Raw genomic sequence first — 56,661 nt, 5'->3', positions numbered from 1 at the left:
GCGACACGCCCTGCTCGCCGCCGGTGAGCGCGCAGGTTCGGTCATCGTCCTGGATGAGACGACGGCGGACCTCGACATCGACCGGGGTCGGCTCGCCCCGGGCTTCGAGGCATCGGAGCCGGGAACGGTCGTGCGGCTCGGATCGCTCGGCAAGACGGTGTGGGGCGGGCTGCGACTTGGGTGGGTGAGAGCCGACGGAGACCTCATCCGGCGACTCGTCGCGGCACGACCCGCCCACGACCTCGGGACACCCGAATTCGAGCAGGCCGTCGCCACGCGACTGCTCGACAGATTCGACGGGATCGTCGAGCAGCGGTCGGCGCTGCTGCGCTCAGGACGCGACGCGGTGACCGGCGCGCTGCGCGAGGCACTGCCCGGCTGGGGCATCCCCGAGACCCACGGAGGCGTGTCGCTGTGGATCGAACTGGGCGAACCGCTGAGCTCGGCGCTGGTGATGGAAGCTCGTTCGCGGGGCGTGCTGCTGAGTGCCGGTCCTCGCTTCTCGGTGGACGGCGGCCACGAGCGGCACCTGCGCGTGCCCTTCACCTCGCCGCCGGAGGAGATGGTGCGCGCCGCGCAGGTGCTGGCCGAGGCCTGGGCATCGGTGCGAACGGGCGCGCCGTCGGCCCTCGTGGAGCGGGCCGGCGCGGTCGTCTGAGGATCGCCGATCCGCGTCCGAGCCGGCCGAGCCCGGGGAAGCCCGGCCAGGCCGGCGCTCAGCGCCTGTCGCCCGCGCGTCAGTGCGCAAGGCGCAGGCACTCCAGTGCGTCGTCCGCGCTCCAGAATTCCCCGAGCTCGCGGAAGGCCCGCGAGGCTGCGTGGAACCTGCGCGCGCGGTAGCGGATACCGCCCGCCTGCGTGTGCGCCTGCAGGTGACCGATGACGAGTCCGCGGGGATCGACCACCCGCCACAGCGAGGGCGCTGCCGCGACGAGGCGCACCGCTGTCGAGCGCTGCAGCGTCGGTGGATCGGCGCTCGATGGTTCGAGGATGAGATTCATGATGCCTCCTTCACTGTCGAACATAGCTACGACCTCCGACATCGCCCTTCCCGCCGTTCATCCGGCCATTCCTCCCCAACCGCATCCGCGCGTCGTCCGTCCACAGATGCGCCTCCCGGCGTCCCCGCGCGCACGGAGTGCCGGAAGGCTGAACCCACCGCCGGCGCCTTTCGGGCACGGGGCGCCGGCGGTACCGGGGACGGACCTCGGGACGACAGAGAGGTTGCGAGATGAGCGACACAGGCGACACCATCACGATCACCGGGAACGTGGCCACGGCTCCCGAACTGAAGCGCACTCCGGGCGGTGTCTCGATCACGACCTTCCGCGTGGCGAGCGGTCAGCGCCGATTCGACCGGGGAACGGGGGAGTGGTCGGACGCGGGCACGAACTGGTACACGGTCTCGGTGTTCCGGAAACTCGCGGATCACGCGTTCCACTCGCTCCAGCGCGGTGACCGCGTGATCCTGACGGGCAAGCTGCGTCTGCGGGAATGGGACAACGGCACCAAGCGCGGCACGGCCATCGAGATCGACGCCGACGCGATCGGCCACGATCTGCGCTGGGGCACGACGACGTTCGTCAAAGATGCGCAGTCGGGCGGGAGCACCGCGGCGGGCACCTCTGCAGAGGGCGGCGACCGCGCGGCGGACGCCTGGGCGGTGCCGGGCACGGGGGATGGCCTCGGGAGCGCGGACCGTGCCTCCGCCGCGGAGCCTGGCGGCGCGGCGCTGGTGGGAGCGACCGCAGGCCACGACGATGCGGACGCCGGAATCCCGTTCTGACGCGTTCAGCCCGCTCGGGGCTCGCGGCCCTAAACTCTCCCCGTGCCCCGAGACCTCCCGCTTCGCGTCCGCCCCGCGGCTCGGCATCGTCGCGTCACCGGGGGAATGGCGGCGGTCGTGCTGGCAGTCGCGCTGACCGCCTGCACCCCGGGCTCGCCGGAGGAGACCCCCGCTCCCACCGTCACCGAGAGCGACGGCCCGCAGCCGACCGCCGACGTCAGTGCGGCGCCGACGGCGGAGCCCGAGCCGACGCTGGTGCCGGAAGGCACGGCGACCGACAATCAGCCGCTCTTCGCGTCGGTCACCGCCGCCGTGTGGGCATCGGAGAGCAGGGTCCAGGGCCGTGCCTACATCGACGCGCTGACCGCTGCGGGCTTCGACAAGAGCGCCATGCAGGTCACCGAGGACGAGACCACGGTGGGCAATCCCGCCGAGAGCATCCAGTTCTCGGTCCGGTGGGGCGACGAATGCCTCATCGGACAGGTGGGGCCCGCAACCGGCGATCCCGTCACCGCCGTCGTGCCTGTCCTGGCCGAGGGCACGTGCCTGGTCGGCGCAACCCGCCTGATCGACTGGTGACCCCGAGCCCGAGCCCTCCCTGGCGCACGGACGGATCCTCCGGGGCTATCGGGCCTCACGCCCCAGGCCGCGTCGGCCGGTAGGCTGGGACGCTGACGTCTGCTGTCCAAGGAGAACAGAACCCGCATGGCTGAATACATCTACTCGATGGTCCGCGCCCGCAAGGCGGTCGGCGAAAAGCTCATCCTCGACGACGTCACCATGTCGTTCCTCCCCGGTGCGAAGATCGGCATGGTCGGGCCGAACGGCGCCGGCAAGTCGACGATCATCAAGATCATGGCCGGGCTCGACACGCCGTCCAACGGCGAGGCGAAACTCACCCCTGGATTCAGCGTGGGCATCCTGATGCAGGAACCCGAGCTCGACGACTCCAAAACGGTCCTGGAGAACATCCAGGACGGAGTCGCGATCAAGGCGAAGCTCGACCGCTTCAACGAGATCTCTGCACTCATGGCCGACCCCGACGCGGACTTCGACGCGCTGCTGGCGGAGATGGGCGTGCTGCAGGAGGAGATCGACGCCGCCGACGCGTGGGATATCGACTCGCAGCTGGATCAGGCGATGGACGCTCTGCGTACCCCGCCCGGCGACGCATCCGTGGCCAACCTGTCCGGTGGTGAGCGCCGTCGCGTCGCCCTCGCGAAGCTCCTGCTCCAGAAGCCCGATCTGCTCCTCCTCGACGAGCCGACCAACCACCTCGACGCCGAGAGCGTCCTGTGGCTCGAGCAGCACCTCCAGAAGTACAAGGGCGCCGTCATCGCGATCACGCACGATCGGTACTTCCTCGACAACGTCGCGGAGTGGATCGCGGAGGTTGATCGCGGCCGCCTCATCCCGTACGAGGGAAACTACTCCACCTACCTCGAGAAGAAGGCGGAGCGCCTCGCGATCCAAGGCAAGAAGGACGCCAAGCTCGCCAAGCGCCTCGCCGAGGAGCTCGAGTGGGTGCGCTCGAACCAGAAGGGCCGTCAGGCCAAGTCGAAGGCGCGCCTCGCGCGGTACGAGGAGATGGCGGCCGAGGCCGACCGGACGCGGAAGCTCGACTTCGAAGAGATCCAGATCCCGCCGGGGCCGCGCCTGGGCAGCATCGTGATCGACGCCAAGAAGCTGCAGAAGGGCTTCGACGGCCGGTCGCTCATCGACGGCTTGAGCTTCAGCCTTCCCCCGAACGGGATCGTCGGCGTCATCGGTCCGAACGGCGTCGGCAAGACGACGCTCTTCAAGACCATCGTGGGTCTCGAGCCGCTCGACGGCGGAGATCTGAAGATCGGCGAGACGGTCAAGATCAGCTACGTCGACCAGTCGCGGTCGAACATCGACCCGAACAAGACGCTGTGGGAGGTCGTGTCCGACGGACTCGACTTCATCCAGGTCGGGAAGGTCGAGATCCCGTCGCGCGCCTACGTGTCGAAGTTCGGCTTCAAGGGACCGGACCAGCAGAAGAAGGCCGGCGTGCTGTCGGGCGGTGAGCGCAACCGTCTCAACCTGGCGCTGACGCTCAAGGAGGGCGGCAACCTGCTGCTCCTCGACGAGCCCACCAACGACCTCGACGTCGAGACGCTCCAGTCGCTCGAGAACGCGCTGCTCGAGTTCCCGGGCTGCGCGGTGGTCATCACGCACGACCGGTGGTTCCTGGACCGCATCGCGACGCACATCCTCGCCTACGAGGGCACCGACGAGGACCCCGACAACTGGTACTGGTTCGAGGGCAACTTCGAGGCGTACGAGGCCAACAAGATCGAGCGCCTCGGCGCGGAGGCGGCCCGGCCGCACCGCACCGCCTACCGCAAGCTGACGCGTGACTGACACCGGTGACGCGGTGGTCGTTCCCCCACGGGGCGACCACCGCCTCCACATCCCCATCCACCTGCGCTGGGGCGACCTCGACGCGTTCAACCACGTCAACAACACGTCGATGCTGAAGCTCCTCGAAGAGGCGCGCGTGCGAGCGTTCTGGCTGCCGGAGCCGGGCGAGGACGCACCGGCGACCGCGGTGCTCGACTCGAGTATCTTCAGCGGGATGCTCACGCTCATCGCACGTCAGGAGATCGAGTACCTCGCCCCCGTGCCGTATCAGCGGCATCCGCTCGACGTCCAGATGTGGTTCGGCAAGCTCGGCGGCTCGAGCATCGAGGTCTGCTACGAGGTGTGCAGCCCGCGGGAGTCCAGCGCCGCGACCGGACAGACGGTCTACGCGCGGGCCACGACGGTGGTCGTGAAGGTGGATGCCGAGACCGGACGTCCGCTGCGGCTGTCGGCCGAGGAGCGCGCCGCGTGGGAGCCCTACCTCGGCGAGCCTCTCCGCTACGCGCACCGCCGCTGAGATCGCGTCGCCTGAGATCGCGTCGCCTGAGAGCGCACCGCGGTGGAGACGGATCGCCGCCGGTGCTGTCCGTCGGCGCGTGCCGCAGCGCTCACTCCTGGGGGACCCGGACCATGATCTCCTGCGCCACGCTGGCCAGGAGCGTGCCGTCGGCGGCGTAGATGCGCCCCGTGGCGAGTCCTCGGCCGCCGCGGGCGCTCGGCGATTCCTGGACGTACAGCATCCATTCGTCCACCCGGCCGAACCGGTGCCACCACATGGCGTGATCAAGGCTCGCCAGCTTCAGCCCGCGCGTGGCCCACGGCACCCCGTGGGCGCGGAGGATCGACTCCTGGATCGTCAGGTCGCTGAGGTAGGCCAGGGCGGCGCGGTGAAGCGCCGGGTCGTCGGGGATCTGCCGCCGCACGCGCATCCAGACCGCCTGTCGGGGCGCGCGCTCACCGTCCACCCTCGCGTAGATCGGCGAAGGGATGTGCCGCAGATCGACGGGTCGGTCGATGAAGAGCCGCTTCGACATCGGGTGGAGGCCGTGGAGGTGGGCCTCGATGTCGGGAAGATCGTCGGGACCGGGAATGTCTTCCGGCATCGGGGCCTGGTGCTCGAGGCCGGGGTCCTCATCCTGGAACGACGCGATCATGGAGAAGATCGGCACACCCTCTTGGAAAGCCTGCGTGCGACGGGTCGAGAAGGATCGCCCGTCGTGGATGCGGTCGACCGCGAAGGTGATGCCCTTCGCCGAATCGCCGGGGCGGAGGAAGTAGCCGTGCATGGAGTGCACGACGCGGTCCTCGGGGATCGTGCGCGACGCCGCCACGATGGACTGCGCGAGCACCTGACCGCCGTATACGCGACCCAGCGGCATCGACTGAGACGATCCGGTGAAGATGTCTTCCGTGGTGCGCGCGTTCGATGCGCTGAGGTCGATCACCGACAGCATCGAGGCCACCGGATCCCGCTCGGGTTCGACCTCGGCGTACGGCTCGGCGTCCACGGCTCTCCTCTCCGGGGCGCGGTCGCCCGTCGGTCCGCTTGGTAGCTTAGAGGGCGATGCCACCTCGCCTTCTGCTCGCCGACCCCGAGTCCGCCGCCGACGCGGTCACCTTCGCCGGGCGGGCCGCCCGGTTCACCGTGGAGGGCGTTCGCCTGCAGGCGTCCGGTGGTGTCCTGGCGATGACCGCAGCGCCCCTCGCACCCCGCGGATTCGGCGACCCGACGCCCACCGTGCTCGCGCTGCGCACGCTCGCCGCCGACCCCGAGCTGGTGTGCGACCTCGTCGTCGAGGCATCCGCTCTGTCCGTCACGCCCGACGACCCACGCGCGCTGACACTGCCCGACACGGCGCTTTCACCCGCGTGGGCGGGCATCGCGCCGCCCCGCAGCGGCTGGCAGCCGCGCGAGGGCATCGAGGCGTCGACGCTCGCCGCCAAGGCCCAGGGCGGCATCGCGCGCGTCGCCGACACCGTGCCGACCGACGCGGGCGAAGACGTCGTCCGCGCGGTGCGCGCCGCGGTGTGGGGGGCACCCGACGACGAGCTCGGCGGACTGCCGCTCGGCGCGGCGTTCGCCGCGCTGAGCCTCGGCTTCATCAGCGGCGGCGAGACCGCCCGCGTCTTCGGCAGCGGTCCGTGGACCCGCGTGAGCCTGGACCGCGGTCACGTGCTCGTCCGAGGCCCGGTGGCCTCCGGGCTGACCCCGGTACGCCGCACCGGAGCGTCGACGGACTGACCCCTGGGGCCGGCTGCCCGCCGGCGCGACACCGCCGACACACGCGGGTCTCAGACCGCGGTGGCCGCGGGCGTCAGACCGCGGGCCTCACACCGCGGCGGCCGCCGCGCGCCCCGCGACGCGGCCCGAGAAGAGGCATCCTCCCACGAACGTGCCCTCCAGAGCTCGGTAGCCGTGCACGCCGCCGCCGCCGAAGCCGCTCGCCTCGCCCGCGGCGTACAGCCCCGGCACCGCCTCGCCGCCGGCGCCCAAGGCGCGCCCCGCCAGGTCGGTCTCGATGCCACCCAGCGACTTGCGCGTCAGCACATGCAGCTTCACCGCGATGAGGGGACCGGACTTCGGGTCCAGGATCCTGTGCGGGGTGGCGGTGCGGATGATCCTGTCGCCGCGGAAGGCGCGCGCGGAGCGCAGCATGGCGATCTGCGCGTCCTTCGTGAAGTCGTTGTCGATCTCGCGGTCGCGGGCCTCGACCTCCACGCGCACGCGGTCGGCGTCGAGGAGGTCGCCCCCGGGCAGCGCCTGCATGCCGGCGATGAGCTCGTCGAGCGTGTCGCGCACGACGAAGTCGGCGCCCTGATCCATGAAGGCCTGCACCGGGCCCGATGCGCCCTTGCCCAGCCGCGACTTCGCCAGCAGGCGCACGTCCTTGCCGGTGAGGTCGGGGTTCTGCTCGCTTCCCGAGAGCGTGAACTCCTTCTCGATGATCTTCTGCGACAGCACGAACCACGAGTGGTCGTGGCCCGTCGCCCGCAGGTGGGCGAGCGTGCCGAGTGTGTCGAAACCGGGGAACAGCGGCACCGGCAGTCGCGTTCCGGTGGCGTCCAGCCAGACCGACGACGGGCCGGGAAGGATGCGGATGCCGTGATCCGGCCACACCGGATCCCAGTTCTGGATGCCCTCGACGTAGTGCCACATGCGGTCGCCGTTGATGAGTCGGGCACCGGCCGCCGCCGACACCGGCTGCATCGACCCGTCGACGTACGCCGGCACGCCGGTCACCATCGTCGCCGGGGGAGTGCCGAGGCGTTCCGGCCACCACTGACGCACGAGGTCGTGATTGCCCCCGATGCCCCCGGAGGCCACGATGGTGGCGGCCGCGGTGATCTCGAACGCGTCGACCACCTCACGGGAGCTGGCCGCACCGCGCGCGGCTCCGGAGGGAGCGAGGATGTCACCTGCGGCGCCCGTGACGACGCCGTCGGTGACGGTCAACGACGTCACGCGGTGCCGGGGCAGGATCGTCACGCGACCTTCTGCCTCCGCGGCCTCCACCGCCGCCTGGAAGGGCGCGACGATGCCGGGGCCGGTGCCCCACGTGATGTGGAAGCGCGGGACCGAGTTGCCCGGGCCGGTCGCGGTGTAGCCGCCGCGCTCGGCCCAGCCGACGATCGGGAAGAAGCCGACGCCCTTCTCGCGCAGCCACGACCGCTTCTCCTCGTGCGCGAACTGAAGGTAGGCCTCCGCCCAGCGGCGCGGCCACAGATCCTCTTCTCGGTCGAAGCCCGCGTTGCCGAACCAGTCCTGCCGCGCGAGCTCGAGCGAGTCGCGGATCCCCAGCCGGCGCTGTTCGGGTGAGTCGATGAAGAACAGCCCGCCGAACGACCACCACGCCTGACCGCCGAGGTTCGAGCGCGGCTCCTGGTCGACGATGACGACGCGCTTGCCTGCGGCCGCGGCTTCGGCCGTGGCGACGAGGCCGGCGAGACCCCATCCGATGACGAGGATGTCGGTGTGGTGGGCGGCGGGGGGCATGTCGACTCCTTCGTCGGCGAGGGGCGGGTGGCGAAGCGAGATGCTCAGCGAGGATGGTCGGATTCCGCCGGCGGCACCGCGGTGACCGGCAGCGAGACGGCGGGACGCGCTCCCGCGGACGGACCGATCCCCGAGGGCTCGAACGTGTTCACCATGGCATGTGCGGCACGCTGCAGGTAATCCCACAGCGTCGCCTCGTGCAGGGGCGGCAGATCGAGCTCATCGACCGCCGCGCGCATGTGCGCCAGCCAGCGGTCGCGCGCGTCGGGGTCGACGTGGAAGGGCGCGTGGCGCATGCGCAGGCGCGGGTGACCGCGCTGCTCGCTGTACGTGGTGGGGCCGCCCCAGTACTGCTCGAGGAACATCGTGAGGCGCACCTTGGCGGGGCCGAGGTCCTCCTCCGGGTACATCGGCTTCAGCACCTCGTCGCCGGCGACGCCGCGGTAGAACACGTCGACGAGCCGCACGAACGTGTCGTGGCCGCCGATCTCGTCGTAGAAGCTGAGGGGCGTCGGGGTGACGGTCTCGCCCCCGGCCGCCTGCTGCGAACCGTCGGCCCGAGAGCCGGGTGTGTGCGAATCGGTCATGGCGTTCCTCCGGGCTTCGAGCCGGGATCCTGATCGGGAGCGGGCGGCGACGCCTTCTTGCCGGTGCGCTTGGGCTTCCACACCGCGCCGCCCGGCGCGGACGTGACGGGCGTCGGCTTGGTCTTCGGGGGGTTCGCGCCCCGCACGCGCTGAGCGCCCTCGAGACCGCTCGGCATGACGGCGGTCAGGGCGGGCAGCGTGATGCCCATCTCGTCGATGGCGTGCTTCAGTCGCATCCGCAGCTCGCGTGCGACGTCGTCCTTCGCGTTGGCCCGGGTCTTCATCACCAGGCGGATCACCAGCGCATCGCCCGAGATCGACTCGAGACCCCAGACCTCGGGCTGCTCGAGGATGCGGGTGCGCCACTTCGGATCCTTCGCCAGCCCCCTGGCCGTCTCGAGCATGGCCCGCTCGACCTCGTCGATGTCGGAGTCGGTCGCCACCGAGAGATCGATGATGACGCGCGACCACCCCTGCGACAGGTTGCCGATGCGCGTGATCTCGCCGTTGCGGACGTACCAGAGCGTGCCGTTGACGTCGCGGACGTGGGTGACCCGCACGCTCACGTACTCGACGATGCCGGTCGCGAGCCCGAGGTCGACGACGTCGCCGATCCCGACCTGATCCTCCGCGACGATGAAGATGCCGTTGAGCACGTCCTTCACGATGTTCTGAGCGCCGAAGCCGAGGCCGGCGCCGATCGCGGCGGTCAGCAGCGTCAGCGACGCGAATGCCGACGGCGCGAGCACGTTGATGATCAGCAGGAGCGCGATGATCACGATCGTCACGTTGACGACGTTGTGCAGGATCGAGCCGAGCGTGCGGGTGCGCTGCACGAGACGCACGGAAGCGAGCGGCGATCGCTCGAGCGCCTGCGTGTCGTCGACGTTGGCCTTGTTCTTCGCGCCGTTGACGATGCGACCGACGACCCTGCGGATCACGAACTTCAGGATCCAGGCGACGATGATCGCGCCGACGATGATCCCGGCGACGGCGAGGAGCCTGAGGCCCGCCTCCACGAAGAACGCTCCGACTTCCGTCCAGAACTCGGCCGTGACGATGGCAGGCGTTTCGGGCGGTGTCGTGGTGTCGAGGAGAACGCTGTTCATCGTGTCGATCCTAAGACGGATGCCCCGGTCCCGTCTGAGAGCGGGGCCGGGGCATCCGTGTTGCGGTTACTGCGCGTCGCGGTCCTGCACCGACAGTGCGCGCTCGACGCCGGCGAGGTTCTCCGCCACGAGACGGCGGAGCGCCGGCGCGGCGTCGGCGTGAGCCTCGAGCCACGCGCGCGTGGCGTCGCGGAGCGCGACGTTCGCGAGCGGGGCCGGGTACAGACCCACGATCAGGTACTGCGCGATCTGGTACGTGCGCGAGTCCCAGATTGGCAGCAGCGCCTCGAAGTAGCGCCCGACGAAGCCCTCCAGCAGATCGCGGCCGGCGGGGTGCGTGAAGCCCGCCGCGGCGGCGCGCACGATCGTGTTCGGCTGGTCGTCGCTGTCGACGAGCGACGACCACGCGGCCGCCTTGGCCTCGGCCGACGGCAGCGCAGCCTTGGCCTGCGCGGCGAATTCGCCGCCCTTGGCGGTGTTGTCGGCGGCAAGGGCCTCATCGATGTCGGCAGCGGTGACGGCACCGCCGGCGGCGAGAGAGACGAGCAGCTGCCACGACAGATCGGTGTCGATCGCGAGGTCGGCGAACGCCACCTCGCCGTCGCGCACCTGGCGCACCTTGTCCCACTGTCCAGGGGTGGCCGCCGCCGAGGCGAACGCCGTGACGAACTGCAGCTGGCTGTCGCTGCCGGCCTCGGCGCCCTGCGCGAGCTCCCACAGCGCGTCGGCGACCTTCTGACGCGTCAGGTCGCGCTTCTCGGGCGCCACATAGGAGTTGGCGGCGAGCAGCAGCTGCGCGAGCGTCGTGCGAACGGTGGTCGACTCGGTCTCGGCGCCGATGTTGCGCAGCACGAGGTCGACGTAGTCCGACGCGGATGCCTCGGCATCGCGCGTCTGGTCCCACGCGGCACCCCACACCAGCGACCGTGCGAGCGGGTCGCTGATCTTGGCGAGGTGATCGATCGCGGTCTGCAGCGACTTGTCGTCGAGGCGGATCTTCGCGTACGCCAGGTCCTCGTCGTTCAGCAGCACCAGAGCCGGGCGCTTGCGCCCCTTGAGCTCGGGGACCTCGGTGAGATCGCCGTCGACGTCGAGCTCGACGTGGTGCACACGCACCAGCGCGTCGCCCTCGAGCTCGTAGAAGCCGACACCCAGGCGGTGCGGGCGGATCGTGGGGTAGTCGGCCGGCGCGGTCTGCACGATCGCGAAGCGAGTGATGACGCCGTCGACATCGGTCACGATCTCGGGCGAGAGCGTGTTGACCCCGGCGGTCTCGAGCCACTTCTTCGACCACGTGGACAGTTCACGGCCGCTGGTGACCTCGAGCTCGGAGAGCAGGTCCGACAGCTCGGTGTTCGACCACTCGTGCTTCTTGAAGTAGGCGGCGACGCCCGCGAAGAAGGCCTCGATGCCGACCCACGCGGCCAGCTGCTTGAGCACCGAGCCGCCCTTGGCGTAGGTGATGCCGTCGAAGTTGACCTGCACGTCCTCCAGATCATTGATCTGCGCGACGACGGGGTGCGTCGAGGGGAGCTGGTCCTGGCGGTAGGCCCAGGTCTTCTCCATGGCGTTGAAGGTGGTCCACGCCTCCGTCCACTCGGTCGCTTCGGCGGTGGCGATGGTCGACGCCCACTCGGCGAACGACTCGTTGAGCCACAGGTCGTTCCACCACTTCATCGTGACGAGGTCGCCGAACCACATGTGGGCGAGCTCGTGCAGGATCGTGACGACGCGACGCTCCTTGACGGCATCCGTCACCTTCGAGCGGAACACGTACGTCTCGGTGAAGGTGACCGCTCCGGCGTTCTCCATCGCACCCGCGTTGAACTCCGGCACGAAGAGCTGGTCGTACTTGGCGAACGGGTACGCGTAGTCGAACTTCTCCTCGAAGTACGAGAAGCCCTGCCGCGTCTTGTCGAAGATGTAGTCGGCGTCGAGGTACTGCCACAGGCTCTTGCGGCCGTACACGCCCAGCGGGATCACGCGGCCCGATGAGCTGGTCAGCTCGGAGAACGTCGCCTCGTAGGGGCCCGCGATGAGCGCCGTGATGTACGACGAGATGCGCGGGGTCGGCTCGAAGCGCCAGGTCGCGGTGCCGTCGCCATGTTTCTTCGGCTCGGGCGTGGGGGAGTTGGAGACGACCTTCCACGGTTCGGGCGCCGTCACGGTGAAGGCGAACGTCGCCTTCAGATCGGGCTGCTCGAACACCGCGTACATGCGGCGGGAGTCCGGCACCTCGAACTGCGAGTAGAGGTACACCTCGCCGTCGACGGGGTCGACGAAGCGGTGCAGGCCCTCACCGGTGTTGGTGTAGAGGCAGTCGGCGTCGATCACGAGCTCGTTCTCGGCCGCGAGGTCGTCCAGCGCGATGCGCGAGTCGGCGAAGGCGGCGGCGGGGTCGATCGACCGGCCGTTGAGGGTGATCTCGCGCACCTCGCGGGCGATGAGGTCGATGAACGTCGCGGCACCGGGCGTCGCGGTGAAGCGGACGACGGAGCGGGATCCGAAGACCTCGCCCCCCTTCGTGAGGTCCAGCGCGACGTCGTACGACTGGGTGTCGACGATCGCGCGGCGCTCCTGCGCCTCGATGCGGGTGAGGTTCTCTCCAGGCACTGCTTTGGCTCCTGTGGGTGAGGATGGCTGAGGATGTCGATGGCCCGTCGGGCGGACCCTCGATCCGGCGGCCGCCACCAGCGCTGCTGGCACCGGTGACAACCGTCCCAGCCTATGCCAGCCACCCTCCGGAACGACCGATCCGGTGGCAGAAACCTGGCGCCGGCGGTGTCAGGATGGAGGGGTGACCTCCCCCGAGCAGCACGTCCCGTTCGCCTCACCCGCCGCCGCCTCGGGTTCGCCCCACGTGGAGCAGCCCGTCGCCTACGACGGTCTCCTGCTCGCCGGCTTCGGCGGTCCCGAGGGTCAGGACGATGTCATCCCGTTCCTGCGCAACGTCACACGCGGGCGCGGGATCCCCGACGAGCGCCTCGAAGAGGTCGCGCACCACTACCGCCACTTCGGCGGCGTGAGCCCCATCAACGCGCAGAACCGCGCGCTCAAGACCGCACTGGAGGCGGAGCTCGCACGCCGCGGGATCGATCTGCCGGTGTACTGGGGCAACCGCAACTGGGCGCCCTACCTCGACGAGGCGGTGTCGGATGCCGCGGCTGCCGGTGACACGCGACTCCTGGGCCTCGCGACCAGCGCGTACTCCTCGTTCTCGAGCTGCCGTCAGTACCGCGAGGACTTCGCGCGCGTGCTGAGCGAGACCGGTCTGGCCGGCACGGTCACCATCGACAAGGTGCGCCAGTTCTTCGACCACCCCGGATTCGTCCAGCCCTTCGTCGACGGCGTCCGCGATGCCGTGGCGGGCTTCCTCGCCGACGGCATCGCTCCGGAGGGCATCCGGGTGCTGTTCTCGACGCACAGCATCCCGACCGCGGATGCCGAGCGCTCCGGTCCGCGCGAGGGCGACGAGCTGCACCGCGACCTCGGTGAGGGCGGCGCGTACGCCGCACAGCACCTCGCCGTCGCCGAGGTGGTCATGGCCGCCGTCGCGGCCGAGGTGCCCGGCGCCGAGCAGGTCGCGTGGGACCTCGTCTACCAGTCCCGTTCGGGGCCGCCCTCGCAGCCCTGGCTGGAGCCCGATGTCAACGACGTGATCGCCGAGCTGCCGGCGGCGGGCGTGCAGGCGGTCGCGATCGTTCCCCTCGGCTTCATGAGCGACCACATGGAGGTGCTGTGGGACCTCGACACGGAGGCGATGGATGCCGCCGCCGAGGCGGGCATCCGCGCGGTGCGCACGCCCACGCCCGGTGTCGACCCCGTCTTCGTCTCTGGTCTGATCGACCTCGTCGAGGAGCGGCTGAACGGAACTCCCGCCGCGGAGCGTCCGCACCGGACGGATCTCGGACCGTGGTTCGACGTCTGCCGCCCGGGCTGCTGCGAGAACGTGCGCGCGGGCTTCAAGCCGGCCGCCGCCGGCATCGCTCCCTGAGCGGCGCCCCCTGAACGGCGCCCCCCTGAGCGGCGCCCACCCCGGCGTCGCGGCACCGCCGGCGGTCGCGGCATCCGTGGTCCCACTGCCTCCGCGCCTCCCTAGGATTGACCCCATGCGCATCCACATCGCGACCGATCACGCCGGCCTCGAGTTCTCGACGCAGCTGCAGCACCATCTCGCCGCCGCGGGTCACGAGGTCGTCGACCACGGCCCGATCGAGTACGACCCGCTCGACGACTACCCGGCCTTCTGCATCCGTGCCGCCCAGGCGGTCGTCCGCGACCAGGCGGCCGGCATCGAGACGCTCGGGGTCGTCTTCGGCGGGTCCGGCAACGGCGAGCAGATCGCCGCCAACAAGGTCGTCGGCGTGCGCGCCGCCCTCGCGTGGAGCATCGCCACCGCCGAGCTCGCACGGGAGCACAACGACGCGAACGTCATCGCGATCGGCGCACGCCAGCACACGTTCGACGAGGCCACCACGTTCATCGACCGCTTCATCGCCACGCCGTTCTCGGGCGAGGAGCGTCACGCCCGCCGCATCGCGCAGCTCGCCGCGTACGAGCAGGACGGCTCGCTCGAGCCCGACCCGCGCGTCACCCCTCGACAGGCTCAGGACCCGGCTGAGGGCCGGCCGGACGTCCTCGCCGCCGACGACAGCACGTTCGACCCCGAAGCCGGCTGAGTCGATGCCCGAGGGCCATTCCGTCCACCGCATCGCCCGCCAGTTCGACCGCAACGTCGTCGGCCGCCTCGTCTCGGCGTCGAGCCCGCAGGGGCGCTTCGCCGAGGGCGCGGCGGTGATCAGCGGACGTACCGCGACGGCCGTTCGGGCGGTGGGCAAGCAGATGTTCCTCGAGTTCGACGACGACCTGTGGCTCCGCGTGCACCTCGGCATGTACGGCGCGTGGGACTTCGCGGGCGAGATTGTCGTCGATCCCACCATCGCGTCCGCCAACGGGCGCATGGGCCAGACCAACCAGCGGGGCACCGACCTGCCCGAGCCGATCCTCGATTCGGCAGGGGAGAACTCGCTCACCTCGATCGGCGCCCCTCGTCGCACCCGGGTGCACGTGCGCATGTCGGAGCAGACGACCGGACTCGCCGACGACGGTGAGCAGTGGCCGCCGCCGGTCGTGGGCCAGGTGCGCCTGCGGCTGCTGACCGAGGTGACGTGCGCCGATCTGCGGGGTCCCACCGCGTGCGAGCTGCAGACGGCCGACGAGGTCGCCGCGACCATCGCCAAGCTCGGTCCCGACCCGCTCGTGGACGACGTCGCCGAGGGGGAAGAGCGGTTCACGGCCGTCGTGCGGCGCAAGCCGACCCCGATCGGGCTGCTGCTGATGGACCAGACCGTCGTCAGCGGGATCGGCAACGTCTACCGTGCCGAACTGCTGTTCCGGGCGCGTCAGAACCCGCACACGCCCGGGCGGGAGGTCCGCGAGGAGGTCGTCCGCGACATCTGGCGGGACTGGGTCGGGCTGCTGTCGATCGGTGTCGAGACCGGCCAGATGATGACGATGGACGACCTCGACCCCGAGGCATACCGCAAGGCCATGGCCAGCCGTGACGACCGCCATTGGGTCTACCACCGTGCGGGCTTGCCGTGCCGCGTCTGCGGGACGGAGATCGTGGTCGAAGAGGTTGCCACGCGCAAGCTGTACTGGTGCCCCAGCTGCCAGGCCTGACCTCCAGGTTTCGAGTCGCGCACTTTGCGGGAATCCGAGGTGCAAAGCCGCGAAGTGCGCGATTCGAAAGGGAGATCGGCGCGACCCTAGGCTGGGTCGCATGCGTCAGAACCCGAGCTTCGCCATGGCGGATGTGGGCGAGATCCGTCGCCTCATCGAGCAGAACCCGTGGGTGACCATCGTCAGTTCGTCGGACGCCGGGCTCGTCGCGTCCCACTACGCCGTGCTGCTCGATGCGGACCGTGACGACCTCACGATCGTCGGTCACGTCGGCAAGCCCGACGACCTCATCCACGGGCTGGGCGAGCGTGAGCTCCTCGTCGTGGTGCAGGGCCCGCACGGCTACATCTCGCCCGGCTGGTACGGCGACACGCAGAGCGTGCCGACGTGGAACTTCGTCTCCGCACACCTGAGCGGCGTGCCCGAGATCCTCAGCCCGGAGGAGAACCTCGCGGTGCTCGAGCGCCTGGTTGCGCGATTCGAGAGCGGGATGCCGCAACCGCGGCTGATGTGGGAGCCGCCGAACGATCCCGACTTCGTGCGGCGTCTCGAGCGCGGCACGGTCGGCTTCCGGCTGACGCCGACGAAGGTGGTCGGCAAGCGCAAGCTCAGCCAGAACAAGCCGGACGAGGTCGTCGAGACCGTGATCGTCGAGCTCGAAGCGGGCGCGAGCGCGTACGCCGACCCGCGCCTGCCGGGCGAGATGCGCCGCGATCTTGAGACGCGGAAGGCGGCGCGGTGACGGCGGCGCGCGGCGACGCGCCCGACGTCATCGCGAACGCCCGCCTGACTGGTTTCGAGCGCACCGACCCGTTCGGCCCGGAACCCGTGGACGTGCACCTCGCCGACGGCCTGGTCGTCGACATAGCCCCGGCGGGCGCGCTCCCGCGCCGCGGCCGGGTGCTGGACGCCGAGGGCGGATGGGTGATCCCGGGCCTGTGGGACCATCACGTGCACACCGTCCAGTGGGCGCTGTCGGCCCAGCGCGTCGCGCTCGGCGCCGCGGCGACCGCGACGGAGGCCGCGTCGCTCACGGCCGACGCCCCGGTGCTCGCCGACGGTCGACGGGTCGGCGCGGGGTTCCGCGATGCGTTCTGGCCGGATGCGCCCGCCCTCGCGGTGCTCGACGCCGCCACGGGCGAGGTTCCCACCTACCTCATCAACGCCGACGTCCACAGCGTGTGGCTCAATTCCGCCGCGCTGCGTCGCGAGGGCTTCGAACCCGACGCGACCGGCCTGCTGCGCGAGGAGCCGGCGTTCGAGATCTCGCGGCGTCTGAACGCCGTCGACGCGGCGGTGTCGGACCCGCTCGTCGCGCGAATGGCGCAGGATGCCGCCGCCCGGGGCGTGGTCGGCCTCGTAGACCTCGACATGTCGTGGAACGAGGACGCCTGGGTGCGCCGCCTCGACGCCGGGTTCGATGCGCTGCGGGTGTCGTTCGGCATCTACCCGCAGTTCGTCGACCGGGCCATCGCCGAAGGACTGCAGACCGGCGACGTCGCGCGGGGCGCGGCATCCGATCTCATCCGCGTCGGACCTCTCAAGGTGATCACCGACGGCTCCCTCGGCACCCGCACCGCCGCCACCTCGCAGGCGTACCCCGGCGACCCGCACAACTACGGGCTCCTGACCGTCGACCTCGCGACGCTGGTCGACCTGATGAGCCGCGCGACCGCAGCGGGCATCGCCTCGGCGATCCACGCGATCGGAGATGTCGCGAATTCGCACGCCCTCGACGCGTTCGCCGCGACCGGCGCGTGGGGAACGATCGAGCACGCGCAGCTGGTGGCGCACGCCGACATCCCGCGGTTCGCGCGTCTCGGCGTCGGCGCGAGCGTGCAGCCCGAGCACGCCCTCGACGATCGCGATCTGACCGATACCGTGTGGGCCGGACAGACCGCGCAGCCGTACCCGCTGCGCGCCCTCGACGACACCGGGGCGAACCTTCTGCTCGGCTCGGACGCCCCCGTCGCGCCCCTGGACCCGTGGGCGGCGATGGCGTCGTCGGTGTTCCGCACGCGCGACGGACGGGAGCCGTGGCAGCCGCAGCAGCGCATCGATGCAGCGACGGCCCTCGGGGCTTCGACGCGAGGCGGGTCGGCGGAGCCCGCGAGGATCGAGCCGGGCGACGTGGCCGATCTCGTCGTCTGCGAGCACGACCCGCTGACGGCTGATGAGAAGGCGCTCCGGGGCATGCGCGTGCGCGCGACGCTCCTCGCCGGGCGGCTGACCCACGTCGCATAGGCGCGCGCCTCGTGCGGGGGCCTGCCCCCGTAGCGGTTGGGGAGGGGATGGGATGCCGCGCCCCCGGCGGCGCCGCGAGGCTGGGATCATGACATCCGAGGGAGACGCCCATGACCGCCACCACTGAACCGGCACCGCTGCAGCCGATCGCGGCCCGACCGGCGGGCGCCGGGTTCTGGGAGTCCTACGGACGCGCCTGGGTGCGCACTCCGGGAAGCGCGCTGTACCTGCTCGCGGTCTTCGTGCTCGCGATGATCTCGGTGAGCCTGCTGGCGTCGCTGTTCTGGACCGGGGTCGGACTGCTGATCATCTTCATCGGCCTGCCGCTCGTGGTGCTGACGCTGCTGATCGCGCGGGGCTTCGGCGTCGCCGACCGGTTCCTGCTGCTGTTGACGGGACTCCCCGACATCGCGGAGCCGGAGTGGAACCGCGACACTCCCGATTCAACGGGCTTCTGGAAGACGCTGACCCGCCCGATCCGCAACGCCCACTATTGGGTGTACCTCGTTCACGGCATGATCGTGAGCCCGATCATCAGCACCATCTCGTTCGTGCTGACCGTTGTATGGCTCAGCGTCGGCGTCGGCGGACTGACGTATTGGTTCTGGGGCGTCTTCCTGCCGCGCGGCGATGGCGGGGCGTGGGGGCACTACGTCGACGATGCGCTGCCGTGGCTCTTCGGCGGCTGGTCGGGCTGGGCGGTGGAGGTCGTGCTCTACCTCGTCGCCGGCATCCTGTTCACCTTCACGATGCCGTGGGTGCTCGGCGGGCTCGCGCGAGGGCACCACGCCGTCGCGCAGGGCATGCTCGGACGATGGAGCTCTGACGAGCTGGCGGCCGAGGTCCGCGCCGAGGCGGCGGCGCGCGGCGCCGCCGTCCACGCCGAAGACGTCGCGCTGCGCCGACTGGAGCGCGACATCCACGACGGACCGCAGCAGCGTCTCGTGCGACTGCAGATGGACCTCGCAGCCCTCGAGCGGCGCGCGGCGTCGGGCGACGCCGATGCTGCGGCCGAGCTCGCGCGCGACGCCCGCGGCCATGCGAAGGCGGCGCTCGATGAGCTGCGCGCCCTCTCGAGCGGCGTCGCGCCGCCACTGCTGCAGGACCGCGGCCTTTCCGCGGCGCTCGGTGCACTCGCGACCGGATCGCCGCTGCGGGTGCAGGTGGACGTCGACCCGGCCATCGATCGAGCCGTGAGCCAGGAGGTCGCGCGAACGGTCTACTTCATCGTCGCGGAGCTCATGACCAACGTGGTCAAGCACTCCGGAGCGACGGGCGTCACGCTGCGCGTCGCTCTTCGACGGACGGCCGCCGACACGCCGACCCACCTCGACGTGTGGGTCGTCGACAACGGCCGTGGCGGTGCGGCGGTCACCTCAGGCCACGGCCTGGAGGGTCTGCAGCAGCGCGTGGCGGGTCTTCGCGGCGTCCTCGTCGTGACGAGCCCCGCCGGCGGGCCGACGTCGGTCGGCGCGCACATCCCGCTCGGAGCGACGCTGTGACCGATCCCTATCCTGAGGGGATGACCGCCGCGTCCGATCCCGCACCGCTCCGTGTCGTTCTGTTCGAGGATTCCGTCCTCCTGCGCGAGGGTCTCGTCCGGCTGTTCGACGAGGCCGGATATGTGACCGCCGGCGCCTGGGGAGACGCCGACGACGTCGTCGACCGCGTACGCGAGGCGCGCGCCGATGTCGCCATCCTCGATGTGCGTCTCCCACCGGCGTTCCGCGACGAGGGCATCCGCGCCGCACTGGCGGTGCGGGCGGCCCTGCCGCCCGTCGGCATCCTCGTGCTCAGCCAGTACGTCGAGGGCGTGTATGCCCGCGAGCTCCTCGCCGGCGGCGAGGGCGGCGTCGGCTATCTGCTCAAGGACCGCGTCACCTCGCTGGACGAGTTCACGGATGCCGTGCGCCGCGTCCGCGAGCGTGGCACGGTGCTCGATCCGCTCGTGGTGCAGGGCCTGCTGTCGGCGCGGCCGGATCCGCTGTCCACCCTCACGCCGCGCGAGCGTGACGTGCTGACGCTGATGGCCGAGGGCCGCAGCAACGCGAGCATCGCCGAGCGCCTGTTCATCGGCGTCGGCGCGGTCGAGAAGAACATCAGCGCCATCTTCGCGAAGCTCGGGCTGGAGGAGTCCGGCACCGAGCACCGGCGCGTGCTCGCGGTGCTCGCCTTTCTGCAGCACCCCTGAGACGACGAAGACCCCCGGATCACCGGGGGTCTTCGTGTGGATTGTCTGGGATCACTCGGCGAGGTGCGCGAAGAGGAACCAGCGGTCCTTCTCGAGCGACTCCTTGATGCCGATGGCGATGTCCTGGCTGGTGAGGTCGAACTCGTCGAGGCCGTCGATCGCTGCCTGGACGTCGGCGATCACGGTGTCCATGTCGGAGATCACGTTTCGGATGAGGGCATCCCACTGTGTGAACCCGGCGGGGACGGCGGTCGCCGTCTTCTGTGCGACGGTGCTCACGCGGGCGTCGACCGGGAGACCCAGGGCCACGATGCGCTCGGCGGCCTGGTCGGCGCCGTCCTGCGCGTGAGCCACCACCGAGTCGAGGAGCTCGTGGATCGCGATGAAGTTCGCGCCGCGCACGTTCCAGTGCGCCTGCTTGCCGTTCACGGCCAGGGCCTGAAGGCCCAGGACGACGGGGGTGAGGAACTGCGCCGTCGCTGCGGCGACGTCGGGGTTCGCTGCGGTTGCGGGGGTGGTCTGGGTGTTCGTCATCTCTCTCGCCTCCATCGTGCGGAGGGTCGCTCAGCTCGGCGATCGTCCTCCAGTGACTGCAACGCTACTCACCAGCAGGCATTCCGCAAGCAAGAGAAGGCTGGGCTAAACCGGGACTCGGCGGGGTCGGTGCGGGCTTGCCCAGCCACAGCGGCTAACGTCGATAGGTGCCTTCCGCCGATCACGACCTCGGACCGCAGCATCTGGGCGATCCCGCCAAGACCGTGACCCGCGAGCCCCGCGACCGCTCACCCGAGCACGCTGAGCCGTCGCGCTTCCTTCCCCATGTCCAGGGCCTGCGCGCGATCGCCGTGCTCTGCGTGGTGCTGTATCACTTCTGGCCGGGGCGCGTCCCGGGCGGCTACATCGGCGTCGACATCTTCTTCGTCATCTCGGGGTTCCTCATCACGGCCCATCTGATGCGCGAGCTGACGGCGACGGGCACCGTCAGACTGGGCCAGTTCTGGGCGCGGCGCGCCCGACGCCTGCTGCCGGCATCCCTCCTCGTCCTGGTCTTCTGCGCGCTCGTCGTGATGTCGCCGTACCTCATGCCGACCTCCGCGCTGCCGAACGAGGTGCGCGAGATCCTGGCGTCGACGTTCTACGTCGAGAACTGGTACCTCGCGCTCAACTCGGCCGACTACCTGAACCACGGCGGCTCGCCGACGACGGTCCAGCACTACTGGTCGCTGTCGCTGGAAGAGCAGTTCTACGTCATGTGGCCGCTCATCATGCTGCTCGCCGCGTGGGTCGGGGTGAAGTGGTTCCGGGGAGCGCGCCGACGCGCGATCCTGGCCGCCCTCGGCGTCGTGACGGTGGTGTCGTTCGCCTTCTGCGTCGTGTTCACCATCACGAACCCCGCACCCGCGTACTTCGTCACGTTCGGCCGGATGTGGCAGTTCGGCGTAGGAGCGATGATCGCCCTCGTGCCGATGCTCGGCGTCCGCCACGCCCTCGGGAGCTTCGTCCTCGGCTGGGGCGGCATCCTCCTCCTCGTCTACGTCACCTTCACGTTCGACGCGCAGACGCCGTTCCCGGGCTACATGGCGGCGCTGCCCACCCTCGGCGCGGCCGCGGTCATCGCCGCCTCGAACGCCGAGCGCTGGTGGTATCCGACCCGCATCCTGGCCATCCGCCCCGCGCAGTTCGTCGGCGACATCTCGTACTCGCTCTACCTGTGGCACTGGCCGCTCATCATCATCGCGCCCTCGGTGCCGTTCTGGGGGCTCACGATCTACCACCGGGTCGCCCTGCTCGCGCTGTGCTTCGTGCTCGCGTGGCTCACGAAGCGGTTCGTCGAAGACCCGGTGCGCGGCTGGAAGGTGCTCACCAAGCGTCCGGCGCGCGTGACGCTGTGGTCCTCGCTCGCCGCCATGGTCGTGGTCGCCCTGGTCGCGGCAGCGGCCTGGTTCGTGAATGCGCCGCTGTACAACCAGGGCACGCGCGACATCGCGCAGCTGCAGCAGGATCCGCCCGACTGCTTCGGCGCGGCATCCGTTCTCGATCCGTCCTGCGCCGACGTGGACTTCGGCGACACGATCCTGCCCGCGCCGGGATTCGCGGGGATCGATCGCCCTGAGGACTCGCAGTGCTTCGTGCAGCTCACCGACTCGCGGCCGGTCTCCTGCAACTTCGGGTCCGACGATGCGGACGCTCCTCGCGTCGCGCTCATCGGCGACAGCCACGCGTTCCAGCTCCTGCCCACCTTCCAGCGGATGGCCGACGAGAACGGCTGGCACCTGGTGACGTGGTTCAAGGGCGCCTGCCCGTGGAACGCGACACCGCTGTCGACCCCGGGTGCCTTCGGGGCCGCCTGCACCGAGTGGCGGGAGCGCGTGCAGCGCGCCATCGACGACGCCGACCTCGACGCGGTGTTCACCGCGGCGATCGCCACCACGCCCTACTCGTCGGCCGGATACGACTCGGCCCACGACGCGGCCGTCGCCGGGTACCGCGACGCCTGGAGCACGGTGACCGACCGCGGCATCCCCGTGATCACCGTCGTCGACAACCCCGTCTGGGAGACCGACCCCAACAAGTGCCTGCGCACGCGCGACGCCGCCGACTGCGACGGCGCGCGGTCGGACGTGCTGGTGGCGGAGGATCCGCTGCGGGACGCGGCATCCGGTGCCGACTCCGTCACCCTCCTCGACTTCACCGACGTGTTCTGCGGCACCGACACGTGCGCGCCCGTCGTCGGCGGCGCGAACGTCTACCGCGACCAGGACCACCTCACCGTGACGTTCGCCGACACGCTGGCGCCCTGGTACACCGAGGCGATCCAGGCGGCGCTGGCGAATAGAGTCGGGTCATGACGGTCGCACCCGGAGCCTCGGTCCTCAGCGCAGCGGGCAGGACGCCCCAGCTCGATCCGACGTCGTTCGTCGCCGCCGGCGCGCGCGTCGTCGGGGGTGTGACTCTCGGGCCGGGCGCGAGCGTCTGGTACAACGCGGTGCTCCGCGCCGACGGAGACACCATCACGGTCGGCGCCCGCAGCAACCTGCAGGACAACGTGTCGGTCCACGTCGACGCCGGCAGACCCGTGACCATCGGCGAGGATGTGTCGGTCGGCCACAACGCCGTCGTGCACGGATGCACCATCGGCGACGGGTCGCTCATCGGCATGGGCGCGGTCGTGCTCAACGGAGCGAGGATCGGATCCGGATGCCTCGTCGCCGGGGGTGCGGTGGTGCTCGAGGGGTCGGAGATCCCGGACGGGTCGCTGGTGGCGGGCGTCCCCGCCAAGGTCCGCCGGGAGCTGAGCGCCGAGGAGCAGGCAGGACTGCTGCGCAACGCCGAGCACTACCTGACCCATATCCAGGAGCACCTCGACGCGACGCCCGCCGGCTGAGCGGGAGGAGACCGCCGCCGCCCGCCGCGCCGCCGTTGCGCGGCGATCAGGCCTGCGGCGGCGGGTGGTGCCTGCCGCGGTGCACCTCGTACAGGCGCACGTGACCCGGCGCGGACGGGTCGTTCTCGATCGGCTTGTCGTCCATGAAGAGCCGGATGACGTGGGCGAGCTGGCCGGGGTGGCTGAAGTTGATGGCGTGCGCAGCCCCTTCGAGCAGCACGACGAGCACGTGACTGTCGGTCTGACTGGCGATCTCGTCGACGCGGTGGGCGTGCGGGAGCAGCGGATCGCGTTCGCCCAGCACCACGAGGGTCGGGATGTGGAGCTCGAGAAGTCGCTGCAGCGACGGATACTGCGTGAGGGACCGGAACATCCGCATCGTGCTCGGCACGCCGAACCGCACGTAGTCCGGCACGGCGACGCGCGCCATGCGCGTCGGCTCGCGCGGCGCATCGACGGACAGCTGCCGGATCGCGCGGCGCAAGGGCTGGTTGAACACGCCGCCTGCCGGCGACACGAGAACGGCGCGGTCGATGCGCTCGGGATAGGTGTGCGCGGTCTCGATGATGACCGGGCATCCCATCGAGTTACCGACGAGCGTCGCCTTCTCGACCCCGCGGTCGTCGAGGAAGTCGACCGCGGCGCGCGCCAGGTCGGGAATGTCCAGCATGTCGCGGCGCTTGCCGCTGCGCCCGAATCCCGGCAGATCCGGCACGAAGGTGTGGAAGTCGTCCGCCAGCTTCTCGGCGGTGGGCAGCAGGTAGCGCCCCGACAGCCCGAAGCCGTGCACGTGGGCCATGACGCGGGGGTCGCGCGCCGGGCGGGGGGACTCGCGGTAGAACACGTCGACGTCGTCGATGCGGGTCCACTTCTCGGTCAGGCTCGACGCCGGACGGCGCGGCAGCTTCCGGCTCGCACTCGGTTCCGGCGAGGCGTTCGGGCGGCTCATCGCGACTCCTGAAGGGCACGGATCGATCGGTCCCCAGTCTGCCCTCCGGACCGGCACGCGCAACAGGGGTCGCTCGGCATGCACCGGTGCCACCGCCGCCACGTCCTCACTCCGTCACCCGGCGGACGTCGGCGTCGGCGGATGCAGCGTCGAGTCCACCAGCTGCTGGATGTACGCCCAGTCGGGGTTGTGCTCGTCGATGCCGCCGTCCGGTGTCAGCTCGATCGTCGTCACCTCCTGCTCCCTGGCCTTCAGCGCGAGGTCGAGGAGCGTCGGGACGAACGACTGCGGCACGTCGGTGCTGACGAGGTCGACACCGGCATCGGCCACCTCCTCGAACCGCGTGAGGACGACCTGCGGCGTGAACTGGGCGAGGATCGCCTGCTGCAGCTCGCGCTGACGCCGCATGCGGTCGAAGTCGCTGGTGGTGTGGCGGGACCGCGCGTACCACTGCGCCGTGAAGCCGTCCATGCGCTGGGTGCCCGGCTCGATCCAGCCTTGCACCCATTCCTCCAGCGGCTGGCCGGTGTAGCCCGGACCGCCGACCGGGATGCGCTCCTTTACGGTGATCTCGACTCCGCCCAGCGCGTCGATGAGCTCCTCGAACGCGTACATGTCGATCGTCACGTAGTACGGCACCTTGATTCCGAGGATGCCCTCCACCGCGTCCTTGGTGGCCTCGATGCCCGGTGCCGAGCCGTCCGCAACGGCGTCGGGATAGAGCAGCGCCCCGTCCTCGCAGACCTCCACCTCGGTGTTCAGCTGGTTGATGCCGCTGCCCCAGCCGCAGGCGGGGTCGGCGCGGCCCTCGTGGCCATCCGGGTACCGGTCCTGCATGGGTCCCTCGGAGAAGGGGAAGCCCGGCATGTCACGGGGGAATCCCGTGATCGTGGTGGCGCCGGTCTCGGCGTTGATCGAGACGACCGAGATGCTGTCGAACCTCTTGGAGTCGTTGCTCGGGACGTGATCGGCGCCCAGCAGCAGCACGTTGTAGTACCCCTCGGACGGCTCGATCGTCGGGCCGCTCCCGCCGAAGATGGCGCCGAACGTGTCGCGCGTCGTGCCCGCCATGCCCGCGGCCTGCACGGCGGTGCCGCTCGCGACGATGAGGAGGGTGACGGATGCCGCGGCGATCGCGAAGCGCGCGCGGGTTCCGGTCTTCACCAGCCGGACGAGACGAAGCGTGTCCAGGGTGAGCACCACCCACAGCACGGCGTACGCGATGAGAAGGCCCTGCGCGAGGAGCAGCGCCAGCGGGCTCGTCGCGACCGCCAGGAACATGGGTCGCGCGAGCAGAGCGGCCAGGCCCGTCAGGAGCACGAGAGTCCACATCACCACGGTCGACACGAGTCCGACCCGGCCGAGCCGGCGGTCGCCCGCGAGCACCTGTGCCGAGCCGGGGAGGACGAAGTTCAGCAGGATCAGCCACCAGCCGCGACGCGTCATCATCGCCCGGGACGAGGCATCCGGGAATCGCATCGGCCGGCCCTGGGCCCGTGGCGCCGCCGCCGGGGGAGCGGTGCGCGGGGGTGCGGGCGGCGGGGGTGCGACGATCGTGGTCACCGGCCCAGGCTAGGCGCGGCGTCGCCCGGAGCCGCGTATCGGTCGCGGCGCGTCCGGGAGCGTGGGCCCAGGATCTCCGTGGGGGATCGGAGGTGCTCACCGCGATCGGGAGCAGGGAAGTGCACGGCGCGGTGTGTGCGTCACCGAGGTGCCATGCGGAGGTGGTGGAGGGGATGACGGGAATCGAACCCGCACCATCAGTTTGGAAGACTGAGGCTCTACCATTGAGCTACATCCCCGAGCGCCCGCGGACGGGCACCGGTCAATCGTAGTACATCGCGCCGGTCGTCCCGTTCCGAACCGCCCGCGCGCCGCCTGCCCGTCGGCCCTCCGTGACGGCGCGGAGATAGGTTCCTGGCCGGTCGGCTAGACTTCTCGGGGCCGAAATGCGCGCACGTACGTGTGCGGACCCGCCCGGGGCGTAGCTCAGCTTGGTAGAGCGCCCGCTTTGGGAGCGGGAGGCCGCAGGTTCAAATCCTGTCGCCCCGACGTCACGGCCCTCAGAATTCCGAACCCAGACCTTGTACCGCCGCGTCCTCGCGCGGTCCGATAGAGGAGAAGTAACAGGCATGGTGAACAGCACCGTCGAGAAGCTCAGCCCGACCCGGGTGAAGCTCCACATCACGGTCAGCCCCGACGAGCTCAAGCCGTCGATCAAGCACGCGTACGAGCACATCGCGCAGGACGTGCAGATCCCCGGCTTCCGCAAGGGCAAGGTGCCCGCGCCGATCATCGACCAGCGCATCGGCCGCGTCGCGGTGCTCGAGCACGCCGTCAGCGAGGGCCTCGACACGTTCTACCGCGAGGCCGTCGCCGCCAACGAGCTGCGCGTCCTCGGTCGTCCGTCGGCCGAGGTCACCGAGTGGCCGGACGAGAAGGACTTCTCGGGCGACCTCGAGGTCGAGGTCGAGGTCGACGTGCGTCCCGAGTTCGACCTGCCCGCCTTCGAGGGCACGACCGTCGAGGTCGAGGCCGTCGAGGTCGACGAGGCTGCCATCGACGCCGAGCTCGACCGCCTGCGCGGCCGCTTCGGCACGCTGGTGACGGTCGACCGTCCGGCGGCGAGCGGCGACTTCGTCGAGCTCGACCTGGTCGCGACGATCGACGGCACCGAGATCGACCGCGCCGACGGCGTGTCGTACGAGGTCGGCTCGGGCGAGCTGCTCGAGGGCATCGACGAGGCCATCGACTCGCTCACGGCCGGCGAGGACACCACGTTCCGCTCGAAGCTGGTCGGCGGCGACCACGCCGGCGAAGAGGCCGAGGTCTCTGTCACCGTCAAGGCCGTCAAGGAGCGCGAGCTGCCCGAGGCCGACGACGACTTCGCGCAGATCGCGAGCGAGTTCGACACCATCGGCGAGCTGCGCGACAGCCTCAAGGAGCGCGTCGGCCAGCAGGGCGCGTTCACGCAGGGCTCCGCCGCGCGCGACAAGCTCATCGAGACGCTCCTCGAGCAGGTCGAGATCCCCGTGCCGCCGCAGCTCATCGAGGACGAGGTGCACAACCACCTCGAAGGCGAAGGCCGCCTCGAGGACGACGTCCACCGCGCCGAGGTGGCCGAGGCCAGCGAGAAGCAGTTCAAGACGCAGATGCTGCTCGACAAGATCGCCGAGACGGTCAACGTGCAGGTCTCGCAGGACGAGCTCACGCAGTACCTCGTGCAGTCCGCCGCCCAGTACGGCATGGCGCCCCAGGAGTTCGTGAACGCGCTGCAGGAGAGCAACCAGCTCCCCGCCATGATCGGCGAGGTCGCCCGCAACAAGGCGCTCGCCGTCGCCCTCGGCAAGGTCACCGTCGTCGACACCAACGGCGACCCGGTCGACCTGAGCGGCTTCGTGGCCACGGACGACGAGGAAGAGGTCGTCGAGGAGGCGGAGGAGATCGCGGACGCCGCGGCCGACGCCGACGCCGTGATCGAGGCCGAAGAGGCCGAGAAGCCCGCGAAGAAGGCGCCCGCGCGCAAGCCCGCGGCCAAGAAGGCAGCGGCCGCCGACGCGGACGAGGCTCCGGCCGAGAAGAAGGCTCCCGCCAAGAAGGCTCCCGCGAAGAAGCCTTCGGCCAAGAAGGCCGCCGACGCCGAGTGATGTTCTGTTCGGCCCGCTTCTCGCGGTGACCGACGAGGAGAAGAGGACGGATGCCGCGGCATCCGTCCTCTTCCGTCTCCGGGCCGATCTGCCCAGGGCGAACACGGGCGGGTCGTTCGCGGTGCGCCGGTAGATTCGATGGCGACCCAAGGAAACAGGAGTACACATGGCCGAACCACTTGTCGCGACCAGCGTCTTCGACAGGCTGCTGAAGGACCGCATCATCTGGCTGGGGTCGGAGGTGCGTGACGAGAACGCCAACGAGATCTGCGCGAAGATCCTGCTTCTCGCCGCCGAGGACTCCGAGAAGGACATCTACCTCTACATCAACTCGCCCGGCGGCTCGATCACGGCCGGCATGGCGATCTACGACACGATGCAGTTCGTGCCGAACGACATCGTCACCGTCGGCATCGGCATGGCCGCGTCGATGGGCCAGCTGCTGCTGACCGCCGGCACGAAGGGCAAGCGGTACATCACGCCCAACGCCCGCGTCCTGCTCCACCAGCCGCACGGCGGCTTCGGCGGCACCGCGAGCGACATCCAGACGCAGGCGCAGCTCATCCTCGACATGAAGAAGCGCCTCGCCGAGATCACCGCGAAGCAGACCGGCAAGAGCGTCGAGCAGATCAACGCCGACGGCGACCGCGACCGCTGGTTCGGTGCCGAGGAGGCCCTGGAGTACGGCTTCGTCGACCACATCCGCGAGTCCGCGACGGACGTCATCGGCGGCGGCGGCACCGCCACCGACAGCTGAGGCCGAAGGCGAAAGAGAGAGAACCCGGAATGCAGACCCCCACCTTCGGTCAGGCGGCGCCCCAGGCGCTGCAGATGCCCGGCAGCCGCTACATCCTCCCGCAGTTCGAGGAGCGCACGGCCTACGGCTACAAGCGTCAGGACCCGTACAACAAGCTGTTCGAAGACCGCGTCATCTTCCTGGGCGTCCAGGTCGACGACGCCTCGGCGGACGACGTCATGGCGCAGCTGCTCGTGCTGGAGAGCCAGGACCCCGACCGCGACATCATCATGTACATCAACTCGCCGGGTGGCTCGTTCACGGCGATGACGGCGATCTACGACACCATGCAGTACGTGTCGCCGCAGATCCAGACGGTCGTCCTCGGCCAGGCGGCCTCGGCGGCCGCCGTGCTGCTCGCCGCCGGCGCCCCCGGCAAGCGTCTCGCGCTGCCGAACGCCCGCATCCTGATCCACCAGCCTGCCATGGGCGAGGCGGGTCACGGGCAGGCGTCCGACATCGAGATCCAGGCGCAGGAGATCCTCCGCATGCGGACCTGGCTCGAGCAGACCCTTGCGAAGCACTCGAACAAGAGCGTCGAAGAGGTCAACAAGGACATCGACCGCGACAAGATCCTCTCGGCGGAGGAGAGCGTGGCGTACGGCCTCGTCGACCAGGTGCTCACCACGCGCAAGCGCGGCCAGCAGGCGCTCACCAAGTAGCACCGGCGACCGCTGCGATCCCGGCGCCCCGCTTCCCGATCCTCGGGCTGGCGGGGCGCCGTCGTGTGCGGCGGCGTTCCGCTCACGGCGAACCGCGGTCGTCCACAACGTGCGTCGCAATGCCGCCGCTTGTCGGCGTCAGCTATTAGGCTCGGAGAACAGCTGGGGGCTCGTCCCCCTGATGTCACGAGGAGGAGCGGAATGGCACGCATCGGTGAGAGCGCCGACCTGTTCAAGTGCTCCTTCTGCGGCAAGAGCCAGAAGCAGGTCCAGCAGCTGATCGCCGGCCCCGGCGTCTACATCTGCGATGAGTGCGTCGAGCTGTGCAACGAGATCATCGAAGAGCGCATGGCCGAGTCGTCCTCGGGCGTGGTCGCCGACTTCGATCTGCCCAAGCCGCGCGAGATCTTCGCCTTCCTCGAGGAGTACGTCGTCGGTCAGACCGACGCGAAGCGCGCACTGTCGGTCGCGGTGTACAACCACTACAAGCGTGTCCGCGCGCACGGCACCATCCAGTCGGCCGAGCAGCGCGCCGACGAGATCGAGATCGCCAAGAGCAACATCCTGCTGCTCGGCCCTACCGGTTGCGGCAAGACCTACCTGGCACAGACGCTCGCCAAGCGACTCAACGTGCCGTTCGCGGTGGCGGACGCCACGGCCCTGACAGAAGCCGGCTACGTCGGCGAAGACGTCGAGAACATCCTCCTGAAGCTCCTGCAGGCCGCCGACTTCGACACGAAGCGCGCAGAGACCGGCATCATCTACATCGACGAAGTCGACAAGATCGCCCGGAAGGCGGAGAACCCGTCGATCACGCGCGATGTGTCCGGTGAAGGAGTGCAGCAGGCCCTCCTGAAGATCCTCGAGGGCACCGTGGCCTCCGTGCCGCCGCAGGGCGGCCGCAAGCACCCGCATCAGGAGTTCATCCAGATCGACACGACGAACGTGCTGTTCATCGTGGCAGGAGCGTTCGCCGGGCTCGAAGACATCATCTCGTCGCGGGTCGGCAAGCACGGTGTCGGTTTCGGGGCGTCGCTGCACCGCAAGGACGAAGACCTCAACCTGTTCGGCGACGTTCAGCCCGAAGATCTCCACAAGTTCGGCCTGATCCCCGAGTTCATCGGCCGCCTCCCCGTCGTCGCCTCGGTCTCTCCGCTCGACCGCGAGGCTCTCATGGAGATCCTCACCGAGCCGAAGAACGCACTGGTGAAGCAATACCACCGCATGTTCGAGCTCGACGGAGTCACCCTCGAGTTCGACCGCGAAGCGCTCGAGGCGATCGCCGATCTGGCGGTCGCCCGCAAGACCGGCGCGCGCGGTCTCCGTGCGATCCTCGAGGACGTCCTCGGGCCGATCATGTTCGAGATCCCGTCGACCGACGACGTCGACAAGGTCATCGTCACGCGCGCCGCCGTCGACGAGGGCGCGCCGCCGACGCTCGTGCTGCGCGAGAAGCGCAAGAGCGCCTGATCCCACCCGCTACAGTTCGAGGCATGGACACCCTCAGCCCCGATCTCGACGACTACTGCGGCGTCGTCAGCGTGCGCCGCGGCGACGAGGTGCTCGGTGAGTGGGCGCTCGGCCTCGCCGATCGCACGGCGGGCGTGGCGAACACACCGGAGACCCGGTTCGGACTGGCCAGCGGCACGAAGACCTTCACGGCGACCACCGTCCTGTCGCTCGTGGGTGACGGCGCGCTGGCGCTCGACACCACCGCACGAGAGATCCTCGGCGACGACCTGCCGCTCATCGCGGCGGATGTCACGATCGACCACCTGCTGACCCATACGTCCGGCATCGGCGACTACCTCGACGAGGAGATCGACGGCCTGGCTCCGCTTTCGGTTCCGGTGCAGCAGCTCGATTCGACGCCGGCGTACCTGCCGCTGCTCGACAGCTTCCCGACCAAGTTCGCCGCGGGCGAGCGGTTCTCTTACTGCAACGGCGGCTACGTGGTGCTGGCGATCATCGCCGAACGCGTGGCGAAGACCCCCTTCGCCGACCTGGTCGCGCGGCGCGTGTTCGCGCCGGCAGGGATGGCGGCATCCGGTTTCGCCCGTTCGGATCTGCTGCCCCAGGGCACGGCGACCGGCTACAAGGACGACGGCCGGACGAACGTCTTCGAACTTCCCGTCCTCGGCTCGGGGGACGGCGGGGCGTATTCGACGGTCGGCGACCTCCACCGCTTCTGGCGGGCGCTGCTGAGCGGGCGGGTGATCGCGCCCGCCCTCGTGGACCTGCAGATCGAGCCGGTGACCGCCGACGCGGGGGACGGGCTGGCGTACGGCCGCGGGGTGTGGCTCGACGGCGAAGACCTCACGATGGCGGGCGGCGACCACGGTGTGACCGCCGTGAGCCGTCACGACGCGCGCACCTCCACCACTGTGTCGGGGCTCGCGAACATCATGGTTCCCACCTTCGCGCGCACCAAGGCGCTGATGGCCGCCGTGCGCGCCGGGGATGTCGGACGGAGTCCGTAGTCTGCCGGAATGAGCATCCGGCCCTTCGCCGTCAACGTCACCGACGCTGACCTCGCCGACCTCCACGATCGGCTCGACCGCTTCCGACCGCTGCCGGACTCGCCCCGGCGCCCGAGCGCCGGGATGACCGCCGAGTATCTCGCCGAGCTCGTCGCCGACTGGCGTGCGTGGGATTGGCGTTCACGCGAGCGCTGGCTCAACAAGCACCCGCAGTTCCTCGCCGACATCGGTGACAGCACCGTGCATTTCGCCCATCTGCGGTCCGATGACATCGACGCGCCCGCGCTCCTCGTGATGCACGGCTGGCCGCACACCTTCGCACTGCAGCTGGACTTCGCCGACCTGCTTCCGGACTTCCACGTCGTGGTGCCGAGCTTCCCCGGCTTCGCCTTTTCGAGCCCCTATGCCGACGGTCCCGTCTCCGAGGTTCGCCTCGCCGTCACCATGCACACCCTGATGACGCAGGTGCTCGGCTACGACCGGTATCTGACCTACGGTGAAGACGTCTCTGCGAACGTCAACGATCTGATCGCCGGCACCTACGGCGATGCGGTGGCAGGGATCATCGCGACCCATTCCCACTTTCCGTCGATGGCGGAGCGCGCAGAGCTCACGGCGCCCGACGAAGTGGCGTTCTTCACGAGGCTCGAGCAGTGGGGCGGTGCGAACGGCGCCTACGGGCATGTGCAGGCCACGCGCCCCGACACCCTCGCGGCAGCGCTGAACGACTCACCGGCGGGTTTGCTCGCCTGGCTGACCGAGAAGCTGGTCGAGTGGAGCGACACCCCCGAGGGCGACCCGCGAGAGGTCGAGCGACGCATCTCGCGAGACCGGATCCTCACCGAGGCGATGGTCTACTGGACCACCCAGAGCATCGGCACGTCCTTCCGCCCCTACTACGAGGGGGCGGACCAGCCCGACGAGATGCCGCCGGTCGAGGTGCCGGCATCCGTTCACATCCAGCGGCACGAGGGCGACTACCCCGAGTCGCTCGCGCGGCGCTTCTACCGCGATCTGCGCACGTTCGAACGCCTCGACGAGGGCGGGCACTTCGCCGTCGCCGAAGTGCCCGCCGCGATGGCCGACCGTGTGCGCGGGTTCGCGCGCGACATCGGCGTGCTCTGAGGCACTTCCGCCGCCTGACTCCCGGAGTGCGTGGCCGGATCCGGCCACGCACCGAATGGCGACTCCGGGCGACGCGAAGGCGTGGCCAGGACGGGTGTACTCGGCGATATGTCCACATTCGCTTCGGCCTCACACTCACACACGACCGCTTCGGCCGCCGACGCCGCACCGACCTCTCCCGCCCGGCTGAGGGCGGTCACCGGCGAAGGTGACCGCATCGGCGAGTTGCTCATCGACCGCGAGCTCAACGGGCCACGTCGATCTGCCAACGGCGGGTTCGCCGCCGGGTACATCGCGCAGCATGTCGACTCCGACACCGTGACCGTCGTCCTTCGACGACCCATCCCGGTCGGACGGCGTCTCGAAGTCCGGGACGACGCAGATGGCGGCGCGGTCGTCGCTGACAAGGGTCGTGCCGTGGCGCAGGCATACCCCGGCCGGCTCTCGGAGGGAGTCGTCCCGGCGGCCCCATCCTTTGCCGACGCGCTGCTCGCACGTTCGCGGTATCCACTCGCCGGCGTCCGGCATCCGCTCGCCGACTGCGTCGTCTGCGGGCCCGAGAGGGTGGACGGCATGCATGTCACCCCCGGTCCGGCGCCGGCCGACGCCCATCGGCTCGCCGCGCCATGGACCGTCGACGTGCGCTTCTCGCACGCGGGCCTGGCCCAGTACGCCGCGGTCTGGGGTGCGCTCGACTGCCCGAGCTATCCGGCCCGGGCGCTGGCGACCGGCACACTCTGCCTGCTCGGCACGATGACCGCACGGGTCGAAAGGCGGCCCCGGGTGGGCGAGCACCTCGTCGTCCACAGCTGGACGCGCGAGGAGCGGGGAAGACGGTTCGAGACCTCGGCGGCGATGGTCGACTCCACCGGCGAATTCGTGGCACGAGCCGACTCGACGTGGGTCGCTGTCAAGCACCAGCGGGCCATCGCTGCCGCCCGGTGGCTGCGGTAGCGCCGGTCCGCACGGCGATGGCCTGATCCGGCCATCGCCGCGATACCGCGAATGGCAGATCCTCCCGATGTCGCCGCACGAGCCGCGGCGCGACGATGGCCTCGCTTCGGCCCGAGGATGGCCCTGAGGTCGTACGAGGAAGGAGATCCGATGTCCCTCAGCGCTCTCGGGACGAGCGATGTGCTGACCGAGTCGGTGGCGTCGGTGGAGCAGGCGGCGGCACTCACGCAGCGCCTGCTCGAGTCCGTCGGCCCCGCGCTCGAGCTGCTCACCATCGAACTCGGTCACCGGCTCGGACTCTACGCGGCGATCGACACCGCGGGAATCGTGACGGCGCCGGATCTGTCACGGCCCGTCCTGCGCGGCCCGACCGTCGTCGCGTCGAGCGCACGTGCGGGATTCCGCCGGGCCACGCGGCTCGCCATCGATCACCCGACCAGGTCGTTCTACCGGCTGGATCCGTGACCGGTTCGCGCCTCCGACCGGATCCGGCCCGCGGTCCGGGCCGCTCGCGGCGGATCGGACCGCGGGACCATACTGATGTCGTGTCCAGCCCTCTGACCGTCAACTACGCGTGGTCGGGTTCCGACGACGTCGCGTGGTCGGAGGCGGGTGCGGGTGCACCGGTGATCGTGGGCGGCTGGTGGATGAGCCACCTGGAGCGGGACTGGGAGTACGCCCCGTTCCGGACATTCGTCGAGGCCATCGCGCAGCATCGTCGAGTGATCCGCATGGATCCTCCCGGCACCGGGTTGTCGCGCTCCCGTCAGGTCACGCCGGCAGACCTCGAGCCGCACGTCCAGGCGGTGAAGGCGGTGATGGATGCCGCCGATACGCCGGAGGCGACGCTGTTCGCCGGCTCATCCGGGTGCGCCATCGCGGTGGAGTTCGCGGCCCGGTATCCCGAACGCGTCCGTCGGCTGGTGCTGGCGGGCGCCTATCTCGACGGCTCGTCCATCGCGTCGGCCGCCGATCGCGCCGCGCTCGTCGAACTCGTCCGCAGCAGCTGGGGCGTGAGCTCACGCGTCATGTCGGACATCTTCTATCCCGACGCCACGGCGGAGCAGCGACGCGCGTACGCGCGCCATCAGCGCTCCACAGCGACCGCTGAGGCGGCCGCGGCAGGACTGGCCGCCGTCTACGCGTTCGACGCGCGCGGAGCGGCGAAGCTCGTCCGCACTCCCACGCTGGTTCTGCACCGGCGGGGAGATCGCGCCATCCGGCTCGCTCTGGGCGCCGCCGCTGCGGCAGCGATACCTGACGCGACCCTCCACGTCTTGGACGGCGCAGATCACCACCCGTGGCACGGCGACGCGGCCGAGTTCCTGCGCCGGGTGCTCGCGTTCGACGGCGTGTCGGAAGAGGCGCTGAGCGCAGTCCTCCCCGATGCCGACCCGACGCCTACTGACCGGAACGTGGCGCCGATCGCTGCGCCGGACGCCGCGGGGACCGCGGAGTCGCCCATCTCCCCGAGGGAGCTCGAGGTGCTCCTTCTCGTATCGCGCGGCATGACCGATGCCCAGATCGCCGCAGAGCTCTTCCTCAGCGTCCACACCGTGCACCGGCACGTGGCGAACGCGCGGACGAAGCTGAATGCGCCGACGCGAGCGGCCGCCGCCGCATGGGCGGTCGCTCGCACCGGCACCAGTACCTAGTCCGTGAGTCCGCGGCGCTCGAGGAGAGGCTGGATCTCGGCGTCGCGGCCGCGGAAGTCGCGGTAGGCCTCGAGCGGATCCTTCGACCCTCCCACGCCCAGCAGTCGGTCGCGGAAGCGGTCGCCGTTCTCACGACGCAGACCGCCGTTCTCACGGAACCACTCGACGGTGTCGGCGTCGAGCACCTCGCTCCAGATGTACGAGTAGTAGCCCGCGCTGTACCCGCCCGAGAAGACGTGCGCGAAGTACGTGGAGGAGTACCGCGTGGGCACCGCGGGGTTGTCGAGGCCGATGTCGGCCAACGCGGCCGTCTCGAACTCCGCCACGTCGATCTCGGCGTCCGCCTGCTCGACCGAGAGCGAGTGCCAGGCTTGGTCGAGCCACGACGCCGCCAGGTACTCGCTGGTCGCGAAGCCCTGGTTGAACGCCTCGGAGGCGTGCAGCTTCTCCACGATCTCGGCAGGCAGCGGCTCATCGGTGTCGATGTGGCGCGCATAGGAGGCGAGGATCTCGGGCCAGTAGATCCACATCTCGTTGACCTGGCTCGGGAACTCCACGAAGTCGCGGTAGACGTTCGTGCCGGCGAAATGCGGATAGGTGACCGTCGCGAAGAGGCCGTGCAGGGCGTGGCCGAACTCGTGGAAGAGCGTCGTGACCTCGTCGAGGCTCAGCAGCGTGGGCCGGCCGGCGGCCGGCTTCGGCACGTTGAGGTTGTTCACGACGACCGGTGCCGTGCCTCGCAGGCGCGACTGCAGCACGATCGAGTTCATCCAGGCGCCGCCGCGCTTGGTGTCGCGGGTGTACAGGTCCAGGATGTAGAGGCCGAGTGCCGAGCCGTCGGCGTTGTGCACCTCGAACACCCGGGTGTCAGGGTGGTAGCCGCCGAGGTCGGTGCGCTCGCTGAAGGTGATCCCGTATAGGTCGGTCGCCGCTCGGAACACGCCGTCCTGCAGCACGCGCTCGGCCTCGAACCAGGGTCGCAGGGCGCTGCGATCGAGGTCGTACTCGGCCGCCCGCACCTTCTCGGTGTAGAAGGCCCAGTCGTGCGCCTCCAGCGCGAAGGGCACGGCATCGCGATCGATGATCGCCTGGAGCTTCTCCTGCTCGCGGCGGGCGTTGCGGGCTGCGGGGACCGCCAGCTGGCGCAGCAGGTCGTGGACGGCGGCCGGGGATCCCGCCGTCTGGTCCGAGGTCACGTATGCGGCGTGCGACTCGTAGCCCAGAAGCGCGGCACGCTCGGCCCGCAGCCGGACGATCTCGAGAAGCGTGGCGCGGTTGTCGTGCTCGTTGCCGCGGGAGCCGCGCGAACGGGATGCCGCGAGCAGGCGCGCGCGGGAGTCGCGGTCGGTCAGGCTCGACAGGTACGGGTGGCCCGTGAAGAGCGTGAGGGTCACGAGCCACTTGCCGTCGAGGCCGCGGTCGGCCGCCGATTGCGCCGCCGCGGAGAGCTCGCCCTCCGCCAGCCCGTCGAGCTGCGCGGCGTCGTCGAAGACGACCGCGAGGTCGTTCGTGTCGGCGAGAAGGTTCTTCTCGAACTGCGTGGTGAGGGTCGACAGACGCTGGTTGAGCTCGCTCAGCCGAGCCTTGGCCTCATCGTCGAGGCCGGCGCCGGCGTGCGACATCTCGGTGAAGTGCCGCTCGACGAGATAGCGCTGCTCGGGGGAGAGGTCCAGTTCATCGAGCTGCTCGTGGACCGTCCTGACGCGCCAGTACAGCTCCGAGTCCAGCTGGATGGAGTCCTGGTGCGCGGCCATCAGCGGCGCGAGCTCCTCCTCGATCGCCTGGATCTCCGGCGTGGCATCAGCCGACGAGACCGTGTAGAACGTGCGCGCGACGTCCCCGAGCAGGCGACCGCTCTCTTCCAGCGGCACCAGCGTGTTCTCGAACGTCGGCATCGACCGCACCCGGGTGATCGCTGCCACTTCCGCGCGGTGAGCGGTGAACGCCTGCTCGAACGCCGGCAGGTAATGCTCGGGCCGGATGGCGGCATAGTCGGGCAGCCCGTAGGGGAGCGTACTGGCGATGAGGAGCGGGTTGTCGTTCGGCATGGCGTACAGCCTAACCACCGGGACCGCAGTGCCGCCGATCTTTTGCAAAATACTTGTTGCAAAGAGTTCCTTGCAAAGACGTCTTTGCGTCGCTAATCTGGCCGCATGGCAGAGAACGAGACCGACGCGGCGACTATGGCGCGGACCGAGGAGCGCCATAACCAGGATCGCGTCCTCGACTCCGGAGCGCTGCGTGCACTCGCGCACCCGCTGCGGGTCAAGATCTACGACATCCTGAGTCAGTACGGACCGCAGACGGCGAGCTCTCTCGCGGAGCGCCTGGGGGAGTCCAGCGGCTCGACCAGCTATCACCTCCGCGCACTCGCGAAGCACGATCTCATCCGAGAGGCGGAGGACCGCGGGACCGGGCGCGAGCGCTGGTGGGAGCGGCCCGTGGGCGGGGTGTCCTTCGGCAACCCGAGCGCGATGACGACACCCGCAGGGAGAGCCGCGACACAGGTCGTGATGAACGAGTTCCTGCGCAACCGCAACGAGCAGCTGCTCGAATTCGTCAACCGAGGTGTCGGCGGCGAGGACGAGGACTGGCAGGAGGGGACCATGATCTCCACTGCCACAGCTCGTCTCACGCCCGAGCAGAGCAGGGAGCTCTCGCTCAAGATCATGGCGCTGATCGACGAGGCGGTCGAGAACCACCGCAATCAGACCGGCGAGAACGTCCGCCCCGTGACCATCCGGGCCGACCTCTTCCCGCTGCCGCAGTTGGGAGAACGATCATGAGCACGATCACGGCCGATGAGCTCGCTGTGCGCGGCATCGGCAACGCCTCCGCGACCCGATTCGACCGCGCGCTGCTGCGCGCTGCCGCGGCCCTCGACGCCTATGCCATCGGCCGGGTCGCGCGCCGGAGCCCCGCAGACCAGCGTCGCGCCATCGACGCGCAGATCGTCGCGGCCGGCGTACGCCGACGCGCCGAGGCGCTCGCCGCCATCGGAATGCTCCCGCGATGACCGAGAGCACCCGGACGGCAGAGCCTCCCGTTTCCCCCGCCCGCCGGGCTCGCAGGGTGCCGCTCGGCGGCGACTTCGGCAAGCTGTGGACGGCGGCGGCCTTCAGCAATCTCGCGGATGGCGTCGGACGTGTCGCGGTTCCGCTGATCGCGACCACCCTCACGCGGGATCCGCTCGCGATCTCGGCGATCACGGCCCTGGCGTTCGTGCCCTGGCTCGTCTTCGGGCTGCCCGCCGGCATGCTCGTCGACCGGTTCGATCGGCGCTGGATCATGGCCATCGCCAACGCGATCCGCGGCCTGGCGGCGGTGGGGCTCGCGCTGCTCACGGTCACCGGGAGCCTCGACATCCTGTGGCTCTACGCGGGTGTGCTGGTGTTCGGACTGGGTGAGACCCTGTTCGACAACGCCACCAATGCCGTCGTGCCGAGCATCGTGAAGCGTCCCGCACTCGACCGTGCCAACGGCTGGCTGCAGGCCGCGCAGATCACCATCGACAGCTTCATCTCCTCACCCATCGGCGGCGTGCTCTTCGCGGTGTCGCTCGCGCTGCCGCTGTGGGTGGGCGCGGCCGGCTACCTCATCCCGATCGCGCTCGCGATCCTCCTGCCCCTCAGCGCCGCACGACCGCTGCGTGACCCGCAGACGACTCCGACGCGTGCGGAGGCGTCGGTCGCCGCGGGCGATCCTCTCGCGGCCGCCGAGGAGGCCACGAAGCCTGCGGCGTCGGCGGCACCGTCCAAGGTGTCGGCCCGCGAGGCGATGTCGTATCTCTGGCGCCACCGCTTCCTCCGATCGATGGTCATCTTCACGTCCGTCGTCGGATCGGCCTTCTCCTTCGCACAGGCGCCGGTGTTCCTGTACTTCCTCGACGTCCACCACATCGCTCCCGCGGCCATCGGCCTGGTGACGGCGGGCATCGGGCTCGGCGGACTCGGCGGCTCCCTGATCGCGCCGTCGCTCGTCGCGCGGTTCGGCCGCGGCCGGGTCATGCTGGGCGCGAACGTGGTCGCCGCGCTCAGTCTGGCCGCCGTCGGGATCGCGCCGGAGGCGATCACGGGCATCGTGGCATACGGTCTGATGGCTGCCGCGGTTTCGGTGTGGAACGTGCCGTGGGGCGCGCTGCGCCAGATGATCGTGCCCGGACACCTCTTCGGCCGGGTGCTCGGCATCATCCGCACGCTGACCTGGGGGATGTTCCCCTTCGCGACGCTGCTCGGCGGCTGGGTCGCGCGTGCCGACCTGCGTCTGCCGTTCCTCGTCGCCGCGGGCGTCACGCTGGCCGCGACGCTCGTGGCCGTGCGGCTCCTCCTCGACGCGTCGCGACACGACGCCCCGGAGGAGTGAGTTGCGGCTTACCCGAAGCCGTCGTCCGGATCGTTCCGGGCGACGGCTTCGCCGTCCGCGTTGAGCGAGACGATGACGCCGGTGTCGAGTTCGGCGATCGGCCGGCCCTCCAGCCACGTCAGCGTCCACCGCGGGCGCGGCTGCCCCAGCTGATCCGCGGGGATGGTGTCGTCGACGGAGCGGATGCCGCGACGCAGCGCCTCCGGCACCGACGACGGTGGCTCTTCGCCTGAGGTCCAGCGTGTTCCGAGCTGCATGTCAGTCCTCCTGCGGGGCGAGCTCGATGTCGGTCACGGCGAGGGTCTCGGCGTCGGCATAGCGGATCTCGGCGATGCGGCCGACCGCACGGAGGTCGCCTTCCGCCAGCCGGAGCGCGGCGATCGCGTCGGCGGGGGCAGCGATCATGACGTGCGACACCGCGGCCTTCTGCGACACCTTCGCCTCGGTCTTGGCGCGGCGGATGCCGATCAGCGCCTCGCCCACCACGCCGAGCACGGCAGGGTCGCCCTCGACGCCGAGCGGCTCAGGCCACGGCGCGTTGTGCACCGAGCCGTCGTTGAACCAGGACCACGACTCCTCGGCGGCGAATGCCAGCACCGGTGCGAACAGGCGCAGGAGCGTGGACAGCGCCGTGCGGAGCGCGAGCGCGGCTGAGGCCTGCCCGACGTCGGTCTGGTTGTAGGCGCGTTCCTTCACGAGCTCGAGGTAGTCGTCGCAGAACGTCCAGAAGAACGACTCGGCGACTTCGAGGGCCCGCGCGTGGTCGTACGCGTCGAGGGCCTTGGTCGCGTCGCGCACGACGGCGTCCAGGGCGGTGAGCATGGACGCGTCCAGCGCGTGCGTCACCTCGGCGCCCTCGGGCACCGGGAACGAGAGCACGAACTTGGCGGCGTTCAGCACCTTGATCGCAAGGCGACGGCCGATCTTGACCTGCGTCGGGTTCTGCGGGTCGAACGCCGCGTCGGTGCCGAGCCGGCTCGACGCCGCCCAGTACCGCACGGCATCCGAGCCGTGCTGCGCGAGGATGTCCGCGGGCGTGACGACGTTGCCCTTCGACTTCGACATCTTCTTGCGGTCGGGGTCGACGATGAAGCCTGAGATCGCGGCATCCGCCCACGGCGCACGGTCGTCTTCGAGGGCGCTCCGCAGCAGCGTCGAGAACAGCCAGGTGCGGATGATGTCCTGACCCTGAGGGCGCAGGTCGAACGGCGCGACGAGGTTCCACAGCTCCGGGTCGCGGTCCCAGCCGCCGGCGAGCTGCGGCGTGAGCGACGAGGTCGCCCACGTGTCGAAGATGTCGTTCTCGCCCTCGAAGCCGCCCGGCACACCACGCTGCTCGGCGGTGAAGCCCGGCGGCACGTCGATCGACGGGTCGATCGGCAACGCCGCGTGGTCGGGCGTCAGCACGCGGTCGTAGTCGCGCTCGCCGTTCTCGTCGAGCGCGTACCAGACCGGGATCGGCACGCCGAAGAAGCGCTGCCGCGACACGAGCCAGTCGCCGGTGAGTCCGTTGGTCCAGTTCTCGTAGCGGACGCGCATGAAGTCCGGATGCCACGACATCTGCTTGCCGAGCGCGATCAGCTTGTCGCGCAGCTCCTCGTCGCGCGCGCCGTTGCGGATGTACCACTGACGGGTCGAGACGATCTCGAGCGGACGGTCGCCCTTCTCGAAGAACTTCACGGCGTGGCTGAACGGCTTGCCCACCGCTGTCATGTCGCCGGTCTCCTGGAGCTTCTCGACCAGAGCCTTGCGCGCCGAGAAGACGGTCTTGCCAGCCATCTCGGCGGCGTACCACTCGATCGCCTCGGCGTTCGCGACGATCGCGGGAGCGGTGGGGAGGAATCGGCCGTCGGGGCCGATCGTCGTCATGTTGGGCAGGTGGCGGCCGTCGGTGGTGCGGAGCTCTCGCCACCAGACGATGTCGGTGACGTCGCCGAAGGTGCAGACCATCGCAGCGCCGGTGCCCTTGTCGGGCTGCGCGAGGTGGTGCCCGTGGATCTCGATGTCGGCGCCGAAGAAGGGGCTGCGCACCTTGGTGCCGATGAGGTGCTTGTGCGGTCCTTCGGGGTGCGTCACGATCGCGACGCACGCGGGGACGAGCTCGGGACGCGTGGTCTCGATCGTGATCGCGCCGGAGCCGTCGGCGAACGGGAAGTCGATCGTGTGGAACGACGCCTGCTGCTCGCGATCCTCGAGCTCGGCCTGGGCCACGGCGGTGCGGAAGTCGATGTCCCACATGGTGGGAGCGAGGTCCTGGTAGGCCTCGCCGCGTTCGAGGTTGCGCAGGAACGCGCGCTGGCTGGTGCGGATCGTGTCGTCCGAGATCGTGCGGTACGTCTGCGTCCAGTCCACGCTCAGTCCGAGCTGGCGGAACAGCGCCTCGAACTGCTTCTCGTCCTCGACCGTGAGCTTCTCGCACAGTTCGATGAAGTTGCGGCGGCTGACCGGCACCTGGTCCGCCGCACGGCTGGACTTGTTGTCGCCGCCCTCGAAGGGCGGCGTGAAGTCCGCGTCGTAGGGGAGCGACGGGTCGCACCGCACACCGTAGTAGTTCTGCACACGGCGCTCGGTGGGCAGGCCGTTGTCGTCCCAGCCCATCGGGTAGAACACGGTCTTGCCCCGCATGCGCTCGTACCGCACCTTCAGGTCGGTGTGCGTGAACGAGAACACATGTCCGATGTGCAGGCTGCCGGAGGCTGTCGGCGGGGGAGTGTCGACCGAGTAGACGCCGCTGCGGCCGCCCTCGATGGCGCGGGCGCGATCGAAGAGGTACGTGCCCTGCTCGGACCACGCGGCATCCCACTTCTGCTCGAGGCCCTCCAGTGCGGGCTTGTCCGGGATCTGTCCCTGTGCGGGGCGGGCGTCGGTCATGGAGAACTCCTCGAGCGATATGTGCGGCACTGTGTGAGCGTGCCTGAGTGTGGGATGTCGCTCGATTCTAGCCCGGGCGCGTCGAACCCCGGACAGCGGACGGATGCCGGGGCCCGGCATCCGTCCCGCGTCACGCGTTGGCGGTGGCAGTCGCCGGGTCGGTCGCGAGCTCCGGCTCGACGCGGCGCCGAGCGGCGAGCCACGCCGAGACCAGCGTCACCGCCGACATGATCGCGAGGATCACCCCGGGGTGCCACCACGCGTACCCCGTGCCTTCGCCCAGGAGCAGCGTGAGGTAGGGCACGAAGCCGCTGATGGTCGCCGCGAGCGCGTAGGCGAACGACAGCGCCGAGTAGCGGAAGCTGTCGGGGAAGAGGTCGTTCATGAGGCCGCCCAGGGCAGCCCACGCCATGGTCGGGAGGATGCCGCCGACGATCATCGTGCCGACGAGGATCGGGAACGTCGCGAACTGCAGCAGGAAGTACATCGGGAAGGTGATGAGCAGCGTCCCGAGTGCGCCCCACGCGACCACGTTCGCGGATCCCACCCGGCTCGCCCACGCGCCGAAGAGCGGGATCGTGATGAGCTGCAGCAGCCCGCCGATCGTCGTCGCGACGAGCAGATCCTGGTAGCTGAAGCCGAGCTGCGCGACCCCGTAGTTGACGGTGTAGGTGTTCATCAGCGAGTACGACCCGATGCCCAGGAGCGCGGCGCCGATCGCGATCGCCATCGCGGCCGGGCGCTTCGCGAACATCGTGAGGAACGGCAGGCGATCGCGGCGTCCCTCGGCGACGACGCTCTCGAACACCGGCGTCTCGGAGATGGACCAGCGGAGATACAGCGACACGAGCAGCAGCGGCAGCGCCAGCAGGAACGGGATGCGCCAGCCCCACTCGGCGATCTGCTCGGTCGGCAGCACCGCCGTCAGGACGAGGAAGACCGTCGCCGAGAGGATCGAGCCGACCGGTGATCCGAGCTGCGGGATGGCGGCGTAGAACGCGCGCTTGACCGGACCGGAGTTCTCGGTCGCGATGAGGATCGAGCCGCCCCATTCGCCGCCGAGCGACAGTCCCTGGACGATGCGCAGCAGGATCAGGAGGACGGCACCCAGCCAGCCTGCCTGCGCGTAGGTGGGCAGAAGGCCGATCAGCCCTGTCGCGACGCCCATGATGGCCACCGTCCACAGCAGGGTCGTCCGCCGGCCGAGGCGGTCGCCCATGTAGCCGAAGACGATCGCGCCGATGGGACGCACGACGAACGCGAGGGCGATGGTGAGGAACGCGGCGCTGGTCGCGCCGAACTCGCCCAGCGGATCGAAGAACAGCGGCCCGACGAAGAACGCCGAGAAGTAGGCGAACAGGTAGAAGTCGAACGACTCCAGCGAGGTGCCGACCATCGACGCCCAGGCGACGCGACGCGTCGGTGAAGCTTCGAGAGGGGCGGATGCGGGTGCGGCTGCGGTCACGGACGTCAATCTTGGCACGAGTCCAGAAACCGCAGGACCGCGCTCCGCATTCCCCCTTGCGCCACCACGGTAGAATCGTCGGACCAGCGCGGATCCGGCCATCACCGGGGAGCTCTCGGAAGAACAGAAGGCCGTTCGCGGCCTTCCCACTAGAACCGAGCGGGGCAGGCCCGTCACAGCCGCTGTGAGAGAGGGCGGACGCCTTGCCAGAGGCATCCGTCAATGCAGGGTGGTACCGCGGTCGGTCCGAGCTCGGAGCGATCGTCCCCGCAGGAAGCACACGAGCGAGCACCTGCGAGAGAAGATGACCTACCCCCGCCCCTCCGCCTTCGGGCCCGCGGCCGATGCCGCGCCGGCCGCCGTCGTCCCCAGCCCTCGCTTCCCCGAGATCGAGCGTGAGACGCTCGCGTTCTGGGAGGCCGACCAGACCTTCCAGGAATCGATCGCGCAGCGTCAGGGCGCCGAGGAGTGGGTCTTCTACGACGGCCCGCCGTTCGCCAACGGCCTCCCGCACTACGGCCACCTGCTGACCGGATACGCCAAGGACCTCTTCCCGCGCTTCCAGACCATGCGCGGCAAGAAGGTCGATCGCGTGTTCGGGTGGGACACGCACGGTCTTCCGGCCGAGCTCGAGGCGATGAAGCAGCTCGGCATCACCGAGAAGAGCGAGATCGAGGCGATGGGCATCGCCACGTTCAACGCCAAATCGCGCGAGTCGGTGCTCGCCTACACGCGCGAGTGGGAGGACTACGTCACCCGGCAGGCGCGATGGGTGGACTTCGAGCACGGCTACAAGACACTGGACCTCGGGTACATGGAGTCCGTGCTGTGGGCGTTCAAGACGATCTACGAGAAGGGCCTCGCATACGAGGGCCACCGCGTGCTGCCCTACTGCTGGCGTGACGAGACCCCGCTGTCGGCGCACGAGCTGCGCATGGACGACGACGTGTACAAGATGCGCCAGGACCCGTCGGTGACGGTGACGTTCCCGCTCACGGGCCTGAAGGCCGAGGCTCTCGGCCTCACCGCCGTCCGCGCCCTCGCGTGGACGACGACCCCGTGGACGCTGCCCACCAACTTCGCGCTCGCCGTCGGTCCCGACATCCGCTACGTCGTGGTGCCGGGTGGGCCGAACGGCGCGGCGGACGTGCATCGGGACGACGAGCCCGCCGAGGCCGAGGCGCACCGGTACCTCCTCGCCGAGGAGCTCCTCGCCGGCTACGCCAAGGACCTCGGCTACGAGTCCGCCGACGCCGCCCGCGAAGCCGTCGAGCAGACGGTGCTCGGCGCCGACCTGGCGGACGTCACCTACGACCGCCTGTTCGACTACTACGCCGACGCCGCGACGTGGGGGACCGAGGGCGCCTGGCGCATCCTCGTCGACGACTACGTCACCACCGGCGACGGCACGGGCATCGTGCATCAGGCTCCGGCCTACGGCGAGGACGACCAGCGGGTCACCGAGGCCGCCGGCATCCCGCTCATCATGAGCCTCGACGACGGTGGACGCTTCCTCCCGCAGGTGACGGATGTCGCCGGCGAGCTGTGGATGGACGCCAACCGGCCGCTGATCCGGCTGCTGCGTCAGGAGGGCCGGCTGCTCCGAGAAGCGAGCTACGAGCACTCGTACCCGCACTGCTGGCGCTGCCGCAATCCGCTCATCTACCGCGCCGTGTCGAGCTGGTTCGTGCGCGTCACCGACATCAAGGACCGCATGCTCGCCGGCAACGAGCAGATCACCTGGGTGCCTGAGAACGTCAAGCACGGCCAGTTCGGCAAGTGGCTCGAGGGCGCCCGCGACTGGTCGGTGAGCCGCAACCGGTACTGGGGATCGCCGATCCCGGTCTGGAAGAGCGACGACCCCGAGCACCCGCGCGTCGACGTATACGGCTCGCTCGAGGAGCTCGAACGAGACTTCGGCCGCCTGCCGCGCAACGCGGAGGGCGAGGTGGATCTGCACCGTCCCTTCATCGACGACCTGACGCGCCCGAACCCCGATGACCCGACCGGCCGATCGACCATGCGCCGCATCGAGGACGTCTTCGACGTCTGGTTCGACTCGGGGTCGATGCCGTACGCGCAGGTGCACTACCCGTTCGAGAACCAGCAGTGGTTCGACGAGCACTCGCCGGCCGACTTCATCGTCGAGTACATCGGGCAGACGCGCGGCTGGTTCTACGTCATGCACGTGCTGTCGACCGCGCTGTTCGACCGCCCGGCTTTCACCGGCGTCTCGTGCCACGGCATCGTCCTGGGCAGCGACGGGCTGAAGATGTCGAAGTCGCTGCAGAACTACCCCGACGTGAGCGAGGTGTTCGACCGCGACGGGTCCGACGCGATGCGCTGGTTCCTGATGTCGAGCTCGGTCCTCCGCGGCGGCAACCTCATCGTCACCGAGGAGGGCATCCGCGCGGGTGTGCGGGAGTTCCTGCTGCCGCTGTGGAACGCCTGGTACTTCTTCGCGACGTACGCGAACGCCGCGGGCGGCCCGGCCACGGACGGCGGCCCCGCCGGGGGCTACCAGGCCTCGTGGCGCACGGACTCGACCGACGTGCTCGACCGCTACATCCTCGCGCTCACCGGCGACCTGGTGCGCGACGTCGCGGCCGACCTCGAGGTGCTGGACTCGACGCTCGCGGCGGCGAAGCTGCGCGACTTCACCGAGGCGCTGACCAACTGGTACATCCGCCGCTCGCGCGACCGCTTCTGGACGGGCGTGTCGGACGACCCCCGGAGTCGCGAGGCCTTCGACACGCTCTACACGGTGCTCGAGACGGTGACCCGGGTCGCGGCGCCGCTCATTCCGCTGATCTCGGAGCGCATCTGGCAGGGGCTGACGGGCGGCCGCAGCGTGCACCTGCAGGACTGGCCCGACGCCGACGCGTTCCCCGCCGCCGACGACATCCGCGCGGCCATGGACGCGGTGCGCGAGACCTCGAGCGTCGCGAACGCGCTCCGCAAGAAGGAGGGCCGTCGCGTGCGCCTGCCGCTTCCCACGCTGACGGTGGCGGTTCCGGATGCCGCGTCCCTCGGCCAGTTCGAGGGCATCCTGCGCGACGAGCTCAACGTGAAGGCGGTCGAGCTGATCGAGCTCGGCGACGACGTGTCGGAGCGCTACGGCATCAGCAAGCGTCTGAGCGTCAACGCCCGCGCCGCCGGACCGCGCCTGGGCAAGCAGGTGCAGCACGTGATCGCGGGCGCGAAGGCCGGAGTGTGGGAGGAGCGCGAGGGCGGCGTCGTCGTCGACGGCATCGCCCTCCAGCCGGGCGAGTACGAGCTCACGCTCGAGGCCGGCGGTGTCGCAGAGGGCACCGCGATCGCCCTGCTCGCGGGAGAGGGCTTCGTGCTCCTCGACACCACCACCACGCCGGAGCTCGAGGCCGAGGGCCTGGCACGCGACGTGATCCGGGCCGTCCAGGACACGCGCAAGGCGGCGGGCTTCGACGTGAGCGACCGCATCCGGCTCGCCCTCCTGTTCGAGGACGCAGCCGATGGCGAGGCCGTCGCGGCGGCGTTCGGCGTGGCGGACGTCGCGGGGGAGACGCTCTCCGTCGCGCATGCCGTGCGCACCCGCACCGCCGAGCTCGCCGCCGCCGGCGACGGCCAGGCGCCGTTCGAGTACGAGGCGGTGGTCGACGCGGGCACCTACGCGAACCGCGGCGCCTTCACCGTCTCGGTCGGCCGGACGGGGGTCTCGGCATGAGCGATCGCGACCGGCGCCGGGCAGACGCCGTATACGAGGCGCTGCTCCAGCGGCAGGGCGAGCGGTGGGTGCAGCCTCGCGTCGAGCGCACCCGCCGCGTGCTCGAGCTGCTGGACGACCCGCAGAAGACCTACCGCGTCGTCCACGTGACGGGCACGAACGGCAAGACCTCGATCAGCCGCATGATCGAGAGCCTGGTGCGCGCGCACGGCCTGCGCACCGGGCTGTTCACGAGCCCGCACCTCGAGCGCTTCACCGAGCGCATTATGGTCGACGGCGAGCCGATCGCCGATGCCGCCGTCGCCGACGCGTGGGACGAGATCGAGCCGTTCGTCGGCATCGTCGACGCCGAGCTCGAGGCGAACGGCGATGCGCCGCTCACCTTCTTCGAGCTGCTCACGGTGCTGGCCTTCGTCGCGTTCGCCGACGCGCCGATCGACGTCCTCGTGCTCGAGGTGGGCATGGGCGGCTCATGGGACTCGACGAACACGGCCGACGGCGACGTGGCCGTGTTCGCGCCGATCGACGTCGACCACGCCGACCGTCTGGGCGACACCATCGCCGAGATCGCCGGCGTCAAGGCGGGCATCATCAAGGACGGCGCCGCGGTCGTCTCGGCCCGGCAGGATGCCGCTGCCGAGGCGGTGCTGCGCGAAGCCGCCGCGGCGCACGGTGCCACGATCGCGTTCGAGGGCGGCGAGTTCGCGCTCGCGCAGCAGCGGCTGGCCGTCGGCGGACAGCAGATCACCGTCCGGGGCCTCGCGGGCACGTACGAGGACGAATACGTGCCCCTCTACGGCGGCCACCAGGGCTTCAACGCCGCCCTCGCCATCGCGGCGGTCGAGTCACTGGTCGGCGGCGGCTCGCAGCGCATCGCGGGCGACGTGCTCGCCGAGGGCTTCGGCAGCGTCACCTCGCCCGGTCGCCTGCAGCTGGTGGGCGCCAACCCGACGGTGCTCGTCGATGCGGCCCACAATCCGCACGGCGCGCGGGCTCTCGTCACCGCGCTGCGGGAGGCGTTCGACTTCGACGAGTGGGGCGTGGTGCTGGGCGTGCTCTCCGACAAGGACGCCGCCGGCATCGTCGCCGAGCTCGCCCCGGTGGCGGCGCAGCTGTTCGCGACGGCTCCCGACTCGGAACGCGCCGAAGACGCCGACACGATCGCCGACCTCGCCGAGGCGCACGATCTGCGGGTGACGGTCCACCGCGACCTCGCCGAGGCCGCCGACGCGGCACGGGCGTGGGCTGCGGCATCCGATCGTCGCGCTGTCGTGATCGCTGGTTCGGTGGTGCTCGCCGGCGAGGCCCTCGCCCTGGCAAACGCGGAGGACTGGAAGTCCGGGTGGAGCGAGTGAGCGCCGAGAGGCCGCCGAGGACTCGGCGACCGCGGGGCGCCGCCGAGTCGCTCGCGACCATCGTGCTCGGATTCGAGTCGATCATCGCGTTCCTCGCCGGACTCGTGATCTACGGATTGAAGGCGCTGCCCGCGGGCATCGAGCCGTGGTGGGGCGTCGTCGCGGGCGCGGTGCTGGCCGTGCTGATGATCGCCACCACTCGCGTCGTGCGGTACCCCTGGGGAATCGCGATCGGCTGGGTGCTGCAGGCCGTCGTGGCGCTGGGTGCCTTCCTCGTGCCCGCCCTCGCGCTCGTCGCGCTCATTTTCGGCGGCATGTACGGGTATGCGACGATCAAGGGGGCCGCTCTCGACCGGCGCAATGCGCGCCTCGCGGCCGATCCTCCCCCGGAGCACTGACCCCCTAGAACCCTGACCCGAAACGGAGACTCGCATGGCCATCGAAGAGACCCTCGTCCTCGTCAAGCCGGACGGCGTCGCTCGCGGCCTGACCGGCGCGATCCTCGCCCGGATCGAGGCGAAGGGGTACGCCCTCGTCGACATCCGCCTGGTCGAACCCGACCGTGAGACGCTCGAGCGGCACTACGCCGAGCACGAGGGCAAGCCGTTCTACGAGCCGCTGCTCGAGTTCATGATGTCGGGCCCGTCCGTCGCCATCCGGCTCACCGGCAACCGCGTCATCGAGGGCTTCCGCTCGCTCGCCGGCACGACGGACCCGACGACGGCCGCTCCCGGCACGATCCGCGGCGACTACGGCCGCGACTGGGGACTGAAGGTGCAGCAGAACCTCGTCCACGGCTCCGACAGCACCGAATCCGCCGCGCGCGAACTCGAGATCTGGTTCGGCTGACCGCGAACCGGCTGGCCTCCGCGCCCCGCGCGGAGGCTAGCCGAACAGCGTCTGCCAGATGTTGACAACCGCGTTCATCTCGAGCTGCGCGAGCAGCAGGATGACGGCGTAGCTGAGGATCGCCGCGAGCGGCACCCACGCCATCAGCCGGTCGGCCGCGTGCCGCACGCGCTCCGACGCCGGCACCTGGCCGGACCGCAGCAGGTGGAGCGTGACCGCGTAGAAGGTCGGGATGGTGACCGACCACGTGACCATGCACCACGGGCACAGGGTGTGCAGGTCGTAGATGCTCTGACTGATCAGCCAGATCACGAAGCCGAATGCAAAGGCGATTCCCGCCCAGAAGCACCACCAGAACCAGCGGGTGAAGCGGGCGCGGGCGAGGAGTGCCATCCCGACCACGATCGGTGCGATCCAGCCGGCGATCCCGAGGATCGGGTTGGGAAAGCCGAAGACGCTGCCCTGCCACGAGTCGAGGTTCGCGGTGCACTGCACCAGCACGCTCAGGTCGCACGAGGCGATGGCGTCGGGGTTCGCGAGCTTCTCCAGCTTCTCGATCGTCAGCGCGAAGGCCGCCCACCACCCGATGACGCCGGCGACGACGAGCCAGAGGGCGAGCCCGTTCGGGCGGGTGTGGGTCTGCTGGTCGGGCATGTGTCGGATTATGGCATCGGGATCTGGACGGATGCCGCGCCCCCGCGCCGTGCAAATCCACGGAGTGCGGCGTGGGGAACGCGCTGCCGCGCCGCGAATGGGCATTCTGGCGGGGTAGGTGCGATAATGGGGGGCGATGACTCACGGCCGCGCCGTGACGATCATCACCAGAAGACTTCAGGGCGACGAATGCCCTTGGCAGCGCGAGCACCCGCTGAGAGCCGGGCTCCGCTGCAGACCGAGTGAGTTCGCGGCACCGCCCCGTCCGGAGGGGCATGGGCGGCGCCGCACGAGATTTCGCCGGGCGACGCGCGGTGCCGCCCCGCTAGGAGTACGCCAGTGATGGCTGATGGAAACGATGCAGAATTCCTCCCGCAGACCGAACCGGATGCGCCGCTGACCACAGCGGACGAGTCCACCGAGGTCACCGCCGACGACGAGTCCTCGGTCGAGGCTCCCGGGGTCGCGGGGGAGGCCGTGGACGTCCCGGCGCCCGCCGAGGCGACCGAGACGGAGACGCCCGGGCAGCAGACCTCGGACCCGACCGATGAGGCGGCGTCCGATGAGGCAGCCCCGGCCGAGCCCGACGCCGCCGACAAGGCGTCCGCGGGTTCACCCGAGCCGCACACGGACGACGCGCAGACCGACGAGTCGCCGGCGGACGAAGCGCAGGCGGCGGAGTCGCCGGCCGAGGAGCCGACGCCCGAGGACTCGCAGGTCGAGCCCGAGGCAGAGGCGAAGCCCGAGCCGGAGCCGGCCCCCGCCGAACCCGAGCCCCTGACCGCCCAGAGCCTCGGCCTCCTGCCCGAGGTGTTCGTCTCGGCCGTCTCGACCCAGCTGGTCTTCTACGCCCCCGAGATCGCGGTGCTGCCCGCGCGTCCCGGACGCGCGCCCGAGCCCGAGGCGGACAGCGCCGCGTCGTCGACCAGCTCGCGCCGCCGCAGCCGCCGCCGCGGCGGTGAGGGACGGGACGAGGCATCCGCCGTCTCCGACGAGCCGAAGCAGCCGCAGCAGCCCCGTCAGCGCGCGGTGGAGCTCATCACCGAACCGCAGCGCATCAAGGGCTCGACGCGCCTCGAGGCGAAGAAGCAGCGTCGCCGCGATGGCCGCGAGGCCGGCCGCCGTCGCGCCGTCGTGACCGAGGCCGAGTTCCTCGCCCGCCGCGAGGCCGTGGATCGCGTGATGATCGTGCGCTCGCGCAACGGTCGCATCCAGATCGCGGTGCAGGAGGACAACGTGCTCGTCGAGCACTATGTCGCCCGCAACCAGGACGCCTCGCTCATCGGCAATGTCTACCTCGGCCGCGTGCAGAATGTGCTGCCGAGCATGGAGGCGGCGTTCGTCGACATCGGCCGGGGCCGCAACGCGGTGCTGTACTCGGGCGAGGTGGACTGGGACGCCGTCGAGACCGGCAACCAGCCGCGCCGCATCGAACTCGCGCTCAAGACCGGCGACCGCGTGCTCGTGCAGGTCACGAAGGACCCGGTGGGTCACAAGGGCGCGCGCCTGACCAGCCAGATCTCGCTGCCGGGCCGCTACCTGGTGTACGTGCCGGGCGGCGCGATGAACGGCATCTCGCGCAAGCTTCCCGACACCGAGCGGGCACGCCTGAAGAAGATCCTCAAGGAGGTGCTCCCCGAGTCGTCGGGCGTGATCGTCCGCACCGCGGCCGAGGGCGCCACCGAGGAGCAGCTCACCCGCGACGTGCAGCGCCTCACGAACCAGTGGGAGCACATCTCGAAGCAGATCGAGACGATCCAGGCGCCTTCGCTGCTGCACTCCGAGCCGGACCTCCTGGTCAAGATCGTCCGCGACGTCTTCAACGAGGACTTCTCGAAGATGCTCATCCAGGGCGACGACGCGCACCACACGATCTCGAAGTATCTCGAGTCGGTCGCGCCCGATCTCCTCGAGCGCGTCGAGCGCTACGAGGGGGAGCGCGACCCGTTCGACGAGTTCCGCGTCACGGAGCAGATCGAGAAGGCGCTCGACCGCAAGGTGTGGCTGCCCTCCGGCGGATCGCTCGTCATCGACCGCACCGAGGCGATGACGGTCGTCGACGTCAACACCGGCAAGTTCGTGGGCTCGGGCGGCAACCTTGAAGAGACCGTCACGAAGAACAACCTCGAGGCCGCCGAAGAGATCGTCCGCCAGCTGCGTCTGCGTGACATCGGCGGCATCATCGTCGTCGACTTCATCGACATGGTGCTCGAGTCCAACCGCGACCTGGTGCTGCGGCGTCTCGTCGAGTGCCTGAGCCGCGACCGCACGAAGCACCAGGTGGCCGAGGTGACCTCGCTCGGCCTGGTGCAGATGACGCGCAAGAAGCTGGGGCTCGGCCTGCTCGAGACCTTCAGCGAGGCGTGCGAGGTGTGCGCCGGTCGTGGGCTCATCGTCCACCACGACCCGGTCGTGAAGCACCGCGCTCCGGCCGCCGGCGCGCCGTCGTCCTCGTCGGGCCGCCGTCCGCGTGGCGGGTCGCCCGCGCCGTCCACCGGCGGCTCGAACGGCACCCACGTGATCACCGAGGGAGTGAAGTCGGCGCTGGCCCAGATCGCGGCGTCCACGATCCACCACGCCGACGAGGCCGCGCCGGCAGAGGCGGCCCCGGTCGTCGCAGAGCCGGCCCCCGCCGAGCGCCCCAAGAAGCAGCGCAAGAAGCGCCAGGATTCCGGCGCGAAGAAGGAGGTGCGCACCGAGAAGGATCTGCTCCTCGACTCGGTGCTCAACGCGCTTCCCGAGCCGAAGGCGCCCGGCCAGGGCCGCTCCCGGCGGCGCGTGACGACGGCTGCGCTCACCGGGACGCCGGTTCCGCACACCCCTTCGGAGGACTGAGTCATGCGCGCCCCCGTCCGGCTCCTGCCGGCGGGGGCGCGCGCTCTGTCGCCCGGACCGCGCGCTCGCTAGTGTGAGCGCCGAGGGACCGGGAACGGGGGCGCGATGGCGCGCTACATGTTCGTGACGTGGGACGGTGGCGGCAATCGCATGCCCACCATCGCCATCGCCCGTGCGCTCGCGCAGCGCGGCCACGATGTGCGCGTGCTCGGACACGACGCCCAGGCCGACGCGTTCCGCGGCGCCGGTCTGCGCTTCACCCCCTACGCGAGCGCACCGGGCTTCGTGCTCGACCCGCGCCCCGCGGGGCTTCTGCGGCTGTTCACCGACAGCGGCCTCGCCGACGACACCGTCGCACAGCTCGCCGCGAATCCCGTCGACGTGGTGATCGTGGACTGCATGCTCCTCAGCGTGCTCGACGTGCTGGACCGGATGGAGCAGCGCTTCGCGATCCTCGAGCACACGCTGCACGACTTCCTGGCGTCCGGCGCGCGCGTGCTGTCAGCGCTGGTGTGGCCTCGCGGGGTGCGGGTCGGCGGACCGCGTGCGAACGCCGCACCGATCCTGGCGGCCACCGTTCCGGGTCTGCGCGTGCCGTTCCCGGATCACACGGAGCTCTCGGCAGCACCGGGAGCGGTGGTCTACACCGGCGCCATGACTGCGGCGGTCGCGGCGCACCCCACGGCGCCGACCGTGGTGCTGAGCCTCAGCACCTTCCGCTTCCCCGGGTTGTTGGCCTCGTGGCAACGCGTGCTCGACGCGGTCGACGGCCTCGACGCGCGCGTCGTCGCGACACTGGGCCCGGCGCTGGCGCCGGGCGAGGTGCGGGTGCCGTCCGGAATCGAAGTGCACGAATGGATGCCGCACGAGCAGCTGTTCCCGCAGGCGTCGCTCGTCGTCGGCCACGGTGGCCACGGCACGACGCTCGCCGCCCTCGCCCACGGGGTGCCCGTGCTGGCGCTGCCGCTGGATCCGACGTCGGACCAGCCGCGCGTGGCCAGGGCGGTCACCGCCGCCGGAGTGGGGGAGACTCTGCCGCGCCGTTCGGGGCCGCGGGCGATCCGCGCGACCATCGAGCGGATGCTGGCGGACGGCGCCCTGCACACCCGCGCTCAGCGCCTGGGTGCGGCGATCAGGGAGCTGGACGGGCCCCGGCGTGCCGCGGACGTGCTCGAGATGTCGGCATCCGTCGCCCGATCCCGGTGATCAGCGACGATCCCGTGCGCGCACACGGAGGCCGGATGCGATCAGCCGCCGCACCAGCTCGTGCCCGCTGACGTGCTCGGCCCCCGCGGCCACGAGGCGCGCGTGCGCCTCCTCGGGGACGTCGTAGTGGTCGCGGTCGAATCCGCGGCGCGGTATCCCGTTCGCGGCAGCGAACGCGTGCAGCTCGTCGAGATCGGTGTCGGTCACGAGATGCGCCCACAGCCGCCCATGCGCCGGCCAGCGCGGATCGTCGATCAGGATCGCCACGTGCAGATCCTACGCACCGGATGCCGCGACACGGTGCGGCCCGCTTTCGCGGACTCATCCGGCATCTGGTAAAGTGGCCCCTTGGTGCGTCGAGAAATCCGCACCAAGTCTTTCATGACGTCCTGAGCGCGTGCGCGTGCTCCCAGAAGAAACAGGTGTGAAGTGGTTTACGCAGTTGTGCGCGCCGGTGGCCGGCAGGAGAAGGTCGAGGTCGGCACGATCGTCGTTCTCGACCGCCAGGCCGCGAAGATCGGCGACAAGATCGAGCTCCCCGCGGTGCTCTTCGTCGACGGTGACACCGTCACGACCGACGCCGACAAGCTCGCGAAGGTCACCGTGACCGCCGAGGTGCTCGGCGAGGAGCGCGGCCCGAAGATCGTGATCCAGAAGTTCAAGAACAAGACCGGCTACAAGAAGCGCCAGGGCCACCGTCAGGACCTCACGCGCGTCAAGGTCACCGGCATCAAGTAAAGCCACAGGAGACGCAGAGATGGCACACAAAAAGGGCGCAAGCTCCACCCGCAACGGTCGTGACTCCAACGCACAGCGCCTCGGCGTGAAGCGCTTCGGTGGCCAGGCCGTCAACGCCGGCGAGATCCTCGTCCGCCAGCGCGGCACCCACTTCCACCCCGGCGCCAACGTCGGCCGCGGTGGCGACGACACGCTGTTCGCGCTGGCCGCGGGCGCGGTCGAGTTCGGCCACAAGGGCGGCCGCAAGGTCGTCAACGTCGTGGCGGTCGCGGAGTAAGCCTTCGACAGGCTCCTGCACCGCGAGAGTGGGCGCAGACTTCCGGAAGGGGCGGGCTTCGGCTCGCCCCTTCCCTTTATCCCGATCCCGGACCACCGGGAAGCTTCCACATCTGAGGGGGACCGCATGGTCACGTTCGTCGACCGGGTGACGCTGCACCTGCGCGCCGGCAAGGGCGGCAACGGCTGCGTGTCGGTCAAGCGCGAGAAGTTCAAGCCGCTCGCCGGTCCCGACGGCGGCAACGGCGGACACGGCGGCGACGTCGTGCTCGTCGCCGACCCGCAGGTGACGACGCTGCTGTCGTACCACCACTCGCCGCACCGCTCGAGCGGCAACGGCGGCTTCGGCATGGGGGATCACCGCTCGGGCGCCGCCGGCGAGCCGCTCGTGCTGCCGGTTCCCGTGGGCACCGTCGTGAAGGACACCGCCGGCGAGGTGCTCGTCGACATGATCGAGCCGGGCATGCGGTTCGTCGCCGCGCCCGGCGGCCTCGGTGGTCTCGGCAACGCCGCGCTCGCGAACCCGAAGCGCAAGGCACCGGGTTTCGCGCTCCTCGGGACGCCCGGGTGGGAGGGCGACGTCCTCCTCGAGCTCAAGACCGTCGCCGACGTGGCTCTGGTCGGCTTCCCGTCCGCCGGAAAGTCCAGCCTCATCGCCGCCATCTCGGCCGCGCGCCCCAAGATCGCCGACTACCCCTTCACCACGCTGCACCCGA

General features: G+C 70.2%; 52 protein-coding genes and 2 tRNA genes (2 of these 54 only partly in view). 37 read left to right on the top strand and 17 right to left on the bottom strand.

The window, feature by feature from the left end; translation table 11 throughout:
• Positions 1-658 carry the 3' portion of a MocR-like transcription factor YczR gene (yczR, locus tag IM770_RS02980; RefSeq protein ID WP_203579611.1) on the top strand. Its footprint begins 767 nt before the window's first position, so only the last 658 of its 1,425 coding nucleotides appear in the window; its start codon lies off the left edge, out of view; its stop codon occupies positions 656-658.
• A 79-nt stretch (positions 659-737) separates the two neighbouring features.
• Here yczR and IM770_RS02975 read toward each other — a convergent pair whose 3' ends face one another.
• Positions 738-1,001 (bottom strand): hypothetical protein, encoded by a 264-nt coding sequence (locus IM770_RS02975; protein ID WP_203579610.1) that lies wholly within the window; start codon positions 999-1,001, stop codon positions 738-740.
• A gap of 230 nt (positions 1,002-1,231) precedes the next feature.
• On the opposite strand from IM770_RS02975, the gene ssb reads away from it, so the two are divergent.
• The 4 genes from ssb to IM770_RS02955 all read left to right on the top strand — a co-directional run bounded on the left by ssb (position 1,232) and on the right by IM770_RS02955 (position 4,688).
• The gene (ssb, locus tag IM770_RS02970; protein WP_203579609.1) at positions 1,232-1,786 is read left to right on the top strand and encodes a single-stranded DNA-binding protein; all 555 of its coding nucleotides are present in this window, start codon (positions 1,232-1,234) and stop codon (positions 1,784-1,786) included.
• Between the two features lie 42 nt (positions 1,787-1,828).
• Entirely contained in the window at positions 1,829-2,365 is a 537-nt protein-coding gene (locus IM770_RS02965; protein ID WP_307785357.1) for a DUF6993 domain-containing protein, read from the top strand.
• Positions 2,366-2,491: 126 nt separating this feature from the next.
• Entirely contained in the window at positions 2,492-4,171 is a 1,680-nt protein-coding gene (gene ettA / locus IM770_RS02960; protein ID WP_203579608.1) for an energy-dependent translational throttle protein EttA, read from the top strand.
• Positions 4,164-4,688, top strand: a complete 525-nt coding sequence (locus IM770_RS02955) for an acyl-CoA thioesterase (RefSeq protein WP_307785356.1) — start codon at positions 4,164-4,166, stop codon at positions 4,686-4,688. Before ettA ends, IM770_RS02955 begins: the two co-directional genes overlap by 8 nt.
• Before the next feature lie 91 nt (positions 4,689-4,779).
• Here the strand turns inward: IM770_RS02955 and IM770_RS02950 are convergent, their stop codons facing one another.
• A complete protein-coding gene (locus IM770_RS02950; protein WP_203579878.1) occupies positions 4,780-5,625 on the bottom strand; it encodes an acyl-CoA thioesterase in 846 nt (281 codons plus the stop codon).
• 110 nt (positions 5,626-5,735) lie between these two features.
• Here IM770_RS02950 and IM770_RS02945 point away from each other — a divergent pair, with 110 nt between their 5' ends.
• Positions 5,736-6,413, top strand: a complete 678-nt coding sequence (locus tag IM770_RS02945; RefSeq protein ID WP_203579607.1) for a DUF8185 domain-containing protein — start codon at positions 5,736-5,738, stop codon at positions 6,411-6,413.
• A gap of 87 nt (positions 6,414-6,500) precedes the next feature.
• Here IM770_RS02945 and IM770_RS02940 read toward each other — a convergent pair whose 3' ends face one another.
• The 4 genes from IM770_RS02940 to pepN form a co-directional block, all read right to left on the bottom strand.
• Positions 6,501-8,165, bottom strand: a complete 1,665-nt coding sequence (locus tag IM770_RS02940; RefSeq protein ID WP_203579606.1) for an FAD-binding dehydrogenase — start codon at positions 8,163-8,165, stop codon at positions 6,501-6,503.
• 44 nt (positions 8,166-8,209) lie between these two features.
• Positions 8,210-8,752, bottom strand: coding sequence for a globin (locus IM770_RS02935; RefSeq protein ID WP_203579605.1), 543 nt, complete (start codon positions 8,750-8,752; stop codon positions 8,210-8,212).
• Positions 8,749-9,861, bottom strand: a complete 1,113-nt coding sequence (locus IM770_RS02930) for a mechanosensitive ion channel family protein (protein WP_203579604.1) — start codon at positions 9,859-9,861, stop codon at positions 8,749-8,751. The genes IM770_RS02935 and IM770_RS02930 overlap by 4 nt, the downstream gene beginning before the upstream one ends.
• Before the next feature lie 66 nt (positions 9,862-9,927).
• Entirely contained in the window at positions 9,928-12,474 is a 2,547-nt protein-coding gene (pepN, locus tag IM770_RS02925) for an aminopeptidase N (RefSeq protein ID WP_203579603.1), read from the bottom strand.
• Positions 12,475-12,658: 184 nt separating this feature from the next.
• On the opposite strand from pepN, the gene IM770_RS02920 reads away from it, so the two are divergent.
• The 7 genes from IM770_RS02920 (at position 12,659) to IM770_RS02890 (ending at position 19,978) form a co-directional block, all read left to right on the top strand.
• Positions 12,659-13,855, top strand: a complete 1,197-nt coding sequence (locus IM770_RS02920) for a ferrochelatase (protein ID WP_203579602.1) — start codon at positions 12,659-12,661, stop codon at positions 13,853-13,855.
• A gap of 115 nt (positions 13,856-13,970) precedes the next feature.
• Positions 13,971-14,540: a ribose-5-phosphate isomerase gene (locus tag IM770_RS02915; RefSeq protein ID WP_203579601.1), complete on the top strand. Its 570-nt coding sequence runs from the start codon at positions 13,971-13,973 to the stop codon at positions 14,538-14,540.
• A gap of 4 nt (positions 14,541-14,544) precedes the next feature.
• Positions 14,545-15,543: an Fpg/Nei family DNA glycosylase gene (locus IM770_RS02910; protein ID WP_203579600.1), complete on the top strand. Its 999-nt coding sequence runs from the start codon at positions 14,545-14,547 to the stop codon at positions 15,541-15,543.
• A 100-nt stretch (positions 15,544-15,643) separates the two neighbouring features.
• Positions 15,644-16,285, top strand: coding sequence for an FMN-binding negative transcriptional regulator (locus IM770_RS02905; RefSeq protein WP_203579599.1), 642 nt, complete (start codon positions 15,644-15,646; stop codon positions 16,283-16,285).
• Entirely contained in the window at positions 16,282-17,787 is a 1,506-nt protein-coding gene (locus IM770_RS02900) for an amidohydrolase (protein ID WP_203579598.1), read from the top strand. The genes IM770_RS02905 and IM770_RS02900 overlap by 4 nt, the downstream gene beginning before the upstream one ends.
• A 110-nt stretch (positions 17,788-17,897) precedes the next feature.
• Positions 17,898-19,289, top strand: coding sequence for a sensor histidine kinase (locus IM770_RS02895; RefSeq protein WP_203579597.1), 1,392 nt, complete (start codon positions 17,898-17,900; stop codon positions 19,287-19,289).
• 20 nt (positions 19,290-19,309) lie between these two features.
• Complete coding sequence (locus IM770_RS02890) at positions 19,310-19,978, top strand: response regulator transcription factor (protein WP_203579596.1); 669 nt, start codon at positions 19,310-19,312, stop codon at positions 19,976-19,978.
• A gap of 51 nt (positions 19,979-20,029) precedes the next feature.
• On the opposite strand, the gene IM770_RS02885 is transcribed toward IM770_RS02890, so the two are convergent.
• Positions 20,030-20,512 (bottom strand): Dps family protein, encoded by a 483-nt coding sequence (locus IM770_RS02885; RefSeq protein WP_203579595.1) that lies wholly within the window; start codon positions 20,510-20,512, stop codon positions 20,030-20,032.
• A 167-nt stretch (positions 20,513-20,679) separates the two neighbouring features.
• Between IM770_RS02885 and IM770_RS02880 the strand changes: the two genes are divergently transcribed.
• Both IM770_RS02880 and IM770_RS02875 read left to right on the top strand, forming a co-directional pair.
• Positions 20,680-22,827, top strand: coding sequence for an acyltransferase family protein (locus tag IM770_RS02880; RefSeq protein ID WP_203579594.1), 2,148 nt, complete (start codon positions 20,680-20,682; stop codon positions 22,825-22,827).
• Complete coding sequence (locus IM770_RS02875; RefSeq protein WP_203579593.1) at positions 22,824-23,363, top strand: gamma carbonic anhydrase family protein; 540 nt, start codon at positions 22,824-22,826, stop codon at positions 23,361-23,363. Before IM770_RS02880 ends, IM770_RS02875 begins: the two co-directional genes overlap by 4 nt.
• 46 nt (positions 23,364-23,409) lie before the next feature.
• On the opposite strand, the gene IM770_RS02870 is transcribed toward IM770_RS02875, so the two are convergent.
• From IM770_RS02870 to IM770_RS02860, 3 genes are all read right to left on the bottom strand, one after another.
• Positions 23,410-24,312 carry an alpha/beta fold hydrolase gene (locus IM770_RS02870; protein ID WP_203579592.1) on the bottom strand — a complete coding sequence of 301 codons (903 nt, stop codon included), beginning with the start codon at positions 24,310-24,312 and terminating at the stop codon, positions 23,410-23,412.
• Positions 24,313-24,426: 114 nt separating this feature from the next.
• Positions 24,427-25,791 (bottom strand): LCP family protein, encoded by a 1,365-nt coding sequence (locus tag IM770_RS02865; protein ID WP_239065733.1) that lies wholly within the window; start codon positions 25,789-25,791, stop codon positions 24,427-24,429.
• Positions 25,792-26,040: 249 nt separating this feature from the next.
• A tRNA-Gly gene (locus tag IM770_RS02860) sits at positions 26,041-26,114 on the bottom strand.
• Positions 26,115-26,290: 176 nt separating this feature from the next.
• Between IM770_RS02860 and IM770_RS02855 the strand changes: the two genes are divergently transcribed.
• The 7 genes from IM770_RS02855 (at position 26,291) to IM770_RS02825 (ending at position 33,022) form a co-directional block, all read left to right on the top strand.
• Positions 26,291-26,364: transfer RNA gene (locus IM770_RS02855), tRNA-Pro, on the top strand.
• A gap of 83 nt (positions 26,365-26,447) precedes the next feature.
• Positions 26,448-27,959: a trigger factor gene (gene tig, locus IM770_RS02850; protein WP_203579876.1), complete on the top strand. Its 1,512-nt coding sequence runs from the start codon at positions 26,448-26,450 to the stop codon at positions 27,957-27,959.
• Positions 27,960-28,125: 166 nt separating this feature from the next.
• Positions 28,126-28,716 carry an ATP-dependent Clp protease proteolytic subunit gene (locus IM770_RS02845; protein WP_109211173.1) on the top strand — a complete coding sequence of 197 codons (591 nt, stop codon included), beginning with the start codon at positions 28,126-28,128 and terminating at the stop codon, positions 28,714-28,716.
• Positions 28,717-28,745: 29 nt separating this feature from the next.
• Positions 28,746-29,417, top strand: coding sequence for an ATP-dependent Clp protease proteolytic subunit (locus tag IM770_RS02840; protein WP_203579591.1), 672 nt, complete (start codon positions 28,746-28,748; stop codon positions 29,415-29,417).
• Between the two features lie 201 nt (positions 29,418-29,618).
• A complete protein-coding gene (gene clpX / locus IM770_RS02835; protein ID WP_116193219.1) occupies positions 29,619-30,887 on the top strand; it encodes an ATP-dependent Clp protease ATP-binding subunit ClpX in 1,269 nt (422 codons plus the stop codon).
• A 23-nt stretch (positions 30,888-30,910) separates the two neighbouring features.
• Positions 30,911-31,897, top strand: coding sequence for a serine hydrolase domain-containing protein (locus IM770_RS02830; protein ID WP_203579590.1), 987 nt, complete (start codon positions 30,911-30,913; stop codon positions 31,895-31,897).
• Positions 31,898-31,906: 9 nt separating this feature from the next.
• On the top strand, positions 31,907-33,022 hold the full coding sequence (locus IM770_RS02825) for an epoxide hydrolase family protein (RefSeq protein WP_203579589.1): 1,116 nt from the start codon (positions 31,907-31,909) through the stop codon (positions 33,020-33,022).
• 135 nt (positions 33,023-33,157) lie between these two features.
• On the opposite strand, the gene IM770_RS02820 is transcribed toward IM770_RS02825, so the two are convergent.
• Positions 33,158-33,601 carry a hypothetical protein gene (locus tag IM770_RS02820; protein ID WP_203579588.1) on the bottom strand — a complete coding sequence of 148 codons (444 nt, stop codon included), beginning with the start codon at positions 33,599-33,601 and terminating at the stop codon, positions 33,158-33,160.
• Here IM770_RS02820 and IM770_RS02815 point away from each other — a divergent pair.
• The 3 genes from IM770_RS02815 to IM770_RS17810 all read left to right on the top strand — a co-directional run bounded on the left by IM770_RS02815 (position 33,596) and on the right by IM770_RS17810 (position 35,631).
• The gene (locus IM770_RS02815; RefSeq protein WP_203579587.1) at positions 33,596-33,976 is read left to right on the top strand and encodes a hotdog family protein; all 381 of its coding nucleotides are present in this window, start codon (positions 33,596-33,598) and stop codon (positions 33,974-33,976) included. The two genes, IM770_RS02820 and IM770_RS02815, sit on opposite strands and share 6 nt — an antisense overlap.
• A gap of 150 nt (positions 33,977-34,126) precedes the next feature.
• Positions 34,127-34,441 carry a hypothetical protein gene (locus tag IM770_RS02810; protein WP_203579586.1) on the top strand — a complete coding sequence of 105 codons (315 nt, stop codon included), beginning with the start codon at positions 34,127-34,129 and terminating at the stop codon, positions 34,439-34,441.
• 80 nt (positions 34,442-34,521) lie between these two features.
• Positions 34,522-35,631, top strand: a complete 1,110-nt coding sequence (locus IM770_RS17810) for an alpha/beta fold hydrolase (RefSeq protein ID WP_307785354.1) — start codon at positions 34,522-34,524, stop codon at positions 35,629-35,631.
• Here IM770_RS17810 and IM770_RS02800 read toward each other — a convergent pair.
• Positions 35,628-37,679 (bottom strand): M3 family metallopeptidase, encoded by a 2,052-nt coding sequence (locus IM770_RS02800; protein WP_203579585.1) that lies wholly within the window; start codon positions 37,677-37,679, stop codon positions 35,628-35,630. The two genes, IM770_RS17810 and IM770_RS02800, sit on opposite strands and share 4 nt — an antisense overlap.
• Positions 37,680-37,784: 105 nt before the next feature.
• On the opposite strand from IM770_RS02800, the gene IM770_RS02795 reads away from it, so the two are divergent.
• The 3 genes from IM770_RS02795 to IM770_RS02785 are packed head-to-tail and all read left to right on the top strand — an operon-like array spanning position 37,785 to position 39,993.
• Positions 37,785-38,417 carry an ArsR/SmtB family transcription factor gene (locus IM770_RS02795; RefSeq protein WP_239065610.1) on the top strand — a complete coding sequence of 211 codons (633 nt, stop codon included), beginning with the start codon at positions 37,785-37,787 and terminating at the stop codon, positions 38,415-38,417.
• The gene (locus tag IM770_RS02790; protein WP_203579584.1) at positions 38,414-38,647 is read left to right on the top strand and encodes a hypothetical protein; all 234 of its coding nucleotides are present in this window, start codon (positions 38,414-38,416) and stop codon (positions 38,645-38,647) included. Before IM770_RS02795 ends, IM770_RS02790 begins: the two co-directional genes overlap by 4 nt.
• Complete coding sequence (locus tag IM770_RS02785) at positions 38,644-39,993, top strand: MFS transporter (protein ID WP_203579583.1); 1,350 nt, start codon at positions 38,644-38,646, stop codon at positions 39,991-39,993. The genes IM770_RS02790 and IM770_RS02785 overlap by 4 nt, the downstream gene beginning before the upstream one ends.
• Before the next feature lie 8 nt (positions 39,994-40,001).
• Here the strand turns inward: IM770_RS02785 and IM770_RS02780 are convergent, their stop codons facing one another.
• The 3 genes from IM770_RS02780 to IM770_RS02770 all read right to left on the bottom strand — a co-directional run bounded on the left by IM770_RS02780 (position 40,002) and on the right by IM770_RS02770 (position 44,329).
• Positions 40,002-40,250 (bottom strand): hypothetical protein, encoded by a 249-nt coding sequence (locus tag IM770_RS02780; RefSeq protein WP_203579582.1) that lies wholly within the window; start codon positions 40,248-40,250, stop codon positions 40,002-40,004.
• A gap of 1 nt (position 40,251) precedes the next feature.
• Entirely contained in the window at positions 40,252-42,864 is a 2,613-nt protein-coding gene (gene valS, locus IM770_RS02775; RefSeq protein ID WP_203579581.1) for a valine--tRNA ligase, read from the bottom strand.
• A 130-nt stretch (positions 42,865-42,994) separates the two neighbouring features.
• Entirely contained in the window at positions 42,995-44,329 is a 1,335-nt protein-coding gene (locus IM770_RS02770) for an MFS transporter (protein WP_307785353.1), read from the bottom strand.
• A gap of 304 nt (positions 44,330-44,633) precedes the next feature.
• On the opposite strand from IM770_RS02770, the gene ileS reads away from it, so the two are divergent.
• Genes ileS through ndk form a run of 4 tightly spaced genes read left to right on the top strand, consistent with a single transcriptional unit; the run spans position 44,634 to position 50,236 of the window.
• Complete coding sequence (gene ileS, locus IM770_RS02765) at positions 44,634-48,032, top strand: isoleucine--tRNA ligase (RefSeq protein WP_203579580.1); 3,399 nt, start codon at positions 44,634-44,636, stop codon at positions 48,030-48,032.
• Entirely contained in the window at positions 48,029-49,387 is a 1,359-nt protein-coding gene (locus IM770_RS02760) for a bifunctional folylpolyglutamate synthase/dihydrofolate synthase (RefSeq protein ID WP_203579579.1), read from the top strand. The genes ileS and IM770_RS02760 overlap by 4 nt, the downstream gene beginning before the upstream one ends.
• Entirely contained in the window at positions 49,375-49,785 is a 411-nt protein-coding gene (locus tag IM770_RS02755; RefSeq protein ID WP_203579578.1) for a DUF4233 domain-containing protein, read from the top strand. Before IM770_RS02760 ends, IM770_RS02755 begins: the two co-directional genes overlap by 13 nt.
• A gap of 34 nt (positions 49,786-49,819) precedes the next feature.
• Positions 49,820-50,236, top strand: coding sequence for a nucleoside-diphosphate kinase (ndk, locus tag IM770_RS02750; RefSeq protein WP_203579577.1), 417 nt, complete (start codon positions 49,820-49,822; stop codon positions 50,234-50,236).
• A 36-nt stretch (positions 50,237-50,272) separates the two neighbouring features.
• Here ndk and IM770_RS02745 read toward each other — a convergent pair whose 3' ends face one another.
• Entirely contained in the window at positions 50,273-50,890 is a 618-nt protein-coding gene (locus IM770_RS02745; RefSeq protein ID WP_203579576.1) for a vitamin K epoxide reductase family protein, read from the bottom strand.
• Positions 50,891-51,232: 342 nt separating this feature from the next.
• On the opposite strand from IM770_RS02745, the gene IM770_RS02740 reads away from it, so the two are divergent.
• Together IM770_RS02740 and IM770_RS02735 are read left to right on the top strand one after the other, a co-directional pair.
• Entirely contained in the window at positions 51,233-53,725 is a 2,493-nt protein-coding gene (locus tag IM770_RS02740; RefSeq protein ID WP_203579575.1) for an Rne/Rng family ribonuclease, read from the top strand.
• Positions 53,726-53,830: 105 nt separating this feature from the next.
• On the top strand, positions 53,831-54,931 hold the full coding sequence (locus IM770_RS02735; RefSeq protein WP_203579574.1) for a glycosyltransferase: 1,101 nt from the start codon (positions 53,831-53,833) through the stop codon (positions 54,929-54,931).
• On the opposite strand, the gene IM770_RS02730 is transcribed toward IM770_RS02735, so the two are convergent.
• Positions 54,932-55,198, bottom strand: a complete 267-nt coding sequence (locus IM770_RS02730) for a DUF4031 domain-containing protein (RefSeq protein WP_203579573.1) — start codon at positions 55,196-55,198, stop codon at positions 54,932-54,934.
• A gap of 162 nt (positions 55,199-55,360) precedes the next feature.
• Here IM770_RS02730 and rplU point away from each other — a divergent pair, with 162 nt between their 5' ends.
• The 3 genes from rplU to obgE form a co-directional block, all read left to right on the top strand.
• Positions 55,361-55,669: a 50S ribosomal protein L21 gene (rplU, locus tag IM770_RS02725; RefSeq protein ID WP_026059456.1), complete on the top strand. Its 309-nt coding sequence runs from the start codon at positions 55,361-55,363 to the stop codon at positions 55,667-55,669.
• A 19-nt stretch (positions 55,670-55,688) separates the two neighbouring features.
• Complete coding sequence (gene rpmA, locus IM770_RS02720) at positions 55,689-55,946, top strand: 50S ribosomal protein L27 (protein WP_109211194.1); 258 nt, start codon at positions 55,689-55,691, stop codon at positions 55,944-55,946.
• A 126-nt stretch (positions 55,947-56,072) separates the two neighbouring features.
• Positions 56,073-56,661: the beginning of a GTPase ObgE gene (obgE, locus tag IM770_RS02715; RefSeq protein ID WP_203579572.1), read on the top strand. 920 nt of this gene lie beyond the right edge of the window; the window shows 589 of its 1,509 coding nt (coding positions 1-589); it begins with the start codon at positions 56,073-56,075; its stop codon lies off the right edge, out of view.

The organism is Microbacterium hibisci, from assembly GCF_015278255.1.
Lineage (GTDB): Bacteria > Actinomycetota > Actinomycetes > Actinomycetales > Microbacteriaceae > Microbacterium > Microbacterium hibisci.
This window is presented reverse-complemented; position numbering and strand designations above follow the sequence as displayed.

Bases quoted from the DNA above. Each gene is read 5' to 3' on its own strand.
- IM770_RS02820 (WP_203579588.1), bottom strand. From the start codon at position 33,601: ATGCATGCCGTCCACCCTCTCGGGCCCGCAGACGACGCAGTCGGCGAG.
- IM770_RS02910 (WP_203579600.1), top strand. From the start codon at position 14,545: ATGCCCGAGGGCCATTCCGTCCACCGCATCGCCCGCCAGTTCGACCGC.
- ettA (WP_203579608.1), top strand. From the start codon at position 2,492: ATGGCTGAATACATCTACTCGATGGTCCGCGCCCGCAAGGCGGTCGGC.
- IM770_RS02780 (WP_203579582.1), bottom strand. From the start codon at position 40,250: ATGCAGCTCGGAACACGCTGGACCTCAGGCGAAGAGCCACCGTCGTCG.
- IM770_RS02905 (WP_203579599.1), top strand. From the start codon at position 15,644: ATGCGTCAGAACCCGAGCTTCGCCATGGCGGATGTGGGCGAGATCCGT.
- ileS (WP_203579580.1), top strand. From the start codon at position 44,634: ATGACCTACCCCCGCCCCTCCGCCTTCGGGCCCGCGGCCGATGCCGCG.
- IM770_RS02735 (WP_203579574.1), top strand. From the start codon at position 53,831: ATGGCGCGCTACATGTTCGTGACGTGGGACGGTGGCGGCAATCGCATG.
- IM770_RS02975 (WP_203579610.1), bottom strand. From the start codon at position 1,001: ATGAATCTCATCCTCGAACCATCGAGCGCCGATCCACCGACGCTGCAG.
- IM770_RS02815 (WP_203579587.1), top strand. From the start codon at position 33,596: ATGCATGTCACCCCCGGTCCGGCGCCGGCCGACGCCCATCGGCTCGCC.
- IM770_RS02840 (WP_203579591.1), top strand. From the start codon at position 28,746: ATGCAGACCCCCACCTTCGGTCAGGCGGCGCCCCAGGCGCTGCAGATG.
- IM770_RS02760 (WP_203579579.1), top strand. From the start codon at position 48,029: ATGAGCGATCGCGACCGGCGCCGGGCAGACGCCGTATACGAGGCGCTG.
- IM770_RS02930 (WP_203579604.1), bottom strand. From the start codon at position 9,861: ATGAACAGCGTTCTCCTCGACACCACGACACCGCCCGAAACGCCTGCC.
- IM770_RS02915 (WP_203579601.1), top strand. From the start codon at position 13,971: ATGCGCATCCACATCGCGACCGATCACGCCGGCCTCGAGTTCTCGACG.
- IM770_RS02870 (WP_203579592.1), bottom strand. From the start codon at position 24,312: ATGAGCCGCCCGAACGCCTCGCCGGAACCGAGTGCGAGCCGGAAGCTG.
- ndk (WP_203579577.1), top strand. From the start codon at position 49,820: ATGGCCATCGAAGAGACCCTCGTCCTCGTCAAGCCGGACGGCGTCGCT.
- IM770_RS02875 (WP_203579593.1), top strand. From the start codon at position 22,824: ATGACGGTCGCACCCGGAGCCTCGGTCCTCAGCGCAGCGGGCAGGACG.
- IM770_RS02830 (WP_203579590.1), top strand. From the start codon at position 30,911: ATGGACACCCTCAGCCCCGATCTCGACGACTACTGCGGCGTCGTCAGC.
- IM770_RS02810 (WP_203579586.1), top strand. From the start codon at position 34,127: ATGTCCCTCAGCGCTCTCGGGACGAGCGATGTGCTGACCGAGTCGGTG.
- IM770_RS02740 (WP_203579575.1), top strand. From the start codon at position 51,233: ATGGCTGATGGAAACGATGCAGAATTCCTCCCGCAGACCGAACCGGAT.
- IM770_RS02845 (WP_109211173.1), top strand. From the start codon at position 28,126: ATGGCCGAACCACTTGTCGCGACCAGCGTCTTCGACAGGCTGCTGAAG.
- IM770_RS02745 (WP_203579576.1), bottom strand. From the start codon at position 50,890: ATGCCCGACCAGCAGACCCACACCCGCCCGAACGGGCTCGCCCTCTGG.
- IM770_RS02800 (WP_203579585.1), bottom strand. From the start codon at position 37,679: ATGCCGAACGACAACCCGCTCCTCATCGCCAGTACGCTCCCCTACGGG.
- IM770_RS02950 (WP_203579878.1), bottom strand. From the start codon at position 5,625: ATGCTGTCGGTGATCGACCTCAGCGCATCGAACGCGCGCACCACGGAA.
- IM770_RS02785 (WP_203579583.1), top strand. From the start codon at position 38,644: ATGACCGAGAGCACCCGGACGGCAGAGCCTCCCGTTTCCCCCGCCCGC.
- IM770_RS02790 (WP_203579584.1), top strand. From the start codon at position 38,414: ATGAGCACGATCACGGCCGATGAGCTCGCTGTGCGCGGCATCGGCAAC.
- IM770_RS02865 (WP_239065733.1), bottom strand. From the start codon at position 25,791: ATGCGATTCCCGGATGCCTCGTCCCGGGCGATGATGACGCGTCGCGGC.
- IM770_RS02795 (WP_239065610.1), top strand. From the start codon at position 37,785: ATGGCAGAGAACGAGACCGACGCGGCGACTATGGCGCGGACCGAGGAG.
- IM770_RS02890 (WP_203579596.1), top strand. From the start codon at position 19,310: ATGACCGCCGCGTCCGATCCCGCACCGCTCCGTGTCGTTCTGTTCGAG.
- IM770_RS02940 (WP_203579606.1), bottom strand. From the start codon at position 8,165: ATGCCCCCCGCCGCCCACCACACCGACATCCTCGTCATCGGATGGGGT.
- IM770_RS02825 (WP_203579589.1), top strand. From the start codon at position 31,907: ATGAGCATCCGGCCCTTCGCCGTCAACGTCACCGACGCTGACCTCGCC.
- valS (WP_203579581.1), bottom strand. From the start codon at position 42,864: ATGACCGACGCCCGCCCCGCACAGGGACAGATCCCGGACAAGCCCGCA.
- rpmA (WP_109211194.1), top strand. From the start codon at position 55,689: ATGGCACACAAAAAGGGCGCAAGCTCCACCCGCAACGGTCGTGACTCC.
- ssb (WP_203579609.1), top strand. From the start codon at position 1,232: ATGAGCGACACAGGCGACACCATCACGATCACCGGGAACGTGGCCACG.
- IM770_RS02885 (WP_203579595.1), bottom strand. From the start codon at position 20,512: ATGACGAACACCCAGACCACCCCCGCAACCGCAGCGAACCCCGACGTC.
- IM770_RS02935 (WP_203579605.1), bottom strand. From the start codon at position 8,752: ATGACCGATTCGCACACACCCGGCTCTCGGGCCGACGGTTCGCAGCAG.
- clpX (WP_116193219.1), top strand. From the start codon at position 29,619: ATGGCACGCATCGGTGAGAGCGCCGACCTGTTCAAGTGCTCCTTCTGC.
- IM770_RS02945 (WP_203579607.1), top strand. From the start codon at position 5,736: ATGCCACCTCGCCTTCTGCTCGCCGACCCCGAGTCCGCCGCCGACGCG.
- IM770_RS02895 (WP_203579597.1), top strand. From the start codon at position 17,898: ATGACCGCCACCACTGAACCGGCACCGCTGCAGCCGATCGCGGCCCGA.